Genomic DNA, 57,671 nt, shown 5'->3' with positions numbered 1-57,671 from the left:
TGTATTCACGATCGACGATCGTGCCGCCCGCTGCCTTCGCCGCCTTCTCGAACTGATCCGCCAGACCCTGGCCATAAGCCGTGCGGTCGTCGACGATCACGATCTTCTTCACGCCAAGCGTCTTGACCGCGAACGTGCCCGCGACCGAACCTTGCTGCGTGTCGGACGTCATCATGCGGAACGTGGTCTTGAAACCTTGTTGCGTGTATTCAGGCGCCGTTGCCATTGCGATTTCGGGAATGCCAGCGTTCGCGTAGATGCGCGAAGCTGGGATCGTGGTGCCCGAGTTGAAGTGGCCGAGCATGCCCTTGATGCCGTCGTCCACCAGCTTCTGCGCGACGGTGGTGCCGGTGCGCGGGTCAGCCTGGTCGTCTGCCGAGTCGAGCACGAAGCGAACCGGCTTGCCGCCGATCACAGGCTTCGTTGCGTTGATGTCTTCCACAGCCAGCGTGATGCCGTTCTGGAAATCTTTGCCGTAGTGCGCCTGCGCGCCCGTCATCGGACCGGCGAAACCGATCTTCACGTCGTCCGTAGATTGAGCGTTGGCCGTCCCCGCCAGCGACATCGCCGCAACCAGTGCTGCGCCTGCCAGCTGTGTCATCTTGTGTTGCATATCTTCTCCTTGGTACCAGGTGTGGATGGAGCGGCTTTCGGGATCGCCGTTACCGCTTCCGTTCTAATGACCGCCCCCAAATCCTGGCGCATCGCGCCAGGCCCCCCGAGGGGGCGCAAGAAAACTTGGGGCGGCCCGGCGTTTTCTTGCCAGTAATCGATGAGGTTCGCTCAACCGATCGTCATCAAATTCGCATTACCACCGGCGGCTGCCGTATTCACGCTGACCGAGCGCTCCGTCAACAGACGCTCGAGCGCGTAGTCTTCGTCGCCGCTCTCCAGCGCGCGCGACGCGACGCCTTGCACCGACACAATCGGTCCGGGACGCTTCGCGACTTCCTTCACGAGCGTCAGCAATTCGTCGCTGTCGCCTTCGAACAAAACGGCGTCGAACGGCGTCTCCGCGTTCTTGCGCACGCTCGCATAAGACTTCAGCGATGCGGGCAACTGCGTCACCAATTGTTCCCCAGCCGCGCCTTCGAACAACGCTCGATTTCCCGTAGCCAGCACGGCGGCAAACTGCGCGCGCGCACCGCTCGCGGTCGATGCGATACACAACACCGTGCCGCGCGCACCCAGCGTGTAAGTGTTGCGCTCGCCAGTCGGCCCCGACAACACCGCGGTCGCGCCAGCCGGCATATGCGACAGGTAACCGTCGCAACGCGCAGCAAGTTGCGGCTCGCGCTCGGCAATCAGCCAGTCGCGCAACGCCGTCAGCGCGGCGGACGGATTGTCGCCTTTTTCGGCTGCTTGCGGTACATCTACGATCAGCGCCTGCGCGAGCGACTTCGGCAAGCCCGCCGGACGCGTCGCGAGCAGACGCTGCAGATACAACGCGCCGCCGGCCTTCGGCCCAGTACCCGACAAACCCTCGCCGCCGAACGGCTGCACGCCGACCACCGCGCCGATCACGTTGCGATTCACGTAGATGTTGCCGACATGCGCGCGGCTGATCACGTGAGCAATGGTTTCGTCGATGCGCGTATGGATACCGAGCGTCAGGCCATAACCTGTCGTGCGGATCTGCTCGAGCAACGTGTCGAGCTGACTGCGGCGGTAACGCACCACATGCAGCACGGGCCCGAACACTTCGCGCTTCAATTCGTCGATGCTGTCGAGCTCGATCAGCGTCGGCGGCACGAACGTGCCTTGCGCGCAACCCTCCGGCATCGGCAGTTGCTCGACCTTGCGGCCCTTCTCACGCATTGCCGCGATATGCGCGTCGATGCCGCGCTTCGCGTCAACGTCGATCACCGGACCGACGTCGGTCGACAGGCGATCCGGATTGCCCACCGTCAGTTCGCGCATCGCCCCCGTCAGCATTTCGAGCGTGCGGTCCGCAACGTCGTCCTGCAAACAGAGAACGCGCAGCGCCGAACAACGTTGACCGGCCGAGTCGAACGACGACTGCATCACGTCCGCCACGACCTGTTCTGCGAGCGCCGACGAATCGACGATCATCGCGTTCTGACCACCTGTTTCGGCGATCAGCGGAATCGGTTTGCCTTCCGGGTCGAGACGGCCCGACAGCGTCTTGTTGATGAGACGCGCGACTTCGGTCGAACCGGTGAACATGACCGCACGCGTGCGCGGGTCGGCGACGAGCGCGGCACCCACCGTTTCGCCATCGCCCGGCAGCAGTTGCACGGCACCGGCAGGCACGCCGGCTTCGCGCAGAATGCGCACGGCCTGGGCGGCGATCAGCGGCGTTTGCTCAGCCGGCTTCGCGAGCACGGTGTTGCCGGCTGCGAGTGCGGCGGCCACCTGGCCCATGAAAATCGCGAGCGGGAAATTCCACGGGCTGATACACACGACAGGTCCAAGCGGACGATGCGTGTCGTTCGAAAATTCGCTGCGAATCTGAGTCGAGTAGTAGCGCAGGAAGTCGATCGCTTCGCGAATTTCCGACACCGCGTTCGCGAGCGATTTGCCCGCTTCGCGCACCACGAGGCCCATCAGCGTATGCATCTGCGCTTCGAGCAGATCGGCGGCACGCGCGAGGCAATCGGCACGCGCTTCTACGGGAGTTGCTTGCCAGATCGGCGCTGCAGCAACCGCGTGCGCCAATGCGGCGCTCACATGTTCAGCGCTCGCTTCGACCACCGTGCCGACGAGGTCGCGATGGTCCGCCGGATTGCGCACGTCGCGCGCATTGCCCAGAACCATCTGATCGTCGGCTAGCATCGGCGCGGCGCGCCACGGATGATTCGCGCTCGCCAGCAACGCCGACGACAGCGACGCCAGACGATGCTCGTTCGACAGATCGAGACCCATCGAATTGAGACGCTCCGCGCCGTACAGATTGCGCGGCAGCGGAATCTTTGCGTGCGGCGCACCGAGCGGAACGATCTTCGACGCTTCTTCGACCGGATCGGCGATCAGATCCTGGATCGCGACGTTTTCATCGGCGATGCGATTGACGAACGACGTGTTCGCGCCGTTCTCCAGCAGACGTCGCACGAGATACGCGAGCAGCGTTTCGTGCGTGCCGACCGGTGCATACACGCGGCACGGACGGTTCAGCTTGCCTGCGGACAGCGGGCCCGTCACTTCTTCGTAAAGCGGCTCGCCCATGCCGTGCAGGCACTGGAACTCGTACTGACCAGGATAGTAGTTGTTGCCCGCGAGGTGATAGATCGCCGACAGCGTGTGCGCGTTGTGCGTGGCGAATTGCGGGTACACCGCGTCGGGCGCGCCGAGCAGCTTCTTCGCGCATGCGAGATACGACACGTCCGTATAGATCTTGCGCGTGTAGACCGGATAGCCTTCGAGGCCATCCACTTGCGCACGCTTGATTTCGGTGTCCCAGTACGCACCCTTCACGAGGCGCACCATGATGCGGTGACGGCTGCGGCGCGCGAGGTCGACAATGTATTCGATCACGAACGGGCAGCGCTTCTGATAAGCCTGCACCACAAAACCGATACCGTTCCAACCGGCGAGCTCCGGATCGAAGCACAGCGCTTCCAGGAGATCGAGCGAGATTTCGAGGCGGTCGGCTTCTTCGGCGTCGATATTCAGGCCGATGTCGTAACGGCGCGCGAGGATCGCAAGCGAACGCACGCGCGGCAGCAACTCGCTCATCGTGCGCTCCTGCTGCGAGCGCGAGTAACGCGGATGCAGTGCGGAGAGCTTGATCGAGATGCCCGGACCTTCGTAGATGCCGCGGCCGCCAGCCGCCTTGCCGATCGCGTGGATCGCCTGCTCATACGAGGCGTAGTAACGCTGCGCGTCCGCTTCGGTCGTCGCCGCTTCGCCGAGCATGTCGTACGAGTAGCGGAAACCGCGTGCTTCGTATTTGCGGCTGTTCGCCAGCGCTTCCGAAATGTTCTCGCCGGTGACGAACTGCTCGCCCATCAGGCGCATCGCCATGTCCACGCCCTTGCGGATCAGCGGCTCGCCGCCCTTGCCGATCAGCCGCGTAAGCGCCGACGAAAGGTTCGTCTCGCTGTTGGTCGTGACCAGCTTGCCGGTGATCATCAAGCCCCAGGTTGCGGCGTTGACGAACAGCGACGGCGCCTGGCCGACGTGCGATTTCCAGTCGCCCTTGCTGATCTTGTCGCGGATCAGCGCGTCGCGCGTCGCGCGATCGGGAATACGCAACAGGGCTTCGGCGAGGCACATCAGTGCGACACCTTCCTGGCTCGACAGCGAAAATTCGTGGATCAGCCCTTCGACGCCGCCGCCCTTACTCTTGCCGCGCAGCGTTTCGACGAGCTTCGCGGCGAGCGCTTGCACGTCGCCTGCGAGGTTGGCCGGCAAACGCGCCTGACCCAGCAGGAACGGCACGCATTCCGGCTCCGGCCGGCGATATGCCGCGGTGATTGCCGCGCGCAACACCGATTGCGGTTGCACGTTCTGCGCGAAGTCGAGGAACGGGTGCGCCGCACCGTCCTCGTCCGGTTCGACCGACGCGCCGTCAGCCATGTCGGCGGAACCTGCCACGCCCGACAGTTCCGGCGGCAGTTGTCCCTGCTCGATCTTTTCGAGGTACGCGAAAATCGCCTGCTTGATCAGCCAGTGCGGAGTGCGTTCGAGGCGGGTGGCGGCATCTCGCAGCCGGGAACGCAGGAGGTCGTCGACCTTGACGCCAAGGGTGGTGCTAGCCATGTTTCCTTCTTCGGATACCAGACGAAATGCTGGCGAAAGACAAAAGTTGGCCGAATCGTACGCCTCCCAATAAAAAGGTGCAACCGGCATAGCGAAACGGTTGCACCTTGCCGAATCCCTTGCCCGGCGCGGCTTTCCGGCCAGTCTTCGTGAAAGCGCGAAGGCCGGTAAGGATCGGTATTTTCCCTGGCCAGATTTCTTTTCTTCGAGCCCTTATCAAACCGGCAGGCGCGCCGTTATAGAGGACATAGCGGGCGCGGGGTCATGCGCGCACAAAAACGGTACGGGGTGAGGACAAGCGAAATGGAAAAGTGGCTGGTCGTATTGGGCATCTGGGCGATGTGCGCAACCTGCGCTGTGCTGTTTATCCGCGGCGCGACGGGCGGCTCAGACAAACGTGATGCGTCCGAAGGTCGGGGACGTGCGACGTCGGCTGCATCATCCGGTGACGCGCAGGCGGCGTTGAACGACTGAGCGCAGCGGCGGCGCGATTACCTGCGCGGTGTTAACGGATGCCTGGCCTGGCTGGCTTGCCGGGGGCGGGTTGGCGGCGCGTTTGTGAGGTCTGCCGGCCGTTGCTGCCGGGAAGTGAGAAGTGAACACTGTGAGATCCACCATGCTTTGTTCCAGCGACTACAGATCTTCCGCACGCTATCGACAACTCGCGGCACGCGGCGCGCACGTTTCGTCGCGGGCATCGGCAGTGTTGGGTACGCGAACACGCACGCGCGCCGCGACTTCCGCCGCAAGCTATTCGAACACGGTCCGAGCGCGCGCCCGGAGCGCGCGCAGCCGCTGTCGATAGTGAGTGTTTGCTGATCCGAGTCGCGCCGACGCAAACCGGCAGCAGAGACGCCGGCTCAAATATCGAGCGGGTCGACTTCGAGGTTCCAGCGAAGCACGCCCTTCAACCCGCGCAATAACGGCTGCCACGCGCGCAACGTGGCCTGCAGCGCCGCGCGCGACGCACTTTCTATCAGCAACTGCGCGCGGTGGACGTGCATCACCTTGACGATGGTGAGCGGCACTGCGTCGTAGACGGTCACGCGTTCGGCAGCCGCAATGCCCGTCAATTCGGCCGCGGCCTGCTGCAGAAAAGCGAGCGCAGCTTCGAGCGTGCGGCCTTCCGCACGGAGCAACGCCTGGTACACGAACGGCGGCAAATGCGCGTCGCGCCGCTCGGCCAGCGTCGAATTGGCGAAGCCGACGTAATCGTGGCGCCCAAGCGCGTGATAAAGCGCATGGCGCGGATAGCGCGTCTGCACCAGCACCTCACCTGGCAAACCCGCGCGGCCGGCGCGGCCGCTGACTTGCATCAGTTGCGCGAAGAGGCGTTCGCTCGCCCGAAAGTCGTGGGAAAACAGTGCGGTGTCGGCATTCAGCACGCCGACTAGCGACACGCGCTGGAAGTCGTGCCCCTTTGCGATCATCTGCGTGCCGACCAGAATGTCGACTTCGCCCGCATGCACGTCGGAAAAGAGCGCCTGCGCGCTGCCTTTGCGGCGGGTGCTGTCGGCGTCGATGCGCAGTACGCGAGCGCCGGGCACCGCGCTCGCGAGCGTTTCTTCGACGCGCTGGGTGCCGCGACCCATGGGTGCAACGTCGACATTGCCGCACTCGGGACATGAGCGCGGAATTCGCGACTCCCAACCGCAATGGTGACAGCGCAGCGCGCGCTCCGGCTTATGCAAAACGACATACGCGCTGCAACGCGGACAACCGGCGACCCATCCGCAGGCATCGCAAGCAAGCTGTGGCGCGTAGCCACGGCGGTTCAGAAACACGAGACTCTGTTCACCGCGCTCTAGCCGCGTCTTCAGCGCGGCAATCAATGGGCCGGACAATCCTTCCACTGAAGCGCGTCCGCGCCGCCGCTCGTCCTCGAGATCGATCAGGCGCACCGTGGGCAGCACTGCATCGGCGACCGCGCGGCGCGACAAGGTAAGCCGCTTGTAGCGCCCCTGATCCGCCTGCCACCAGCTTTCGAGCGACGGTGTGGCCGATCCCAGCACGACCGGCAGGCCAAGCTGCTTTGCACGATAGATGGCGAGGTCGCGCGCCGAGTAGCGAAGCCCTTCCTGCTGCTTATAAGCCGGATCGTGCTCTTCATCCACGACGATGATGGCGAGCCGGGGCAGCGACGCGAGCACCGCGAGGCGCGTGCCCAACACGATGCGCGCGTGGCCCGCATGCGCCGCGAACCAGTTGCGCGCGCGCTCTCCCTCGGCAAGACCGCTGTGCAACGTGACGATGGCTGTGTCCGCAAGCGCCGCGAAGCGGGCGCGGAAAGCCGCTTCGAACTGCGGTGTCAGGTTGATTTCGGGCACCAGCACCAGCGCTTGCGCGTCTGCATTGGCGGCAAGAATCTCGGCGAGCGCGCGTAGATAGACTTCTGTCTTGCCGCTCCCTGTGACGCCATGCAACAGGAACGGCGCGAAGCCGTGCGCGTCGCGAATCGCTTCGACGGCGGCGGCTTGTTCGTCTGTGAGCGTAGGAAGCGACTGCGGCGGCGCCGGCGTGGCCGCGGCGGCAGGAGGCGCCGTGGCGGCATCGACCACGTCGAGCGCGACCCAGCCCTCGGCTTGCCATGCGGCGAGCGTGGAGATAGCTTTAGGGTGCAGCCCGCGGGCGTCGGCGGCGCTCAAAAACTCGCCGGCGGCAAGCGCCTGCGCCAGGTTTCGCAGCGCAGTCGCGCGCGCGGGCAAAGCGTCGGGCAAGGTCGTGCGGCCTTCCGGCGTGAGCCTGTAGCGCTCTTCCGGCGCGAGCAGCCGTGACCAGCGCGAGGCGTCACGCAGCGCTTGCGGAAGCGCCGGCAACGCCACTTCGCCAAGTCCACGTTGATAGTAATCGGCAGCAAACGAAGCAAGCGCGAGCCATTCAGCCGACAGCGGCGGGCATGCGGTGCAAACGCCGTTCACCGACCTAAGACGATCGGCGGGAACCTCGCTGTGACCAGTCACTTCGCATACGAGGCCTACCACGTCGCGTTTGCCGAACGGCACGCTAACGAGCGTTCCCGGTACGGGCGACTGTGACGAATCGCAGCGGTAATCAAACAGGGTCGGCAGTGGATGGTCCAGTGCGACGCGGACGAACGCTTCACTCATTCGGCTGCGCGGATGCTGGCAAGGGCGAATGGCGTCATTGCGCCGCAGGTGGCAATCGAGATTGCCCCACTCTGGGGCGAGCAACCGAAGTTAAAGTAAAGCTTCAATTTCGCCGCTAAGTTTTGGATTCCGCTGAACAATTGCTCTCGACCCCGGCTGCCTGTGGATAACTTTGTTGAGAACTTCGCTCCGAAAGCCCGGAAACCGCGCCGCAGCGGCGTTCTGTGGGGTTCCGCACACTTCTTCGGGAAGCCGCCAAACCCTTGCCACGTAAGGCCGAGATCAAATAAATGCGCGTTCTGCAAGGGTCAGGACAGGACTAAAGGTTCTACCGCGCCGCAGCGTGATAAATGTGTATAAGTCAAGTCTTGACAACTGCGAGACCGCCATCTGACGGCCCGCACGGTGCGAATTTTTCCTGAGTGGCAGAGCCCAGCGCGCTGCATCGCAACATAAAACAGCAATTATTACAGCGTTTAAGCCGGTGCGTGTGCGCCGCTGCGAATGGCGCGGCTATGACGATGGACTTCGTCGACGAGCTCTGCAACGTTTTCCGGCGGCGTGAATTGCGAGATGCCATGACCCAGGTTGAAGACGTGGCCCGGATGATTTCCGAAGCTGTCCAGCACTGCGCGCGCTTCCATTCGGATTGCCGCTGGCGGCGCGAACAACACCGACGGGTCGATGTTGCCTTGCAAAGCCACCTTTGCGCCTACCTGTTCGCGCGCCTTACGCAGGTTGACGGTCCAGTCGAGACCAACTGCGTCCACGCCAATGTCCGCAATCTCATCGAGCCACAGTCCGCCGCCCTTCGTGAAGGTGATCACGGGCACTTTTTCGCCGTCGTGCTCGCGCTTCAGTTGACTGACGACCTGCTGAATATAGTGCAGGGAAAAGCGCTGATAGGCGCCGTCCGCGAGCGCACCGCCCCACGTGTCGAAAATCATAACGGCTTGTGCGCCCGCTTCGATCTGTGCGTTCAGATAAGCGGCAACCGAATTCGCGTTGATCTCGAGAATGCGATGCATCAGATCTGGACGTGCGTACAGCATGGACTTGACCGTGCGGAAGTCCGCCGAGCCGCCGCCTTCGACCATGTAGCACGCCAGCGTCCACGGGCTGCCCGAGAATCCGATCAGCGGCACGCGTTGACGGCCTTGAGCGTCGGTCAGCGCGGTGCGGATCTCGCGAACCGCGTCGGTTACATAGCGCAACGTGGCGTCGATGTCGGGCACCGCGAGTCGCGCCACATCGTCTTCTGTGCGCACAGGGCGTGCAAACGTCGGGCCCTCGCCCGTGACGAACTCCAGACCCAAGCCCATTGCGTCCGGCACGGTAAGAATGTCGGAGAACAGAATCGCGGCGTCGAGCGGGTAGCGCTCAAGGGGCTGCAACGTGACTTCCGTTGCATACGCGGGGTTTTTGGCCAGCCCGAGGAAGCTGCCAGCGCGAGCCCGAGTGGCGTTGTATTCCGGCAGGTAACGACCCGCCTGCCGCATCAGCCAGACAGGCGTGTAGTCAGTGGGCTGGCGCAGCAGCGCGCGCAGGAAGGTGTCGTTCAGAAGTTTATGGGCCACGTTGCGTGCGACTAGGAGCAAAGGGGCATTTTACCGGACAGCGCGCACCCCATCCTGCTTGATGCGGCCAATAACTGTGATTTGCGAACGGTTTGAAGCCCATTTTCCCGGTCGGCGGGAAGCGACGCAACCTGGTCAAACGGCCAATGTTCAAGCGGAACTCTCCTGGCTATTATCCAGCGGCCTGACCATAACAAAGCACAATTAAGGAGACTCAATGAATAAGGCAGCAGTCGCATTGCTCGGCGTCCTGACGGGCGCTCTCATTTACACCGGCGCGGCGCAGGCGCAAGCATCGGCCACCACCGCGACACCTTCCCGGCTCGATGAAATCCCCGCCCGTGGCATCTTGCGCGCATGCACGACGGGCGACTACAAACCGCACTCGTTCTATAGGGCAGACGGTCAGTTCGAGGGGATCGACATCGATATGACCGAATCGCTGGCCAAGTCGCTCGGCGTCAAGGCGGAATTCGTCAAGACTTCGTGGTCGAACCTGATGAACGACTTCGTGGCCAAATGCGACATCGGCGTGGGCGGCGTTTCGCCGACGCTGGAGCGGCAAAAGCGAGCCTTCTTCACCCAGGCGTTTATGGTGGACGGCAAGACGCCGATTGTCCGATGCGACGACGTCGACAAATACCAGACCGTCGCACAGATCGACCAGCCGGGAACGCGTGTAATCGTCAATCCGGGCGGCACGAACGAACGTTTCGCAAAGCAGTTCCTGTCGCACGCCTCGATGACTGTTTATCCGGACAACGTGACGATCTTCAAGGAGATCCTCGCTGGCAAGGCCGACGTGATGGTGACCGACGCGTCCGAAACCCTGCTGCAGCAAAAGCTGAATCCCGGCCTGTGCGCCGTGCATCCACAGAAGCCGTTCCAGTATGGGGAGAAAGCGTGGCTGCTGCCTCGCGGCGATGTGGCGTTTCAACAGTACGTTGATCAGTGGCTGCATTTCGCGCGGGCGACGGGTGAATATCAAGCCGTGCTGGACAAGTGGCTGAAGTGAGCCATGCTGCTCGGCCGCGTTCTTTCTCGGGTGATTGCGGAAGGTCGGCGGCCGCGCCGCTATATAGGGACGGTTTGCCGGTCGCATCATGTAACGGCAGCAGGGAAAAGCCTGGCTAGAGGTAAACAAAGGTGACCGGCGGGTCAATTCGTGAACCGTCCCTTACATTTTTGAAGGTGGCGGGGCGTTTATTGCGCCGCACTCAACTGCGCCGGCCACTGAGCGCGATATTTTCGGTACCGGGAACCAGTTGTAACAACAACGGTTTATTGTCAGAAAGATGAAGACGCAACTATTTCATGCGGAATCGACTTAACGCTTTATGCGGCGCTATGCTTCGCGAATATCATTAAACGGTCGTATTAAATTGCCGTGCAGTCATCGGTATATATTACTTTTTTAGCCCTTGAATTCCGCAATAAATCCCTCAGCGCCTTATCTGGCGGGCGTTACAACCTGAAACACTTTGTTACGGCGCTCCTTTGTTAATTCGCCCACAATGCCCTCAACGGTTTCAACACGGATGTGGCTGCGTGCATGGTGTGAGCGGATACGATGCACTTGCCGGTCGGCGTATGCCGAAGCCCTGTAAAGGGGCATCCCTGCTGGGACCGTAGTCGACGCCGGGTCGTCGTCTCAGTCGGTTCCTACATTGGTCTCCTCGCGCTAACCCCGTAGCGTGTGGTTTTTAGCGGGCTCCAGGCCCGCTTTTTTTTCGTCTAGCCAAACGTTTGCGCAGTGCAAGATGGCATGTTTTACATGCTTTTAGGCGCAACTTGCTGTTTGGCGGCGTATGCGGCGGTTGGCGTCGGCAGCACCTCGCTGCGCGGGCCCGCTCCCAAGCAGGTCAGGTCACCGCGTATCGCGCACTCATGGCTTTGGCCGGGGCACGTCAGGCCGTCTTCCCTTCCTGCAACTTCAGTTCGCTGATCATGCGCTCACGCATGACGAACTTCTGCACTTTGCCTGTTACCGTCATTGGCAGTTCGTCGACGAACCGGATGTACTTCGGCACCTTGTAGTGCGCTATCTGGCCATTGCAGAACTGCTGGATCTCTTCAGCTGTGGCCTGTTCACCTGGACGTAGGACAACCCAAGCGCACACCTCTTCGCCGTATCGGCTGTCTGGCACGCCGAAAACCTGCACGCTCTGGATCTTCGGGTGGCGGAAAAGAAACTCCTCGATCTCGCGCGGATAGATGTTCTCGCCGCCACGAATCAGCATGTCCTTGAGGCGACCGACAATGTTGCAATAACCCTCGGCGTCGAGGGTAGCGAGGTCGCCGGTGTGCATCCAGCCGTCCACGATACTTTCACGCGTTTTCGCCTCGTCGTCCCAATAGCCTTGCATCACCGAATATCCGCGCGTGCATAGCTCACCGGTCTCGCCCACCGGCACGATGTTGCCTACCGGATCGACTATCTTTACTTCGAGATGCGGCTGAATGCGGCCGACGGTGGTCGTGCGCTTGTCGAGCGGGTCGGTGGTCGAACTCTGGAACGAGACCGGGCTAGTCTCTGTCATCCCGTACGCAATCGTGATTTCGTTGAGATGCATCCTCGACACGACTTTTTTCATCGTCTCGATCGGGCACGGCGAACCCGCCATGATGCCAGTGCGCAGGCGTGAGAGGTCGAAGGAGGCAAAGTCCGGGTGATCCAGTTCAGCTATAAACATGGTCGGCACGCCATGCAGCGCCGTGCACTGCTCTTGCGCGGCGGCCGCGAGTGTCGCGGCGGGGTCGAAGGCCTCGCCCGGAAACACCATGTTCGCGCCCACCGAGACGCACGCGAGAACCGCGAGGACCATGCCAAAACAGTGATATAGCGGGACGGGAATGCACAGCGCGTCCTGCTCGCTCAGGTTCATGGCCATCGCGATATAGCGCGCGTTGTTGACCACGTTGCTATGCGTGAGCGTCGCCCCTTTTGGATTGCCCGTCGTACCGCTGGTGAACTGAATGTTGATTGCCTCGTGGCACGAGAGCGTCGCGCCGATCTCGTCGAGCTTCGCGACGTCGAGCGTGGCGCGCCCCTGCTCGATCACGTCCGAGAACGTGAGCATTCCGGGCGTTTCCGTGTCGCACATGCGAATCACGTAGCGCAGATCAGGCAGTCGTGCCGCGTGAAGGTCGCCGGGCGCGTGTGTAGCAAGCTCGGGCGCGAGTTGCTGCAGCATTTCGAGGTACATCGACGTCTTGAAGCGCTCCGCCGCGACAATCGCCTTGCAGCCCACCTTGTTCAGCGCGTACTCCAACTCCGCAAGGCGGTAAGCCGGGTTGATGTTGACCAGCACCGCACCGATGCGCGCGGTTGCGAACTGCGTCAGCAGCCACTCAACCCGGTTCGGCGACCAGATGCCGACGCGGTCGCCCTTCACGATGCCGAGCGCCAGGAAGCCGGCGGCCAATATGTCGACTTCTTCGGCGAACTCCTTCCAGGTCCACCGGATTTGCTGCTCACGAAAAACCACCGCAGGCCGGTCGGGAAAGCGCTCGGCGGTGCTGCGCAAAAACTCGCCGATTGTCGCTTCGCTCAACGGAATCTCTGTCGATCCGCGGACATACGAGAGTCCGTCTTTCGGTTCAATGATTGCGCCTTCGCCTGACACTTGCGTCGCCATGGTGCTGTCTCCGTGAGCAAATCGCCCTATTGAAATGAATTTGAAACCGATTGTGCCACCGGCGGTTGCTTGCGCGGCATCAAGTCTTACCCGCAGCGGCCCGGCGTATTGGATGGCTGTCCATTCTTTGCGGTGGTCTGGACGGCCTCACAATCTCACTTACCTTTCCGTAAACGTCAAGTGAAGGATAAAAAAAGGCAGCCACGCGGGCTGCCTTTTCTCTGATACGTGTTGCTTAGCTCTGACCGCGCAGTTTACGCAGACGCTGGATCGCAGCAAGCTGAGCCGTCGCGTACGCCAGTTCCGCTTGGGCGGTCGCGTATTCGAGGTTCGAGCCCGTGTTCTGCAGCGCTTCTTCCGCACGTTTGCGCGCGTCTTCGGCCTTGGCTTCGTCGAGATCCTTGCCGCGAATCGCCGTGTCGGCGAGAACCGTCACTGCACCCGGCTGAATTTCGAGGATGCCGCCGGCGACGAACACAAACTCTTCTTCGCCGTTTTCAGCTTCGATGCGCACTGCACCCGGACGGATCCGGGTGATGAGCGGCGTGTGGCCCGGCAGAATGCCGAGTTCACCTGCTTCGCCCGGCAGCGCGACGAACTTCGCCTGGCCCGAGAAGATCTGCTCTTCCGCGCTGACGACGTCTACTTTAATGGTTGCCATAAATGTCGACTCCTGTGGCGACCAGGGTTAGCGCTTTAGCGCTCGCTCTGGCCCCGTGCAAGGCTGGGTTAAGCGTAGTGAGAGGCGCCGGCTTTGCGGACGACTCCCGTGCGGAAGTCATCGCGCGCGAGGCCGGCGCCCGCTTCGTTACACCCGACCTTTACTGGATCTTCTTGGCCTTTTCGAAGGCTTCGTCGATCGTGCCGACCATGTAGAAGGCTTGTTCCGGCAGGTGGTCGCACTCGCCTTCAACGATCATCTTGAAGCCGCGGATCGTTTCCTTCAGCGGAACGTACTTGCCCGGCGAACCCGTGAACACTTCAGCAACGTGGAACGGCTGCGACAGGAAACGCTGGATCTTACGAGCGCGCGCCACGGCGAGCTTGTCTTCCGGTGCGAGTTCGTCCATGCCCAGAATCGCGATAATGTCGCGCAGTTCCTTGTAGCGCTGCAGCGTTTGCTGCACGCCGCGCGTGATCGAATAGTGCTCTTCGCCGATCACGTTCGGGTCGATCTGACGCGAGGTCGAATCGAGCGGGTCCACTGCCGGGTAGATACCCAGCGAAGCGATGTCACGCGACAACACGACGGTAGCGTCCAGGTGGCCGAAAGTCGTAGCCGGAGACGGGTCGGTCAAGTCATCCGCAGGGACGTACACGGCCTGAACCGACGTGATCGAGCCGGTCTTGGTCGACGTAATGCGCTCTTGCAGCTTGCCCATTTCTTCAGCCAGCGTCGGCTGATAGCCCACAGCCGACGGCATACGGCCGAGCAGTGCCGACACTTCGGTACCGGCCAGCGTGAAACGGTAGATGTTGTCGACGAAAAACAGCACGTCGAGGCCTTCGTCACGGAAATGCTCAGCCATCGTCAGGCCGGTCAGCGCGACGCGCAGACGGTTGCCCGGCGGCTCGTTCATCTGGCCGTACACCAGCGCGACCTTGTCCAGAACGTTCGAGTCCTTCATTTCGTGATAGAAGTCGTTCCCTTCGCGGGTACGCTCGCCAACACCGGCGAACACGGAGTAACCACCGTGTTCCTTAGCGATGTTGTTGATCAGTTCCATCATGTTCACGGTCTTGCCGACGCCGGCGCCACCGAACAGACCCACCTTACCGCCCTTGGCAAACGGGCAGATCAGGTCGATAACCTTGATGCCGGTTTCGAGCAGTTCGGTCGACGGCGACAGTTCGTCGAACGCCGGAGCCTTCTGGTGAATGCCGCGAACCACGTCCGAGTTGATCGGACCGGCTTCGTCGATCGGACGACCGAGAACGTCCATGATGCGGCCGAGCGTCGGCTTGCCGACCGGCACGCTGATCGGATTGCCAGTGTTCTTGACGACCGTGCCACGACGCAGACCGTCCGATGCACCCAGACAGATGGTACGGACAACGCCGTCGCCCAGCTGTTGCTGGACTTCGAGGGTCAGTTCCGAACCTTCCAGAATGAGCGCGTCGTAAATCTTCGGCATGTCCGAACGCGGGAATTCCACGTCGATCACCGCGCCGATGCACTGTACGATCTTGCCTTCTACCAAAGCAGTAGTACTCATCGCTTTTCCTTTAGATACTCAATTCTTCACTCGCGCAAAGGCGCTGTTTCGATGGAATCGCCCAGACCGGTTGCCTGGATGGTGCGCCTCACGGGCGCACGCAAGGCGACACGCTGACCATGAAGGTCAGACGGCCGCCGCGCCACCGACGATTTCCGACAGTTCTTTCGTGATCGCGGCCTGACGGCTCTTGTTATACACAAGCTGCAGTTCGTTGATGACCGTCTTCGCATTGTCCGAAGCGGCCTTCATTGCGACCATACGGGCCGACTGCTCCGACGCCATGTTTTCCGCGACGGCCTGATAGACCAGCGCCTCGACATAACGCACCAGCAGTTCGTCCACCACTGCCTGTGCATCCGGCTCGTAGATGTAGTCCCACTGGGTGGTCGGCGTCGCGCTCTGCTCGTCCTTGCGCTCGAACTGATCTGCCGCCAGCGGCAGCAGTTGCTCGATCACCGGCTCCTGCTTCATCGTGTTGACGAAGCGCGTGTATGCGAGATACACCGCCGAAACCTTGCCTTCCGAGTACAGGTCGAGCTGAACTTTCACCGCGCCGATCAGCTTTTCCAGATGCGGCGTATCGCCCAGATGCACGACATTCGATACCACCTTGGCGCGCAAGCGGTTCAGGAAACCCAAGCCCTTGGTGCCGATCGCAGTTGCTTCGATCGTCTTGCCCTGGCCTTCCAGTTCCTTGAACTTCTGCAGCGCTGCACGCAGCACGTTGGTATTCATGCCCCCGCACAGACCTTTGTCGGTCGTGACGAGGATGATGCCCGCCGTCTTCGCGCCTTCGTTCGACACCATGAACGGGTGACGATACTCGGGGTTCGCACGGCTCATGTGCGCAGCGATATCGCGGACCTTGTCGGCATACGGGCGAGCAGCGCGCATGCGCTCCTGAGCGCGGCGCATCTTCGATGCGGCCACCATCTCCATCGCTTTCGTGATCTTGCGCGTGTTTTGCACGCTCTTGATCTTGCCGCGAATTTCCTTCATTCCAGCCATTGCTTGCTCCTTGTCGGCCCGAGTTAGTGCTTCAACGCTTACCCGGGTCCCATGCAAAGCGATCGAAGCAGCGCGGGAGCATTCGCATGCGGCCCGCGCCGCTTCAAGGTCCGTTTATGCCTTGCGGATCACTCGCAGATCAATAAGCGCCGGACTTCTTGAAGTCTTTGACGGCCGTGTGCAGCAGGCCTTCGTCGTCCTTCGAGAGTTCCTTGTTGTCTTCGACGCGCTTGACCAGGTCAGCGTGGCTCGACTTCAGATATTCGCGCAGGCCCTTTTCGAACGGCAGAACTTGCGACACTTCCAGATCGTCGAGGTAGCCGTTGTTCGCGGCGAACAGCGAGATAGCGAGTTCCCACACTTGCAGCGGCTGGTATTGCGGCTGCTTCAGCAGTTCCGTCACGCGGCGGCCGCGCTCCAGCTGCTTGCGGGTTGCTTCGTCGAGGTCCGATGCGAACTGCGCGAACGCTGCCAGTTCACGATACTGCGCGAGGTCGGTACGAATACCGCCCGACAGCTTCTTCACGACCTTGGTTTGAGCCGCACCACCGACGCGCGACACCGACACACCAGCGTTAATTGCCGGGCGGATACCTGCGTTGAAGAGGTCGGTTTCAAGGAAGATCTGACCGTCGGTAATCGAGATCACGTTCGTCGGAACGAATGCGGTCACGTCGCCGGCTTGCGTTTCAATGACCGGCAGTGCCGTCAGCGAACCGCTCTTACCCTTGACTTCGCCATTGGTGAACTTCTCGACGTACTCTTCCGAGACACGAGCAGCACGTTCCAACAGACGCGAGTGCAGATAGAACACGTCGCCCGGATATGCTTCACGGCCCGGCGGACGGCGCAGCAGCAGCGAGATCTGACGGTATGCCCAAGCCTGCTTGGTCAAGTCGTCATAAACGATCAGCGCGTCTTGACCGCGGTCACGGAAATATTCGCCCATCGTGCAGCCGGCGTACGGTGCCAGGTACTGCATGGCAGCCGATTCCGACGCCGAAGCGGCGACGACGATCGTGTATTCCAGCGCGCCGGTTTCTTCCAGCTTGCGGACCACGTTCATGATCGACGAAGCCTTCTGGCCGATCGCGACGTAGATACAGAAGAGGTTCTTGCCCTTCTGGTTGATGATCGCGTCGACTGCGACTGCGGTCTTGCCGCACTGGCGGTCGCCGATGATCAGCTCGCGCTGGCCGCGGCCAACCGGCACCATTGCGTCGATCGACTTCAGACCGGTTTGGACCGGTTCCGAAACCGACTTACGCCAGATCACGCCCGGAGCGATCTTTTCGATCGCGTCAGTCTTCTTCGCGTTGATCGGGCCCTTGCCGTCGATCGGGTTACCCAGTGCATCGACCACGCGGCCGAGCAGTTCCGGGCCAACCGGCACTTCCAGAATGCGGCCCGTCGTCTTGACGATGTCGCCTTCCGAAATGTGCTCGTACTCACCCAGAATCACGGCGCCGACCGAGTCGCGCTCGAGGTTCAGCGCGAGACCGAAGGTGTTGCCCGGGAATTCGAGCATTTCGCCCTGCATCACTTCCGACAGGCCGTGAATACGCACGATACCGTCGGTCACGGAGATCACGGTGCCCTGGTTGCGAACGTCTGCGCTCGCTTCAAGGCCTTGGATCCGGCTCTTGATCAGCTCGCTGATCTCAGAGGGATTGAGTTGCATTATTCGCTCCTGATAGTCAATTCTGTTGCGTGCCAGCCGCTTCAGCGCGAGGCGCTTCAGGCCGTCAGAGCCGTTTGCATGCTGGCAAGCCGCGCGCGGACCGAGGTATCGAGCACTTCGTCGCCGACCGTCACGCGCACGCCGCCGATCAACGACGGGTCGATCTCGACCGTCGGCTTCAGCTTGCGTTTGAACTTGCGTTCGAGACTTGCGACGAGGTCGTTCAACTGCGCGCCCTCGAGCGGGAATGCGCTGACGATCAGCACATCGGCCGCCCCTTCGCGGGCGTTCTTCAACTCTTCGAACTGCACGGCGATTTCCGGCATCAATTGCAGGCGATGGTTGTCCACCAGCATTTGCACCAGATTCTTCGCTTGCGCGTTGTCCTTGAGCGGCGACTTGACCGCAGCCAGCAGCAGTTCGCTGACCTGGGCGCGGCTTACTTTCGGGCTCGAGGCGATCGACAGCACTTCGGGCAGACGCGCAACCTGTGCCAGCTCCTGCACGAGCGTGGACCAGGCGGCGATGTCACCAGCTTCGGCCACGCCAAACAGCGCTTCTGCGTACGGACGGGCGATGGTTGCAAGTTCGGCCATGATCAGAGCTCGGCTTTCAGTTGATTCAGCAGGTCAGCATGCGCTGCCTGGTCGACTTCGCGCTTCAGGATCTGTTCAGCGCCCTTCACTGCGAGCGCGGCGACTTCACCACGCAGCGTTTCGCGCGCCTTAACGACTTGCTGCTCAGCGTCGGCCTTCGCTTGCGCGATGATGCGAGCGGCTTCAGCCTGTGCTTGAGCCTTGATTTCGTCAGCGACTGCCACGGCGCGTTTTTCGGCGTCAGCGATACGCTGCTGACCGTCGTTGCGTGCCTGAGCAAGTTCCTGGTCGACGCGCTTGTGAGCGGCTGCCAGTTCTGCCTTGCCCTTTTCTGCAGCCGACAAACCGTCGGCGATCTTCTTCGCGCGCTCGTCGAGGGCGTTGATCAGCGGCGGCCACACGAACTTCATCGTGAACCACGCGAGGATCAGGAACACGACCATTTGCGCAAACAGGGTTGCGTTGAGATTCACGGTGTTTCCTTAAACGTTGCTAGTTCGGAAAGTGAAACGGCAAGGCGCTCATCGATTCTGTGTTCGATCAGCGCCTAAGTGCCCGTTCCGCCCTGCGCCTTTACCAGTTATAGCTCAGGCGCAAACTTCCGAGGAACCTCAGCCTGCCAGCTTCGACAGCAGCGGGTTCGCGAACGCAAACAGCATTGCCACACCAACGCCAATCAGGAACGCCGCATCGATCAGACCAGCCAGCAGGAACATCTTGGTTTGCAGCGGGTTCATCAGTTCCGGCTGACGAGCACATGCTTCGATGTACTTGCCACCCATCAGGCCGATACCGATACAGGCGCCGATTGCACCCAGGCCGATGATGATGCCGATACCGATGGCGGTCAGACCCTGGATGTTGGCGATGAAAGCTTGCATGATCACTCCTTTGTGAAAAGTCTTTTAGAACTGGTTGGAACTGGGATTTGAAAAACTACGATTCTTTAACGACTGCGCGGTTTAGTGCGTGTCGTGTGCCTGGCCGATGTACACCAGCGTCAGCATCATGAAAATGAACGCCTGCAGCAGAACGATCAGGATGTGGAAGATTGCCCACACGCTGCCGGCGATCACGTGGCCGATGAAGCCAAGCACCGTCGTGTCCGCGCCGAAGCTCCAGATGCTGCCGAGCAGGGCAATCAGCAGGAACAACAGTTCGCCCGCGTACATGTTGCCGAACAGCCGCATGCCGAGCGAGACCGTCTTCGCGACGAACTCGATGATGTTCAGTGCAAGGTTCGGGATCCACAGCAGCGGATGCGCGCCGAACGGAGCGGACAGCAGTTCATGCACGAAGCCGCCGGCGCCCTTGATCTTGAAGTTGTAGTAAATCATCAGCGCGAACACACCGAGGGCGATGCCGAGTGTGCCGTTCAGGTCGGCAGTCGGAACGATGCGGTGGTGCGGGATGACTTCGGACAGACCAAGCCAGCCGATGACGTGGCCCGGCAGGTCGACAGGAATAAAGTCGAGCGCGTTCATCAGCGCGACCCAGACGAACACCGTCAGTGCCAGCGGCGCGATGAAAGTACGCGTGCCGTGGATCATCGACTTCGATTGATCCTCGACCATCTCGACCAGCATTTCGATTGCGCATTGGAAACGGCCGGGCACGCCGGACGTTGCCTTGCGTGCAGCCATGTGCAGAATGAAGATGGTGGCCAGACCGCAAACGATCGACCAGAAGAGGGTGTCCAGATTCCACACGTGGATGTCGAAAATCGACGTCTGGTGTCCGGTGGAAAAGTTCTGCAAGTGGTGCGCGATGTACTCGGACGGATCCATTGCGCGCGTGCCTTCGCTAGCTGCCATATCGTTAAAGCCACCCAAATTGTCGAAAATCGTCTGAGGCCGCCCCGCCCCAATGCTGTATTGCGGGAACACGCCGGGTGCGGATCCTGTCTTATCCGCACGCTCTCGCCGGCGCCGCGCGCCGGCTTTTGAATCTTGCTGTTACCTGTTGCCTCTTCAGCGCCACGCCAAAGCGATCCAATACGTCTTGAGCGCGATGAGATAAGTCACGAGCAGCGGAACCCAGCGTACGTCGTGATACCAGAAGGCGATGGCTACAAACATCGCGATCGTTGTCCCCATCTTGAGCGCTTCGCCGATCATCCAGCTCATTGCTGTTTCGGCGCCGCTCAGCGTTCTCAGCCGCGCCGCGAACAATGCGGCCGGCACCCAGCATATCGCCCCTCCCAGGAACGCAGACAGCGCAGCAGCGCCCGGCGGCTCATAGAACAGCCACCATACCAGCGTTGCGCCTAGGGACAAGACCATTTGCGCTGCCACGACCCTTAAAGGGGTGACGCGCGATGGACGGTTCACACTGGGACCAAACAGCTTTTCAGCCTCGGCCCGCGTGAGCGGAACGATTTTTTCCTGCTCGGCGTCCCACGGTTCTTCATGCGTGACTTGCTGAGCGGTAGACGCCTCTGAAACGCTGCGTTTTTCGCGGTGCCCGTCTCGCCCATTTTTCGGCGCTTGATTCGACGTTTTGACCGCCATCGCAGTGTTCCGAAGTCTCGTTCCGGTCAGCGAGCTTTCGCTGCGCTTACGGGGTTGCCGTGCAATTAAATCCGGGCGATTGTAAGCGATAGTTGCAGGCAATTCAAGACTTTAGGCCGTTCAATAAACAGTGCGAAACGACTCCTCGCGATGCGGAAAAGGCTCCCGACGAATGGTCAGCCTGTCAACTGTAAGGCGGTCTTGCAAATGTAAAATGTGCGCGTTGATCGAGCCGTTTTTCGGGTCGTCAAGCTGACTCGCAACTGTTGCAACAGCCGTGTCGAAAACGCAACAGAGCACAATGAGTTTGCCAAGCCGGCGCGGCGCGTCGCCTCCTCTGCAGACTGTTCGTCACAGCCTTCCAGGCGCGTATTGCAGAACCAAAATTAGTTAGGATTCCCTGATATTTGGTCCCAACTCCACGGTCCAAAACCGGTGTCCGGCCGAGCCCACGGGCTCAACGCCCGGGAGTGCAATTGAGCGGCGCGCCACCATCTTTTTCGGCGCCGCTCACCGAAGGATCTCCGGTCGTCAGACGCTCAAGCCGTGGCGTTTCCGCGCAACCGCACAAGAATACCCTCGAGCGCGTCCAGATCGCCGAAATCGACCAGCACCTGCCCGCGACCGCGTCGGCCAAGCTTGATTTTGACGGTTGCGGCCAGCAGATCGGACAGTTCTTCTTCCAGCCGTCTCGTGTCGCGGCCGCCGTCCGGATTGGCGCGCGCCTTGACCGCCGGAGCCGCCTTCGTGGTCGCAGTCACCAGTTTCTCGGTTTCGCGCACGGACATCCGCTTGTTGACGACTTGATTCGCCAGCGTGATCTGCGTCGCTGCGTCGACCGCCAGCAACGCGCGCGCATGCCCCATGTCGAGGTCGCCAGCAAGTAACATGGTTTGAACCGGTGTCGCGAGGTTGAGCAGGCGCAGCAGGTTCGACACGGCACTACGCGAGCGGCCGACCGACTCGGCGGCCTGCTCGTGCGTAAAGTTGAATTCGTCGAGCAAACGCTGAATGCCTTGTGCCTCTTCTAGCGGATTCAGGTCTTCGCGCTGGATGTTCTCGATCAACGCCATCGCGGCGGCGGCCTGATCAGGCACGTCCTTCACGAGTACCGGGACTTCTTCCAGACCAGCAAGTCGAGCCGCGCGGAAACGCCGCTCTCCCGCGATGATCTCGTATTTGTCCGCCGACACCGGCCGAACGAGGATCGGTTGCATCAAGCCTTGTGCACGTATGCTGGCGGCCAACTCCTGCAACGCACCTTCGTCCATCCGCGTGCGCGGCTGATATTTGCCCGCCTGCATTTTGCTGAGCGGCAACACATTCGGCGCGCCGTCAATCACCACCGCCTCGGTGATGTCGGTGCTGCCGCCGAGCAACGCTTCCAGGCCGCGGCCCAATCCCTTCTTTCTTGCTACTGCATTCATCGTGCTTCCTCGATCCACTTAGGATGCTTGGGGCGCGTCATTCAGTGCGCGCACCCGCTCAATCATTTCCGCGCCGAACTGCACGTAGGCTTGCGCGCCGCGCGACGCCCTGTCGAACACCACGCCCGGCAGCCCATAGCTGGGTGCCTCGGCGAGGCGCACGTTGCGCGGAATCACCGCGTCGAACACCTTGTCGCCAAAGTGCTCCTTCAATTGATCGGAGACCTGCTGCTGCAGCGTGATCCGCGGGTCGAACATGACACGCAACAAGCCGATCACTTTGAGGTCGCGATTCAGATTCGCATGCACCTGCTTGATGGTGTTGACCAGATCGGACAGCCCTTCGAGCGCAAAGTACTCGCACTGCATGGGAATCACGACGCCATGCGCAGCGCAGAGGCCATTGAGCGTCAGCAGCGATAATGCGGGCGGACAGTCGATCAACACGAAGTCGTATTCGCTTTCCACTGTCGCAAGCGCGACCTTCAACTGTCGCTCGCGGTTCTGCACGCTGACCAACTCGACTTCCGCTCCCGCAAGTTCGCGGTTGGCAGGCAGTACGTCATAGCCGACGGCTTCGGGACGCATCCGGGCATCAGCCACCGAGACCCCGTCAACCAGCACTTCATAGACGGTGTTGGCGCACGCTGCCTTGTCGATGCCGCTGCCCATTGTGGCGTTGCCCTGCGGGTCCAGGTCGATCAGAAGGACTCGCTGTCCCTGCGCTGCCAGGCTGGCCGCCAGATTGACTGCCGTCGTCGTCTTACCGACTCCGCCTTTCTGGTTCGCAACGCAGAAAATTTTTGCCATCGTTGGAGTGTCCCTTTGCTGCTTGAAGAAGTGGTTACGTCGTCTATTTGGAATGGCGTCGTGCGCGAGTGAGGGCGGCTAGGCGCCTTCATCCACAAGAACCGTGACGAGGTGGCGCTCGGCATCGAGAAACGGCACGTCGAGGCGGACAATCTGTTCCACGTGGGCGCCCGCAGGTAACCGCTCGATTTCGTCATCGGGACGCACACCCTTCATCGCGAGAATGGCGCCCTGCTCTGCCACCAGATGACGGGCCAGTGTAACGAAATCGGCGAGCTCTGCGAATGCTCTGGACACGATTACGTCGAACTTTGCCGACACTTCGGCGCCCGGCCGCAGCGTTTCTACACGCCCGGTCACGACCGAGAGGTTCGTCAGACCAAGTTCAGCCTTCGCCTGCGCCTGGAAGGCCGTTTTCTTGTGAACGATGTCGTTCACGGTCACGCCCCAATCAGGACGGACGATCGCCAAGACGATGCCGGGCAAACCGCCGCCCGAGCCGACGTCCAGCACCGTCCCCGGGTTGCGCTGCACGAGGTGCGGCACGATCGAAAGGGAGTCGAGTATGTGTTGAATCAACATCTGCCGGGGATCGCGAATGGCCGTCAGGTTGTAGACGGCATTCCACTTCGCCAATAGCGCCACGTAGTCCAGCAGCTTGCTCAGTTGCGCATCGCTTAACTGGAGTCCGAGTTCGCCTACGCCATCGGTGAGAAGTTGGTACAGCGCTTCCCGGTCGCCCCCCCTCCTCTTCACCGTCATTGCACCACCGGCTTGTTATCCGGGTCCGGCGCGGCCGTCTTTGCGGGACGACGACCCAAGCCACGCTTGAGATGAACCATCAGCAGAGAGATGGCCGCAGGAGTGATCCCCGAGATGCGCGACGCCTGACCGATGGTTTCGGGACGGAATTGCATCAGTTTCTGCCGGGCCTCGAACGACAGACCCCTCACTTGGGCATAGTCCAAACCTTCCGGGAGACGCGTGCTCTCGTGCGCCTCGTTCCTCTCTATTTCGTCCGCCTGCCGGTCGATGTAGCCCTGATACTTGATACCGATCTCGATCTGTTCCTTGATCTGAGCCAGCAGTACGTCATCGTCGGCCAGTATTTCCGGTGCAGCGCATGCGCCGTTTCGCAATGCCGATACGCCGTCGTAAGTTACGCCGGGTCTGCGCAGCAAGTCCGCGAGGCTATATTCGTGGTCGATTGGCTTGCCAAGCAAGGCCGTCGCTTCATCCGCCGACAGCGTCTTTGGATTCACCCAAGTCGTGCGGAGGCGCTCTGTTTCACGTGAAACAGCGTCGCGCTTGCGGCTGAATGCATCCCAACGCACATCGTCAACGACGCCAAGCTCGCGGCCAATCTCCGTCAACCGCATATCGGCGTTGTCTTCCCGGAGACTCAGCCTGTACTCGGCCCGGCTCGTGAACATGCGGTAAGGCTCTGAGACACCACGAGTCACGAGATCGTCAACCAGCACGCCCAAATAGGCCTGATCCCGACGCGGACACCATGCTTCCTTGCCCTGAACGAACAGGCCAGCGTTGATGCCGGCCAAGAGGCCTTGCGCCGCCGCCTCTTCATAGCCGGTTGTGCCGTTGATCTGCCCCGCAAAGAACAGGCCGTTGATCACTTTGGTTTCCAGCGACGCCTTAAGCCCCCGCGGATCGAAGTAGTCATATTCAATCGCATAGCCGGGACGGAGGATGTGCGCGTGCTCCAAGCCGCGCATCGACTGTACAAGCTCCAGTTGCACATCGAACGGCAGGCTCGTCGAGATCCCGTTCGGATAGAACTCGTTCGTGGTCAGCCCTTCCGGTTCCAGAAAGATCTGGTGCGATTCTTTTGACGCGAAGCGGTGAATTTTGTCCTCGATGGAAGGGCAATACCGTGGCCCTACCCCTTCGATCACGCCCGTGTACATGGGCGAGCGATCCAGCCCGCCCCGGATAATGTCGTGCGTGCGCTCGTTGGTATGCGTGACCCAGCACGGCATCTGGCGCGGATGCTGTTCAGCGCGGCCGAGAAACGAGAAGACCGGCACTGGGTCGAGATCGCCAGGCTGTTCCTCGAGTTGCGAAAAGTCGATGGTCCGACCGTCAATTCGCGGCGGCGTACCGGTCTTCAGGCGCCCTTGCGGCAGTTTCAATTCCTTTAGACGCGCCGACAACGACACAGCCGCAGGATCGCCAGCACGACCGCCGGTGTAGTTGTTCAGTCCTACGTGGATCTTTCCGTCGAGGAAAGTCCCCGCCGTCAGCACAACGGCCCGCGAGCGAAAGCGGATTCCCACTTGCGTAACCGCGCCGACCACGCGGTCGCCCTCAACCATCAGATCGTCCACGGCTTGCTGAAAGAGCCACAAATTCGGCTGGTTTTCGAGCCGGTGACGGATCGCTTGCTTGTAGAGCAGCCGGTCGGCTTGCGCGCGAGTCGCGCGCACAGCCGGGCCCTTGGAGGAATTAAGGATGCGGAACTGGATGCCGCCCTCGTCCGTGGCCGCGGCCATAGCACCGCCGAGCGCGTCGACTTCCTTGACCAGATGACCCTTGCCAATGCCGCCGATAGACGGATTGCAGCTCATCTGACCGAGCGTTTCGATGTTGTGAGTCAGCAGGAGCGTCTTATTGCCCATGCGCGCCGAGGCCAAAGCGGCCTCGGTGCCGGCATGGCCGCCGCCGACGACGATTACGTCAAATTCTGTGGGAAAAAGCATCGCGGATCTCACGCCAGATCGTCGCGTGAGCCTTCAAAGGAAAAAAGTATGGGCGAATTATAACGGGTTCGGTTTCGGCCCGAATTAGGCCGAATCGCCAGACAATAAAAAAGCGGCGTGTTTCACGTGAAACACGCCGCTAGAAACTGCACATGCGTTTGACTAGGCTGCCTTTTTGGCTAGCCCCAGATAGGTTTCGATCACTCGAGGATTCTGTGCCAAGTCAGATGCCGCCCCCTCCAGCGCTAGCTCGCCGGTCTCTAGAACGTAACCGTAGTCCGAAATCTGCAGAGCAGCGCGAGCGTTCTGTTCGATCAGAAGCGTCGCCACCCCGGTCTGACGCAGAGCGCTGATGATGTGGAAAATTTCTTTCACGATCAGCGGCGCGAGCCCCAAGCTAGGCTCGTCCAGCATCAGCAGATCCGGCTTGCCCATCAAAGCGCGCCCGACCGCGAGCATCTGCCGCTCGCCACCGGACAACGTTCCGGCTGCCTGCTTGCGGCGTTCCTTCAGACGCGGAAACAGCTGGAACACCGGCTCCATCTGGTCAAGAAAGTTGCGCTCACCCGCTCGCTTGCGCCGATAGGCGCCGAGAACCAAGTTGTCCTCGACACTCATCGACGCGAAAAGCTCGCGCTTCTCAGGCACCAGGCACATGCCGCGAGCCACGCGCTTTTCCACCGGCACCGCACTGACGTCCTCGCCCTGATACACGACCGCGCCCTTGGCATGACCAGTGGTCGGCAAAGCGCCCATGATGGCGTTCAGCAGCGTGGACTTGCCCGCCCCGTTCGGACCGATTACCGACACAATTTGCCCGGCTCGCACCTTGATGGCAGCGCCGTGGAGCGCCTCGACCTTGCCGTATCGGACGGACAACCCGTTCACGTCGAGAATGGGTGCAGCTACATTCATGAGGTTCTCCATTACTCCACTCCGCCAAGGTACGCTTCGAGCACCGCCGGATCCTGCTGCACTTCCTGCGGCAATCCTTCGGCGATACGCGTGCCGAACTCCATCACGACGAGTCGATCAGTCAGATTCATCACGAAATCCATATCGTGCTCGACGAGCAGCACGCTCATGCCTTCCGCCTTCAACCGACGGAGCAAATCGGCCAGTTGCAGCTTTTCCTGATAGCGCAGGCCGGCTGCCGGTTCGTCCAGCAGCAGCAAGGTGGGATCGCAGCACAGCGCACGAGCGATTTCCAGAATCCGCTGCTGACCCAACGCCAGGCTTCCGGCTTCGTCGTACATGTGTTGTTCAAGGCCGACGCGGCGGATCTGGCGGGCGGCTTCGGCCATCAAGCGCGCTTCTTCCACGCTGTTCAAACGCACGATGCTTCGCCAGACGCCCGCATGCCCGCGCAAGTGCGCACCAATCGCGACGTTCTCCAGCACCGTCATGCCGGGCAGCAGCTTGACGTGCTGGAAGGTGCGGCCAATTCCTCGCTTGACGATTTCACGTGAACTCAGCGCGTCGATGCGCTCGCCCCGGAAGGTGATCTCGCCACTCGTCGCCTGGAGCACGCCGGTCACGAGATTGAACGTGGTTGATTTGCCGGCGCCGTTTGGTCCGATCAGGCCAATGATCTGCCCTGCTTTGACTTCAAAACTAACGTCGTTCACCGCGACCAACCCGCCGAACTGCTTGCGAGCCTTGTTGACCGTCAACAGGTTTTCACCGCCCGTCGGCTTGCTGCGCTGCGGCAAAGCTTCCGCCTGATCCGGCAGATGCGCGCGCGGGCCGCGCGGGAAAAAGCGCGCGACGAACGGCCACACGCCTTGCCGCGCATATTGCAGCAACAACACCATCAAAATGCCGAACACGATCACTTCGAAGTTGCCGTTCTCGCCCAACAGTTTGGGCAGCAGCGTTTGCAGATAGTCCTGCAACACGGTGAGGATTGCCGCCCCGAGCACCGCGCCCCAAACATGTGACACACCGCCCACCACGGCCATGAACAGGAATTCGATGCCGTGATTCAGACCGAAAGGCGTCGGGTTCACCGCGCGCTGCAAGTGCGCATACAGAAAGCCGGAAACCGACGCCAGCACCGCGGCGTACACGAAGATGACCACGCGCATCCACGCCGTATTCACACCCATTGCTTCAGCCATCATGCCGCCGCCGCGTAAAGCGCGAATGGCCCGCCCCGGCCGGCTATTCAACAGATTCTGGACCGACACGACCGCGCCGAGCACGACCAGCCAGATCAGGTAATAGATATGGCGGCCGGACTCGAGATCGATACCGAAAACATTCAGCACTGGAATTCCGTTGATGCCGTCGTACTTGCCCAGCATCTCCAGGTTACCGAATAGATAGAACAGGGACAGCCCCCATGCGATCGTGCCAAGCGGCAAAAAGTGGCCGGAGAGGCGCATCGTCACGAGGCCGAGAATCAGGGCGATCAGCGCCGTCACCAGCACCCCGGCGATCAGCGCAAGCCAGGGCGAGACACCGAAGCGCGTCGTCAGGTACGCAGTTGCATACGCGCCGATGCCGACAAACGCGGCTTGCCCGAAACTCGTCATCCCGCCGATGCCGGTGAGCAGCACCAGCCCGATTGCCACGATCGAATAGAGGCCAATGTAGTTCAGCAGTGTGACCCAATACTCAGGCACGTGAATCGGCTGCGGCAACACCGGCAAGGCGAACAGGACGACGAGGAACAGCCAGAAGAACTTGTTTTTCATGATCCGTTTCATCGCGTCACTCCTCGTCCTCTTCAGCGTGCGGGCTAGCAAGACTGCGCCAGAGCAGCACCGGGATAATCAGCGTGAACACGATCACTTCCTTATAGGCACTCGCCCAGAACGACGAATACGACTCCAGCAGGCCGACGAGGATCGAACCGGCCGCCGCCAGCGGATAGCTGACGAGCCCGCCGATAATCGCCCCCACGAAGCCCTTCAGACCGATCAGGAAGCCCGAGTCGTAGTAGATGGTAGTCAACGGTGCCACCAGGATTCCGCACAGCGCGCCGAGGCCCGCTGCGAGCGTGAACGCGAGGCGCCCCGCTTGCGTCGTGCCGATACCGACGAGGCGCGCACCGAGTCGATTCACCGATGTCGCACGCAACGCCTTGCCTGAAATCGAGCGGTCGAAGTACAGATACAGCGCGCCGATCAGCACAACCGCTGTCCCGACGACCCACAGGCTTTGGCCTGAAATCGACAGACTGCCGACATTGAACGTCGCGTCCGAAAACGCCGTGGTGCGCGAGCCTTCCGCGCCGAACATCACGAGGCCCAGACCGACCATCGCAAAGTGCACCGCCACCGCGACGATGAGAAGCAACAACGTGGTCGCTTCGGCGATCGGCTCATACGCGAGCCGGTAAACGAACGGGCCCATCGGAATCACGATCAGCAGCGTCAGCGCGATTTGCGCGATCATCGGCAGTGGATGCAGGAAGACGCCTTGGGTGAGCGCGTAGACCGCGACCGGGAACAGCAGATACTTGCCGACCAGCAGAGCCAGCGTGCGAGCCGCATGCCGCCGCCGCTCGGCGTGCCGTACGAGCCCCGCCACTTCGACCACGAAGCACGCGGCCCCCATTGCCATCAGCAGCCAGCAAGTGGCCGGAAATTTCTGTGTTTGCAACGCGGCGAGCGTGAGCGCGCCATACGAAACAAACTCGCCCTGCGGGATAAAGATCACCCGCGTCACGGAGAACACCAGCACCAGCGCGAGCGCGAGCAACGCGTAGATAGCGCCCGTGGTGATGCCGTCCTGCGCGAGGATCGCCGCAATTGATAGATCCATACTTCCTCGTCCTGAAGCGTCGAAATCGAAACTGGAAACAGTCGTGGCGGCGCAACCCTCAGCCGTCCATCGAACCGCAATGCCTGAAAGACGACCGCCGCGCTGGAGCACGGCGCGGCGGTCGGTGCCATTGTCGTTGAACACAATGGCAATGCGGCGTCATATGCCGCACTTCGCGAGAGGCGCGTACCGCTTTTGTATTAGTCGTTCTGCAGCTTCCACTTGCCGTCGACGATCTGCACGATCACGCGTGCGCGCTTGTCGAGGCCGTTGTGGTCGGTTGTCGTCGTGTTCATGATGCCGTGCGAGACCGGCAGTTCCTTGATGCTTTCGAGCGCGCTGCGCAGTGCCACGCGAAATGCCTCGGTGCCCGGCTGTGCGGTCTTCAGCGCTTCGGGAATCGCACGCTGCAGCATCTGGCCGGCGTCCCATGCGTGCCCGCCGAACGTCGCGACCGAACCGGCGCCATACGCTTTCTCGTACGCAGCCTTATAAGCCAGCGAGGACTTCTTCACCGGATTCGATTCGGGCAATTGATCGGCGACGAGGATCGGACCAGCCGGCAGAATCTCGCCTTCGCAGTCCTTGGCGCAAACGCGCAGGAAGTCATTGTTGGCCACGCCGTGCGTCTGATAAACCTTGCCCTTGTAGCCGCGCTCCTTAAGCGTCTTCGCCGGCAGCGCCGATGGTGTACCGGAGCCCGCGATCAACACCGCGTCGGGATTGGCGCCCATTGTCTTCAGCACCTGGCCGGTCACCGACGCGTCCGTGCGATTGAATCGCTCGTTGGAAACGATCTTCAGATTGTGTGCATTCGCCGCCGCGGTAAACACGTTGTTCCAGCTGTCGCCGTATGCATCCGCGAAGCCGATGAAACCCACCGTCTTCACGCCGTGATGCTCCATGTAATCAGCAATTGCGTCGGCCATCAGACTGTCGTTCTGCGGCGGTTTGAAGGCCCACGCACGCTTCGCGTCCATTGGCGAAATGATCGCGGCAGACGCGGCGAGCGAGATCACCGGCGTCTTGCCCTCGGAAGCGGGATCGAGCATGGCGAGAGAATTCGGTGTGACGGTCGAGCCGATAATTGCGTCGACGTGGTCTTCGTCGATCAGCTTGCGCGTGTTCTGCACGGCCTTGCCGGTGTCCGATGCATCGTCGAGGATGATGTACTGCACCGTCTTGCCGCCGATCTCCTTCGGCAGCAACGCGATCGTATTCTTTTCAGGAATCCCGAGCGATGCAGCCGGCCCCGTAGTGGATAGCGTTACGCCGATCTTCACCTGAGCGATGGCGGCGCCCGCGCCGCACATCAACGCCATCGCGATGCCGGTGCGTACCCATTGTTTTGTCTTTGTCATTGCAAGTCTCCAAACGCTGCGAAGCGCGTATCTGTTATCCGGCTCATGGGCCGGGTGTCTGAATCTAGTTATCGGATCCGGGTGTGCCAAGCATGGTTTTCCCTGCTGAACACACGTGCCTTCTCCGTCTTTTATGTCACTCCCTGCTGCCTGCCGTCACTGCCTGCTGCTGCGATTCCTGAGTGCCTCGCCGAGCCGGCGGACACAAAACACTAACATGTTAGTAGTATTGCGTTGTGCATCGTTGACGGTCAATAGACTGCAACGCAAATGCGGGTTTGTCCTGAAGCCGCATAGCCACATGTCTCGTGCGAAGCGGGCAATAAAAAAGACGCGTCGGACTGCACGCGTCTTTTGTTATGAGGTCCCCTATCGCTTTGCCTTCGCTCAGTCGCCGGACAACTTCCACTTGCCGCCGACAATCTCCACCATGACGCGCGCCCGCTGATCAAGACCGGCATGGTCGTTCGCGCTCATGTTGAAGATACCGTGCGACGCCGGCAACTCTTTGGTTCCTTCGAGCGCTGCACGCAGCGCCTCGCGGAACGCCGGCGTGCCGGGCTGCCCTTTCTTCAGTGCGAGCGGAATAGCGCGTTGCAGCAGCAGGCCAGCGTCCCATGCGTGACCGCCGAAGGTGGACACGGAGCCGGCGCCATAGGCGGCTTCATACGCCCGCTTATAGGCGAGCGCGCTCTTCTTCACCGGATTCGAATCGGGCAGTTGCTCAGCAACGAGCAGCGGGCCGGCGGGCAGAAAGGTGCCCTCGCAATCCTTGCCGCACACGCGCAGGAAATCGTTATTCGCGACGCCGTGCGTCTGATAGTACTTGCCCTTGTAGCCGCGTTCGCGGAGCGTCTTCTGCGGCAACGCGGCAGGCGTGCCGGCGCCTGCGATCAACACCGCGTCCGGGTTCTGCGACACGATCTTCAACACCTGACCGGTGACGGAAGCGTCGTTACGTGCAAAGCGCTCGTTCGCAACAACCTTGATCTTTGCCAGATCGGCGGCCTTGCTGAATTCCTTGAACCAGCTTTCGCCATAACCGTCGGAGAAGCCGATGAACGCCACCGTCTTCACGCCATGATTGGACATGTGCTGCGCGATGGCGGTAGCCATGAGAATGTCGTTTTGCGGCGTCTTGAACACCCACGCGCGCTTGGCATCCATCGGCTCAACAATGCTGGCCGCGGCCGCAAGCGAGATCACCGGCGTGGTGCTTTCAGCGGCGACGTCGATCATGGCAAGCGAATTCAGCACGACGGTCGACCCGATCAGCGCGTCTACATGGTCTTCGCTCGTGAGCTTGCGGGCGTTTTTGACGGCCTGAGTAGAATCAGTCGCGTCGTCCAGCACGATGTATTCGATTTTTTGACCGGCCACTTCCTTTGGAAGCAGCGCGACGGTGTTCTTCTCCGGAATGCCTAGCGATGCGGCCGGGCCCGTTGCCGACACAGTGACGCCGATTTTCACATCTGCAAATGCATGGCTGCTCCATGCAGCCGAAATGCCCGTGGCGACCAATGCCGCACTGATCCAACGCAATGCCGACTTCATCCCGCTCCTCTATGCCCCGTTAAAACAATTCAGATTAAATTCGCAATTTAAATCCCGACCCAGCGGTCGGTGAATAAAGAGTGTAGCGGACGTGAGCCGCACGCGGCAAGCACTTTGCAGGGCGCCAGCGTGGGAAATCGAGCAATTATCGGAGACATAAAACAGGTCACCGATTTAGCGAAGGAATTGAACGAGGTAAATCAAAAAAGCAAAATAAAAAGCGCTGTTGGATATCAATCCAACAGCGCTTTCGTGTGGGCACTTAGTGCCTCATGTCTCCTCGTTCTCCACCTGCAAATTCGTGGTTCATCAGAACTGCATGAAGGTTAAACGAGCACCCAGCGTGCCACAACTAGCAATTACCCTAGTGGTGCACTGCGGCACTGAATTGGGGCAAGTTTAACCGGCGATGCGGCGCGATACATAAAAATAAGGGCTCAAGCGGTTTGCCGACGTCATACTGCATAGCAGCGAAATTAGATCGGATGCCGAAGCAACGATTCGTGTGACCGCTTTCTCACGCGCGCAGCGGCCGCACGCGCGCGATGATCTCGCCGACAATCCCGCGCCTGAACGCGAGCACGCACGCAATAAAGATCACGCCCGTCACGATCGTTACCGACTCACCCAGCGAACGGAACCACTCGATGCCTGTTGTCGACGCGAGCGCGCCACCGATATCGCCGAGCCGATCCTCGAGTGCGACAATCAGCGCCGCGCCAAGCAGCGGTCCGAACAGCGTGCCCATGCCGCCGACAAGCGTCATCAGCACCACCAGGCCGGACATGGTCCAGTAAGCGTCGCTCAAAGTCTCGAAGCCCTGCACCACTACCTTTAGCGAGCCCGCGAGTCCTGCAAGTCCGGCCGACAGAATGAACGCTAGCAACTTGAAGCGATCCGTATCGTAGCCAAGCGACACCGCGCGCGGCTCGTTCTCCTTGATCGCGACCAGCACCTGACCGAACGGCGAATGCACGATGCGCACGATCAGCAGGAAGGCGAGCACTATCACAGCCAGCACAACAAAGTACAAGGTCACATCCGACGAAAGATCCAGCACGCCGAAGAGCTTGCCGCGCGGCACGCCTTGCAGGCCGTCTTCGCCATGCGTGAACGGCGCTTGCAGGAACACGAAGTAGACCATCTGCGCGAGTGCGAGCGTCACCATCGCGAAATAGATGCCCTGACGCCGGATCGCGAAGATGCCGACGATGAAGCCGAGGAGCGTCGCCGACGCCGTGCCGGCAAGCACTCCGAGCTCGGGCGAGAAGCCGAGCGTCTGCATCGCATAGCCGGTGATGTAGCCGGCCGAGGCTAGGAACATCGCGTGCCCGAACGAGAGCAAGCCCGTGTAGCCAATCAAAAGATTGAACGCGGCCGCGAAAAGCGCAAAGCACATCACCTTCATGACAAAGAGCGGATAGATGCCGAGCACGGGCACCGCAAGCAGCACCACCAGCAGCAAACCGTAGAGTACTTTTCTCTGCATCATTTTTCCTTGCCGAAGAGACCCGCCGGACGCACGAGCAACACGAGCGCCATGATGACGAACACAACGGTCGCCGACGCTTCCGGATAGAACACGCGAGTCAGTCCTTCGATTACGCCGAGCATCAGTCCGGTGAGAATCGAACCCATGATCGAACCCATTCCGCCGATCACCACTACCGCGAACACGGTGATGATCATCGGTTGGCCCATCAGCGGTGAAACCTGGATAACCGGCGCGGCCAGCACGCCGGCGAACGCGGCGAGCGCCACGCCGAAGCCGTAAGTGAGCGTGATCATCAGCGGCACGTTGATGCCGAACGCCTCGACCAGCTTGGGGTTCTCGGTCCCGGCGCGCAGATAGGCGCCCAGCCGGGTCTTCTCGATCACGAACCACGTCGCAAAGCAGACGATCAGCGACGCCACCACCACCCACGCGCGATAGTTCGGCAGGAACATGAAGCCGAGGTTGGTCGCGCCCGACAGCGCGGACGGCACGTCGTATGGCTGGCCCGACGAACCATAGATAGACCGGAACACGCCCTCGACGACGAGCGTGAGCCCGAACGTGAGCAACAGGCCATACAGATGGTCGAGCTTGTAAAGCCAGCGCAGCATCGAGCGTTCGATCGCGACGCCGAACAGGCCGACGATCAGCGGTGCGAGCACCAGCATCGCCCAATACGGCACGCCGAAGTATGAGAAGCCCATCCACGCGAGCATCGCGCCGAGCATGAACAACGCGCCGTGCGCGAAGTTGATCACGTTCAGCAAGCCGAAGATCACCGCAAGACCAAGACTCAGAATTGCGTAGAACGAGCCGTTCACGAGCCCGAGCAGCAACTGGCTCAACATCGCGGGAAGCGGAATGCCAAAGATGTCCATTGAAGCCTTAACCCATCGTCAGGGTGAGATCGGTTGTGCACGATCCGGCCGGCACGCGACAAGCGCTCATGACGCCGGCCGCGCGCGGCATACGAAAAGAACCGAAACGGACGGCTGCCCGCCCGCGCGCGGACAGCCAGCCGTCAGTCAGCTCTTCAACCCGCGTTTATTTCCACAGCGCGCAGCGGGTTTCCGACTTCGTCGTGAACGCCTGCTCGCCGGGAATCGTCGCGGTGATCTTGTAGTAGTCCCACGGCTCTTTCGATTCTCCCGGCGTCTTCACCTGCATCAGGTACATGTCGTGGATCATGCTGCCGTCCTGACGGATGTAGCCCTTCGCGTAGAAGTCGTCGATCTTGGTCTTTTTCAGTTGCGCCATGACCTTGTCGGCGTCCGTCGAACCGACTGCCTGCACGGCCTTCAGATAATTCATCGTCGCCGAGTAGTCGGCGGCTTGCAGACTCGACGGCATCTTGCGCATTTTGTCGAAGTAGCGCTGTGCCCACTTGCGCGTGTTCGCGTCCTTGTTCCAGTACCAGCTATCCGTCAGCACGAGGCCTTGCGTGGTTTCGAGACCGAGGCTATGCACGTCGTTGATGAACATCAGCAACGCAGCGAGCTTCATGCTCTTCGTGATGCCGAATTCTTTCGCGGCCTTGATGGAGTTGATCGTGTCGCCGCCCGCATTGGCGAGACCGAGAACCTGCGCTTTCGACGACTGCGCCTGCAGCAGGAACGACGAGAAGTCCGACGCCGACAACGGATGGCGCACCGTGCCCAGCACCTGGCCGCCGCTCGCCTTCACGACGTCCGAGGTGTTCTTTTCGAGCGCCTTGCCGAATGCATAGTCGGCGGTCAGGAAGTACCACGTCTTGCCGCCCTGCTTCACCACCGCGGAGCCCGTGCCCTTCGCGAGCGCCGTGGTGTCGTACGCATAGTGAATCGTGTACGGCGTGCATTGCTCGTTGGTCAGCGTGTCGGCGCCCGCCCCGATGCTGATGTAGACCTTGTGCTTCTCACCGGCGACGGTGTTCATCGAAAGACCCGTTGCCGAGTTCGTGCCGCCGACCAGCAGATCGACACCTTCACGATCGAACCATTCGCGTGCACGCGAAGCGGCGATATCGGCCTTGTTCTGGTGATCCGCGTACAGCACCGTGATCGGCTTGCCGTTCACCTTGCCGCCGAAGTCCGCGACGGCCATGCGAATGGCTTCGAGGCCACCCTGACCGTCGATATCCGCATACAACCCCGACATATCCGTGATGAAGCCGATCTTTACCGCATCGTCAGCCGCTTGCGCGCTGCTCATCGTGATAGCGGCGCCGGCGGCGACCGCGAAGCAAACTGAAGCAAGCCGCGCGAGTGGGTTCTTTTTCATTCCTGTCTCCTGGTTCATCGCTTGTGGTTATCAGAGGCAATTGGGCGCGCGCTATCTATACGCCCAGTAGATCGTGCAGTGTCGGCATCTTGCTTTCGAGTTCACTTGCCCCGAAGTGCTCGACGATCGCACCGTGCTCCATCACATAGAAGCGGTCGGCAAGCGGCGCGGCAAAGCGGAAATTCTGTTCGACCATGACGATCGTGTAGCCCCGCGCCTTGAGCGTCACGATCATGCGCGCAAGCGCCTGCACGATGACAGGCGCCAGTCCTTCCGAGATTTCGTCGAGCAGAAGCAGACTCGCGCCGGTGCGCAAGATACGCGCGACCGCGAGCATCTGCTGTTCGCCGCCGGAGAGCCGCGTGCCCTGGCTCATGCGACGCTCCTGCAAGTTCGGGAACATCGAATAGATTTCTTCGAGCGACATCATGTGCGCCTTGTCGCCAACGGGCGGCGGCAGCAGCAGATTCTCTTCGCACGAGAGGCTCGAAAAAATCCCGCGCTCTTCGGGGCAATAGCCGATGCCGCAATGCGCGATGCGATGCGTGGGCAGGTTGATCGTTTCACGTCCGCCGATGCGGATCGAACCCGTGCGCCGTCCGGTCAGGCCCATGATCGCGCGCAATGTCGTGGTGCGCCCCGCGCCGTTGCGGCCAAGCAGCGTGACAACCTCGCCGCGGTCCACCGTCAGATCGACGCCGTGCAGAATATGGGACTCTCCGTACCACGCCTGCAGACCCGCGATCTCCAGCGCGGGCGCACCCGCCGCGGTGCCGCTGACTTCGAGGCTTTCGCGCTCGGCAATTGTATTCATGCGTGGGCTCCGGCGAGCGCCGCGTCGGCACTGCCCATATAGGCTTGCATCACGAGCGGATTCTTCGACACTTCTGCATAGCTGCCTTCGGCGAGCACTTCACCGCGTTGCAGAACAGTGATGGTGTCGGAGATGCCTGCGATCACATTCATGTTGTGTTCGACCATCAGGATCGTGCGACCGCTCGACACTTTCTTGATCAACGCCGTGACGCGGTCGACGTCTTCGTGACCCATGCCTTGCGTCGGCTCGTCGAGCAGCATCAGCTCAGGCTCCATCGCGAGCGTCGTGGCAATTTCCAGCGCGCGCTTGCGACCGTATGAGAGTTCAACGGTCAACACGTCGGCGAAATCAGTCAGACCGACCTGCGTAAGCAGATCCATTGCGCGGTCGTCGAGTTGGCGCAGCGTGCGCTCGCTCTTCCAGAAATGGAACGCGGTGCCGAGCGACCGCTGCAAACCGATGCGCACATTCTGCAATGCCGTCAGATGCGGGAATACAGCGGAAATCTGAAAGGAGCGGATGATGCCGCGCCGCGCGATCTGCGCCGGCCGCTCATTCGTGATGTCCTCGCCGTTGAAGACAATCTGGCCCGCCGTCGGCTCGAGGAACTTGGTGAGCAGATTGAAGCACGTGGTCTTGCCCGCTCCGTTTGGACCAATCAGCGCATGGATCGAGCCACGGCGCACGCGCAGGTTCACGCCGTTCACGGCAATGAAGCCTTTGAACTCACGAGTGAGGCCGCGCGTTTCGAGAATCGTATCGCCGAGAATCATGTTCCCTTCCATACGGAGTAAGGCGAAGCACTACGATCTTACGCGCGAAACCCTGCGCGACTTTTTGGACGGCGGCACCCCGTGCTCGCTCGTTGGCGTGGTGCACCAATCCGGACGGTAATCCTTGGGGCCACACGCAGCATGGCTGCCATTGTCGCGCCAATGATGCAGCGCATTCATTGGGATTTGCACTTAGTGGATGACGCGTGTGAGCGATTGCGCACCGTAGTCTCCGACTGGAGACACGCAACGCGTGCCGCCCTCGTCACCATGCGTGTCACACAGCGGACATCGACACGGCCTGACCCGCATGCGCAGCAAGGCTGCCGGCCACGCGCGCACGCCGATCCTCGCGGATCATGTCGCTCGCGCGCTCGGCGATCATCAAGGTGGGCGAGTTTGTATTGCCCGATGTGATGGTAGGCATGACCGATGCGTCGACCACGCGCAGTCCGTCTACACCGATAACTTGTAGCCTGTTGTCGACGACCGCGCCGGGATCGTCGGTCGTGCCCATCCTGCATGTGCCGACCGGATGGAAGATAGTCGTGCCGACCAGGCCTGCTGCACGCTGCAGTTCTTCCTCGGTTTGATATTCGATGCCCGGCAATATTTCCCGCGGCTGATAACGGGCCAATGCCGGTGCCGCGGCAATGCGACGCGTGAGACGCAACGCGTTTGAGGCCACATGACGGTCGTAGTCGGTGGATAGATAGTTCGGCGCGATCAGCGGCGGTGCAGCGGCGTCTGTCGATTCAATATGAATGCTGCCGCGCGAAGTGGGCCGCAACTGGCACACCGACGCCGTAAATGCATTGAACCGATGCAGCGGTTCGCCGAAGCGATCCAGCGAAAGAGGTTGTACGTGATATTCGAGGTCCGGACGCGTGAGCGAGCGATCGTCGGGGTCCGACTTTGCGAATGCACCGAGTTGCGATGGCGACATCGACATCGGGCCGCTTTGAAAAAGCGCGTACTGCATGCCGATCATGAGCTTGCCCCACCAATGCGCGGATGCGGTATTGAGTGTGCGGACACCGTCGACCTGATAAGCCATGCGCAATTGCAAATGGTCCTGAAGATTTTCGCCTACGCCGCGCAGGTCGTTGACTACGTCGATACCAAGGTTCTGCAACCGCGCACCGTTACCAATGCCGGAGAGTTCCAGCAATTGTGGCGAGTTGACGGCGCCTGAGCTCAGGATCACTTCGCAACGGGCTTTGGCAAAGTACTCTGTTCCGTTGCCGCGATATTCGACGCCCGTGCAGCGGCGTCCGTCGAATACCACGCGCTGTGTGTGCGCGCCGGTGATGATGGTGAGATTCTGGCGCTTCATTGCGGGGCGCAAAAATGCTTTAGAAGCGTTCCAGCGAATACCCCGCTTCTGATTGACGTCGAAGTAGCCAACGCCCGTGTTGTCGCCGCGATTGAAGTCGTCGGTGGCAGGAATGCCGGTCTCTTGCGCGGCCTTCGAAAACTCTTCGAGAATCTTCCATTTGAGGCGTTGCTTCTCAACGCGCCACGGTCCCCCGGCGCCATGCGATTCGCTCTCGCCCGAGTAGTGATCTTCGCTGCGTTTGAAAACCGGGAGCACGGAATTCCACGACCATGACGCGTCGTTCGTGACGCGCGCCCACTCGTCATAATCTTCGCGCTGGCCGCGCATATAGATCATTCCGTTGATCGACGAACTGCCACCCAAGACGCGGCCGCGCGGATACGAAAGCGCGCGGCCGTTCAGGCCCGGTTCCGCCTGCGTTTTATAAAGCCAGTCAGTACGCGGGTTGCCGATGCAGTACAGATAGCCGACCGGCACGTGAATCCAGTGATAGTCGTCTTTGCCACCCGCTTCGAGCAACAACACCTGCACATCCGGATCTTCGGTCAGGCGATTGGCGAGCACGCAGCCCGCCGTCCCAGCGCCGACGATGATGTAGTCGAATTCGCCTTCGAGACGCCGCCCGGAAGACGCGGTTTGCGCGTTGCTCATTGTTCCGTCTCCTAATCATTTTTCCCGGCCTATGTGGGACCGGTTTTTATCGATGCCTTCGGCGCGACAGGATCGCCGCTGCCGAAGGCCAACATCTCCAACTACTTTGCAACCGGCATGGTGAACTCAGCACCCTTCGCGATACTGTCAGGCCAGCGCTGCATGATGCTCTTATAGCGTGTGTAGAACCGCACGCCTTCCTCGCCGTATGCGTGGTGATCGCCGAATAGCGACTTCTTCCATCCTCCGAAAGAATGCCACGCCATCGGCACGGGAATCGGCACATTGATGCCGACCATGCCGATCTGAATCTGCCGGGAGAAGGCGCGCGCAATGCCGCCATCCGACGTGAAGAGCGACACGCCGTTGGCAAAGTCGTTGGCGTTGATCAATTCCACCGCAGACGCAAAGTCCGGCACGCGTACCACGCATAACACTGGTCCGAAAATCTCCTCGCGATAGATCTTCATATCAGTCGATACATCGTCGAACAGCGTACCGCCGAGAAAGAAGCCTTTCTCGTGACCGTCCACTCGATGACCGCGACCATCGACCACGAGCTTCGCGCCCTCCGCGATGCCCGCTTCGATATAGCCGACCACTTTCTCACGATGCACGGCGGTCACCAACGGTCCCATTTCGGCAGCCGATTCCATGCCGTTCATAATCTTCAGGCTTTCTACGCGAGGCGTGAGCCGCTCAATCAGTTCATCCGCGATATGACCCACCGCAACGGCGACGGAAATCGCCATGCAGCGCTCGCCCGCCGATCCGTATGCAGCACCGATCAAAGCGTCGACGGCCTGGTCGAGATCGGCATCCGGCATGACGACGAGGTGATTCTTGGCGCCGCCCAATGCCTGCACGCGCTTGCCGTGCTTCGTGCCTTCCGTGTGGATGTACTCGGCGATCGGCGTGGAGCCGACAAACGAAACAGCGCTTACGTCGGGATGCACGAGCAGTGCATCGACCGCGACCTTGTCGCCGTGCACGACGTTGAACACGCCGTCCGGCAAGCCGGCCTCCTTCAATAGTTCCGCGAGACGGTTCGACGCCGACGGATCGCGCTCCGAAGGTTTCAGCACGAACGTGTTGCCGCAAGCTATCGCGACCGGGAACATCCAGCATGGCACCATCATCGGAAAATTGAATGGCGTAATGCCGGCGACTACACCGAGCGGTTGACGCAGGTTCCAGTTGTCGATGCCACCGCCGATCTGGTCCGTGAAGTCCGTCTTCAACAGATTCGGAATGCCGCATGCGAACTCGACCACTTCAATGCCGCGCATCACCTCGCCCTTCGCGTCTGAGAACACCTTGCCGTGTTCGCGCGTGATCAGTTCCGCGAGTTCGTCGTGATGGCGGTCCAGCAATTCCTTGAACTTGAACAGCACCCGCGCCCGCTTGATCGGCGCGGTCTCGCTCCAGGCGGGAAACGCGGCGTAAGCGGCCGCCACAGCGGCATCCACTTCGGCGACACTTGCGAGCGGCACACGGGCGGCGACGTTGCCCAGTGCGGGATTGAAGACGTCGCCGAAACGGCCGCTCGTTCCGTCAATCGCCTTGCCGTTGATGAAATGGGTTAGCGCGCGTGTGCCGGCGTCCGCGCGGACGCCTTCTTCCTGATATGTCTCGCTCATGTTCTGTCCTCTCGGTGGTAGGCCATTCATAGATGGCTGCTGAGACTCTTCCGCCAAGACGCTGGCGTGCTCAAACGCCAGCGTAAGGCGCTTCGCCCCGCGAAATCCAATGAGTAATGCTCAACTGGACCATAAGCGGCGTTAATATCAGTGGATGGATCTGACTCTGCTACGCGCGTTCGTCACGGTTGCACGCGAGGGCAACCTCACGCGTGCTGCGGTGCAACTGCATTTGACCCAGCCCGCCGTTAGCCTGCAAATCAAGCATTTGCAGGAGACGCTGGGCGTGACGCTGTTCACGCGGACCTCGCATGGACTCTCGTTGACCCGCGACGGCCAGGCGCTTCTGCCGCACGCCGAGCGTGCGCTGGCCGCGGCGGGCGACGTGCAACGAGCGGCGCAATCGCTGCGCCAGGAAGTGCGCGGACGCTTGCGCATCGGCACGATTCTCGACCCCGAATTTCTGCGCCTCGGGGGTTTCCTCAAGCAACTGGTGGAGACGTGGCCGCACATCGAAACTGCTTTGCGGCACGGCATGTCGGGCTGGGTGCTCGATCAGGTCCGCGCAGGCGAACTGGACGTCGGCTACTACATTGGCGTGCCTTCCGAAGACGATGCGCGCGATGGGCCCGCCTTCCACACATTGACGCTCACGCAGTTCCAGTACCGCGTGCTGGCGCCCGCCGGCTGGAGAGACCGCGTGAAAGGCGCGCGCGACTGGCGCTCGCTCGCCGCCTTTCCGTGGATCTGGACGCCGCCCGCTTCCGCACACAACCGCTTGCTGTCCCGCGCTTTTGGGGAGGCCGGCGTGAAACCGGTGAAGGTCGCGGAAGTGGATCAGGAGCCGTCGATGCTGGATCTCGTCAAATCCGGCGTGGGCCTGACGCTCGCGCGCGATGCGATTGCGATCGCCGAGGCTCACGCGCACGCGTTGACCATCGTCGAAGGCATTACCGTGCCCACGCAACTGAGCTTCATCACGCTCGACGAACGTAAGGACGAGCCGGCGATAGCCGCCGCGCTCAAGCTCATCGAACAGCAATGGACTGGCTGAACGCTTTGCGGCTGCGATATGAGCGGTCCTCATGACAGCGTTCGCGCGAATTCCGCCGGATCATGGCGGGCTTAAACCGCGGCGTCACGCAGTTTTTGTTAGATTGACGGTTCTCTCACGCGCGCACGCCGTTGGCACCCGCCCTCACCCCTTTCGTTCCAACCGACTCTGTCCTTCCCGGCGGCTTGGCGCCGCTCACAGCACAAGCCGCCGACCACTCAATTCTTCGACAGGAGCCTGACATGGCACGCAACATCGAAATAAAAGCCCGCGCGCAGCATTTCGAGCAACTGCGCGAACGCGCGGCGCAGCTCGCGCCGGACACGCCTTTGATCTTCCGCCAGCAGGATTTTTTCTACGACGTGCCGCGCGGCCGCCTCAAGCTGCGCCAGTTCGACGACGGCACGCCCGCCGAACTGATCTTCTATCAGCGTGACGACCGCGACGGGCCCAAGGCGTCGTATTACACCCGCAGTCCTGTGACGAACCCCGAAGCCATGCACGCGCTGCTTGCCACTGCGCTGACAACGCGCGGCATCGTGACCAAGGAGCGGCACGTGTATCTGGCAGGGCGCACGCGCATTCATCTGGATCGCGTCGACGGTCTCGGCGATTTCGTGGAACTCGAAGTGGTGCTCGCGCAAGACGACAATGAAGAAGACGGTCAGGCCGAAGCGCACGCAATGTTCGCGAGCCTCGGCGTTCCGGAATCGGATCTGGTTGCGGTCGCCTACGTCGATTTGCTGAGCCCGGACAGCGCGCCGAAGCAAGTCGCATAAACCGCACGCGCGGCCACCGTGCGTGCGTCAGGCGGCGGCCGTTCCCGGCGACAGATGGCCAAGCGGCAATGGCCCGTTGCGCTTGAACGTGGTGAGTACGATGTTCGAGCGCACGCTGTCGACGCCGGGCACGCGCATCAGCTTCTTCATCACGAAGGTGGACAGGTAGTTCAGGTCGGGCGCGACGATACGCAGCAGATAGTCGGCGTCGCCTACCACCGCATGGCATTCCAGCACTTCGGGCAAGGTGTCGATCTGCTGCTGGAACTGCTCGATGATCGAATCGCCATGATGCTTGAGCTTCAGGCTCGTAAAAGCCGTCACGCCAAGGCCCAGTTTCTCGGGCCGCAACACCACCCGATAACCGTCCACCACACCGATCTGTTCCAGCCGCTGCAATCGCCGTCCGATTTGCGACGGCGACAGCGGCACCTGTTCCGCCAGTTGCTGATGCGTTGCGCGCCCGAAGCGCTGCAGTACGTCGAGGAGTGCAAGATCGAAGTGATCGAGTTCTAGCATGTAGGGAATTTCATCGACTGTATTACCGCGTGTTAAAGAATTCGTCGTATTGAAAGGGCTTTGCAGGCGACGCGGGGCTCAAACCTTCAGTTCTACAGGCTATTCTTAAGGCGCACGTAAGAATCCCACGCTTGCTGCGCAAACGCGTCCAAACCATCACGCGTGAGCGTGTTCTGACGCTGTACAATCAGGAGCGCATACGGCTTGGAGAGCGCGCTTGCCTCCTTGCACAGAACGAGTTCGTCTCCGCTCGAAGGTGAGCGGGCGCGCCAGAAGTTGATCGCGGCTTCCAGTTCGTGAATGCTTATCTCGGACATGGCTTCGATTACCGGTGTGCGCCGGCAGGCTGCTCGACGACTGCTTCGTGGCCGGTTACGCCAGTTAGGCACAGCCGCACCACACGCGGTCCGTGTAGCAGATCTGTGCAGCAGGCGCCCCGGCGAACCGCTTGCCCAAACGCCTAAACCCATTGTACTTGAGCGAAATCCATGCGACTCCTTCTGATCGAAGATGACCGTCCCATCGCGCGCGGCATCCAAAGCAGTCTCGAACAAGCCGGCTTCACCGTCGACATGGTCCACGACGGCATTTTCGCCGAACAGGCCCTCACGCAAAACCGGCACGAACTGGTGATTCTCGACCTCGGCTTGCCGGGCATCGACGGTATGACGCTGCTTTCGCGCTTCCGTCAGAGCAATCGCCACACTCCGGTGATCATTCTCACCGCGCGTGACGAACTGAACGACCGTGTGCAAGGCCTCAATTCCGGCGCCGACGACTACATGCTGAAGCCGTTCGAGCCCACCGAACTCGAAGCGCGTATTCGCGCGGTAATGCGTCGTAGCGGCCCGCACGGCGACATGCCGCGTCCGGAAGTGTCGCTGGGCGGCGTGCGTTTGTCCGGCGTCGATCGCCGCATTTTCAACGACGACAAGCCGCTCGAACTGTCGCCGCGCGAATTCGCCGTGCTCGAAATGCTGCTGCTGCGCCACGGCCGCGTGGTCAGCAAGGCGCAACTACAAGATCACCTCACGCATTTCGGCGGCGATCTCGGCGACACCGCAATCGAGGTCTATGTGCACCGTGTGCGCAAAAAGCTCGAGAACTGCCGTGTCGAAATCGTCACGGTGCGCGGCTTCGGTTATCTGTTGCAGGAAATCCGCCAGGCCGCATAATCGTCGTGAAGGCCGCAATCCGATTGCGGCCCGACGGCGCCGGGCCGGCGCAGCGCATTGCTTGCGCGATTCGCCGGCATCCGGCGAAACTTCACGGCGCGTTGCGCCTGCACTCTTCCCGCGCGTTCGATCATGCCCCAGCCGGCCGCCAATAGTCTGCGCCGCACGCTGCTGCGGCGCCTAGCTGCTCCTCTTTCGCTGCTCGCGCTCATGAGCGGCCTGATCGCCTACTGGCTCGCGTGGCAGTACACGCAGCACGTGGTCGACCGCTCGCTCGCCGACCTCGCGACCGCAATCTCCAAGCAGATCCAGATCGCGGGCCCCGAAGCGCCGATCACCGTGCCGCCGCTCGCGCAGGCTATGTTCTCGGATCCGGTCGAGCATCTCGTCTACCGGATCAGCAATGGCGAAACCGAAATCGCGGGCGATAAGAGCCTTCCACTGCAAGGCACGAGCGTTCGGCGCATGCATTACGCGTATGTGTTCGAAACCCAGCACCAGGGCGTCACCGTCCGCGTCGCGCAAGTGCGGGTCGATCAGCCGGTCGGCAATCCGATCGTCGTCGAAGTCGGGCAGCCGGTGCACCACCGTTTTCGTATCGCGGCCGAATTCCTCGTCGCCATCATGATGCCGCTGCTGTTGTTGCTGCTTGCCGGCTGGGTGATCGTCTGGCGAGTGGTCAATCAGCAGCTCAATCCGCTAACCGATCTCGCAGATTCGCTGAACCGGCAAACTCACACGTCGCTAGAACCGGTGGACGAAACCTATGTGCCCGTCGAAATCCGGCCACTGACTGGCGCTGTGAACGCGCTGCTTGACCGGCTTAAAACCGCGCTCGACGGCCAACGCAAATTTATCGCCGATGCCGCGCATCAGTTGCGCACGCCGCTCACCGCCGTCAAGTTGCATGCGGAGCAGGCAGCCACCGCCCGAGATCCTCGGCAAACGCTTGCAGCGGTGCGCGAATTGCGTGCGGCGGCCGACCGCGCGGTGCGTCTGTCGAATCAGCTGCTGTCTCTTGCGCGCGCGGAGCCGGCCGAGCAGGCTGCACGTTTTGTGAACGTGGATATGGCCGCGCTCGCGTTCGATACCGGCGCGGAATGGGTGCCTCGCGCATTGACCTCGCACATCGACCTGGGTTTTCAACGGCTCGACGACCCGACCAACGACCATCCGCTGATCGCGCGCGGCAATCCGGTTCTGCTTCACGAAGTAATCGCGAACCTGCTGGATAACGCACTGAAGTATGTGCCGCCGTCGCGCTTCGATGGCGGGCGCATCACGGTCACGGTCTCGCAGACTGTGATCGACGACGTCCGCATGGCCGAAATCGTCGTCGAAGACAATGGCGCGGGCGTGCCTCACACGCAGCAAGCGGATCTCTTCAAGCGGTTCTTCCGCGGCGACGGCCAGAGCGATAACGGTGTGGACGGCGGCGCCGGTCTCGGCCTCGCGATCGTTCACGACATCATGGCGTTACATCACGGCAGCGTGCATTACGAAGACGCATCGGAAGGCGGAGCGCGTTTCATCGTGCGTATCCCGCTCGTGCATGCCGCCGTTCCGGCTGGGCAGAAAGACGACGTGCAGCGCCACGAAAAAAAACCGGCGCATTCAGCGCCGGTCGATATGTAACTGTGTGTCTGCTGAACGGGTTGCCTCGCCGTCATTCGCATGACGAACGGGGCAACTCGGGCGCTACTTCTTTTTGGCCTTCTTCGCCACCTTCGTTGATTTAGCCGATTTAGCAGACTTGGCCGTTTTGGCCGCGCCCTTCTCTTTCTCGGGCGGTGCGAGCATCGTGCCGCGGCATTTGCGCGAGCCGCAACGGCATTCGTATTCCTTCTTGAGCTTCTTGGTCTGACGCGCGTCGATCACGAGGCCGTAATCGTAGAAAATCTCCTCGCCCTCGGCGATGTCGCGCAGTGCGTGCACATACACGTGACCGTCGATCTCTTCGGCTTCGCAGTTCGGCGCGCACGAGTGGTTGATCCAGCGCGCGCTGTTGCCGTTCACCTTGCCGTCGATCACCTTGCCGCTGTCGAGCGCGAAGTAGAACGTGTGGTTCGGTTCGTCAGGATTATGCGGATGACGGCGCAACGCTTCTTTCCAGGAAATCCGCTCGCCCTTGTATTCGATTAGCCGCTCACCGGCCGCAATCGGTTCGAGCGCAAACACGCCTTTGCCGTGCACACCTGAACGACGCACGGCGATCCTGCGTGAACTCATTGAATGAATCCTTGTGAAGAACTGGGGATGAAGTCCGGCAGCCGTCGGAAAACGCCCGCGTCTGACGCGCTGATTTTTTCTGGCGCTGATAGCAAACGCGGCGCCCTGCGAGCGCCGCGTCGACTTGCGACGCTCATGCGCCACATCCGGCATCCTACACGCTGAAGACGGCTTCGTTCAACCGTCAAAAACGTGTGGCCGCGTCATGCCCTCGTTATCCGCTCGTTATGCCCTCGTATCGCCCGCGTTATGCCCGCGTCATGGCGATCGGCGGCTTCATCTTTGTCCGAACGAAATCTCGCCAAACAGCGCCTTTTGCTCGCGCGGTTGCGAACGCCAGTACTGCGGAGGCGCTTCAACCGTCGCACCAAGTTGTGCCGCGGCGTGCCACGGCCAGCGCGGGTTATACAGCAGCGCACGGGCCAGCGCGATCAGATCGGCGTCGCCCTCTTCGATCAGTTGCTCGGCATGAAGCGGATCTGTGATGAGTCCGACGCCGATGGTCGTGAGGCCCGTCGCTTTTTTGACGGCCTTCGCGAACGGAATCTGATAGCCGGGTTCAAGCGGGATCTTCTGCAATGGCGACACGCCTCCGGACGACACGTCGATCCAGTCGCAGCCGCGCTTTTTCAACTCCTGCGCAAACGCGATCGTGTCTTCGAGCGACCAGCCGCCTTCGACCCAATCCGTCGCGGACACGCGCACGCCGACTGGTTTGTCGGCGGGAAACGATGCGCGCACGATGTCGAAGATTTCAAGCGGAAAGCGCATGCGGTTTTCGAGCGAACCGCCGTAGTCGTCGTCACGTTGGTTCGCGAGCGGCGACAGAAACTGATGCAACAGGTAGCCGTGAGCGGCATGCACTTCCAGTGCGTCGATACCGAGGCGCGCCGCGCGGCGGGCCGATGCCGCGAAGGCTTCACGAATGCGGTTGAGCCCCGGCGTGTCGAGCGCCAGCGGCGGCTCTTCGCCAGCCTTGTGCGGCAACGCCGAAGGTGCGTGCGGCAACCAGCCGCCTTGCGATACGGGAATCAGCTGACCGCCTTCCCACGGCGCCTGGCTCGAAGCCTTGCGCCCCGCATGCGAGAGCTGCATCGTCACGTTGATATGCGAATGCTTGCGAATCGCGGCGAGCACCGGCTTGAGCGCAGCTTCGGTGGCGTCGTCCCATAGACCGAGATCCGCCGGCGTAATGCGGCCGTCCGGCTCGACGGCCGTCGCTTCGATGCACAACATGCCGGCACCGGATAACGCAAGACTGCCAAGGTGGATCATGTGCCACGCGGTAGCCTCGCCGCGTTCGGCGGAATACTGGCACATCGGCGACACGACGATGCGATTCGGAAGCGTCACGCTACGCAGCGTGAGTGGAGAAAATAGCGCGCTCATGGATCACCGCCCAGTTAAAACCCGAGAGCGAACGAGCATAGCACCGCAGGTCGTTTGCTGCAGGCAGCGAGGTGTCGATAAGAGTCGGCGTTGCGACTGCCGATCGTGTTCAGGCGCTCAGACAAACGGGACGCTCGAGCCACCGCTCGGACATGGCAACGCGGCGCCAGCTTCAATCCCGAGATCTGCTCCCGCTCAGGGCTTACGTTCCACCTGATCCAGCCATTCGCCGAACATGCGGCAAGCGGCGGCTTCCAGAGCCGGACCGAATTGCGCAGTCTCCGCGCGCAACTGGCGTGCGTCGATTCCATGGCCGACGAGCTCACCGGCGTTGCCGATCAGCCACGGCTCGAAGCGGTCAGCGCGAATCTCGGGATGACATTGCAACGCGAGCACATGGTCGCCCCATGCAAACGCCTGGTTTTCGCACGCGCTCGTGGATGCAAGACGCGTGGCGTTGGCGGGCAGATCGAAGGTATCGCCATGCCAATGCAGCATGGATGTCTGCGCGCCATCGAGGTGACGCACCGGCGATGCGCGCCCGGCGTCGGTCAGCGTAAGCGGCTCCCAGCCCAGTTCGACATGACCCGCGGGATAGACCCGCGCCCCAAGCGCACGCGCGATCAATTGCGCGCCCAGACAGATGCCGAGTGTAGGCAGCCCCGCCTCGATGCGTTTTTCGATCATCGAGAGCAGCGGCACGAGGGTAGGATAAAGCGCGTCGTCGGTGGCGCTGATCGGGCCACCGAGCACCACCATCAACGATGGCGAGACGGGATTCGGCGCTTCAATGCGCGCAAAGCCGACGTCGAGATAACGGACCGGACGCCCACGCTCGCCGAGCACCAGTTCGAGACTGCCCAGATCTTCGAAGTACACGTGGCGAATGGCCAGAACTTCCTGATTCATCAGCCTCTCACTTCGCGGTTGACTGGAGACCTGCCGCTACGCGGCGCCGAACGGCTGGGCGGGCGGCGAAGGCCGCCTGCCGGAACCGGCTTTGCAGTGTAGCGGATTGTCAGGAAAGCAGCCGCCTTATTGGGCGAAGATCTTCCAGGTCTTCTTCTGCGTAGCGGCGTCAGCGGTTTCATGCACCGCGCAATCGAGACGCAGGTCCGTGTCCGCCATGTTCAGATCGAGAAGCGCGCAGTGATGCGGCGTCTTCTTCGGATTCTTGCTGGGCTCGAAATGCGTGCAGCTCAGGCACATGCGGTGGGGCGGAATGTGGCCCTGCGCTTCCAGTTGATGAACCGTCTTGAGCAGCGTGCGGTAGAACATGGCTTGCTCGTCGTCGCGCAAGGTGCCGACTGCTTTGGCCAGGAAGTCCGGCCATTGCGCAGCGCGCTTGGCGGCTGTGCGGCCACGAGCGGTCAGGCGGACGGCGAGCGCGCGGCCGTCGTCGAGCGCGCGGCGCTTTTCGACAAGCCCCTTGGTTTCAAGCGTGCTGACGGCGTCGCTCGTGGTAGCGGCGGTCAACGCCGTTTCACGCGCGATTTCTCCGAGCCGCATCGGGCCCTTCCGCTGCATCAACAGAACCAGGATTTCGCCCTGCGTGGGTGTGAGACCCGCGCCCTCCGCCCACTCCCAAGCCTGGCTTCGCATGGCCGTGCTCAGTCGCAAGAGACTGTGGGTGACTCGCCCGGTTGCCTGTTCTCCGTATACGCCTTCGCTCATAATCTTCGATTCGTTTATTTACAGCTTTTGTGCGGTGCCGGCCTTATTCGCCGGGAACGCCCGTAGCCTGTGTGGGGTAGCCCCGCCCAAAACAGGACGAGACGGATTCGACTATCTCAAAAATTCACCGCCTTGCAAGCCAAAGCAGTTAAGACGACATTCTATGCGAGAGCGGCGAATCGTACAGCTAAGTTATCCCATGCAAGTTGTGGATAACCATGGGACAACATGGGGGAATACATGTGCGCCGATTCTTGATAAGCGTCTGCTGCAAGTTTACCGGTCTTAAGTTGTCCTCGTTTACCGCCGCCCGCGCACTGCTCAACGGCCTACTTATGGTTTACGCAGCGCCTTGACTTTGCAGGGAATTATTCAGTTGTCCACAGCCCGTGGCAATGCTTGTTAACTACTACTACGTATGTATACGTACAAATTCGAAAAACCTTAAGGGCCCCGAACTGGAAAATTTAATTACGAAAAAAAACCCGCCGACGGCGGGTTTCTTACGTTTGAATACGAAGCGCGCCCCGCGCCTCGTTATGCTCGCCACTTCAGACACTGCTGGCGAACCGCCTCATGCAGCGACTTTTCCTCTTCGACCACGCCTCTGAGCCACGTTGCGTCGTTGACCTGGCCGCGTGCAATCGTGCCGATCTCGGCCAGTGCGTGGCCCGAGGCCAACGCCTCGCCGTGCGGTGCGATCAGATCGAGCGTTTCGAGAATGTCTTCGGCAATCGTCTTGCGTTCGCCGGTTTGCGGATTGATACAAGTGCCAGCAAGTCCGAAGCGGCATGCTTCGAAACGGTTGAACGTGTAGACGAGGTAATCGTCTTCGTGCGGAGTGATCGGCTTGTCGAGCAACAGATGGCGCGCGAGCGTCTGGATGTAGCACGCAATTGCCGCCGCGCGATCCACCGACAGCGGCGTATCCATCACACGTACTTCGATGGTGCCGAAGCCGGGCTTCGGCCGGATGTCCCAGTAAAAATCTTTCATGCTGTTGACGACGCCGGTATGGACCATCTTCGAGAAGTATTCCTCGAAACTGTCCCATGTCAGCACGAACGGCGCGCGGCCCGAGAGCGGAAAAGCGAACACGGAATTCAGGCGTGCCGAATGAAAGCCGGTGTCCACGCCCTGCACGAACGGCGACGATGCCGACAACGCAATGAAGTGCGGGATGAAGCGTGACATGGAATGCAGAAGGAACAGCGCGCTGTCCGGATCGGGGCAGCCAATGTGCACGTGCTGGCCGAACACCGTGAACTGCTTGGCCAGATAGCCGTACAGCTCCGAAAGATATTGAAAACGCGGCGTATCCACGATCTGCCGCTCGCTCCATTGCTGGAAAGCGTGCGTGCCGCCGCCGCATAGGCCGACGTTCAGATGATCGGCTGCCGAAACGAGCGTGTCGCGGATCTTGCGCAGATCGGCAAGCGCCTGTTCGTGCGTCGTGCAAATGCCGGTGGACAGCTCGATCATGCTCTCGGTGATTTCCGGCGTGATGTTGCCGGGGATCTTCTGATCCTTGACGAGGCGCAGCAGATCCGAGCCGGCTTTGGTCAGATCATAGTCATGCGTATTGACGATCTGCATCTCGAGTTCGACACCGAAAGTAAACGGCTTCGAATCGATGAAGGGTTCGAGTGACATAGCGTCCCCTGAGTGAGGTCGGCCGGGCAGTTGTCAGATGCCCAGCCGTTTATTTGAGCGAATATGTGGATTAATGCGCGGCCGAAAGCGCTAAACGCTTATTCTTCGCGCCGTTCGGCGACCAGCGCGAGGCTGCGATACACGAGCCATGGCCCGAGGATTTGCAGCACGACGATCGAACACATGACAATCGCCCGGAGTTGCGGATCGAAGTTCGGATAAAGGTTGTACGTGTCGTCGACCAGCAAATAGGCCAGTGCCGACATCGGCGACAACGACAGACCGAGCGCCATGCCCTGCTTCCAGTTCAGACCGCTCGGCTTCGCAAAGGCCAGCACGCCGACAAGTTTCGCGACAAGACGCGCAACAATCAGGCCCAGCGCGGCAACACCGCCGAGCGCAATGTCTTTCCACTCGAACGACGTGAGCGTCAGCACGAACAGAATCACGGTGAGAAGCCACCCTGCGGTGCCGAAATGCTGAGGCCACAATTGCGGCCGCGCCTCCAGATTTTTCACAATAATGCCGGCGGCAAGCAGCGCGAGAATCGTCGACAGCTTGAACAGATGCGCGACCGCAATCGCGAGCAGCACGAGTCCGAACAGCGCGACGAACGAATGCTCGTCCTGCATGTTCATCCGGCGATAAAAGAACGTACAGGTGCGCGCGAGCAGATAGGCGAGCACCAGCGAGCCGGCAAGCAGATAAAGCGGCTGAAGGATTGTCGCAAAGACGTTGCCGTAGGCTTCCTGATGCAACCAGCTCGATACCAGTTTTTCGATTACCACCGCATACATGCTGTTCAACGCAGTGAGCGTCAGCAAACGCTGCGTGACCTGACCTTCCGCGCGCAGCTCGGTCTTGAGCTGAATCACCATTGCAGGCGACGTCGCCATGGCGATCGCAGCGAGCACGGTCGCGACCATTAACGGCACATTCAGGAAGAGCAGCACCGGCAAAACCAGTGCGAAAGTCAACGTCGCTTCGGCGACGCTCGACATGACGAGCCACGGGTTACGGCGGATCCAACGCAAATCGAGCCGGCTCCCCAGTTCGAACAGCAGCAAGCCGAGCGCGACATCGAGCAACGGTCGCGCGGCCTTGGCCGATTCGGCGTCGATCACACCGGATCCCGCCGCGCCGGCAATCAGACCGATGACCGCATATCCGGAAATACGCGGCAAACGCCACGCGCGATAACAGAGTTCGCCGCATAAACCCGCGGCAAGCAATGCGAGCCCCGCCCAGAAAATGGCGTCGGGTGCGAGCGGCCAGGCGGGGAAAAATGAAAACGCCGAATTCATCGTTATGGGTTCTCCTTTGGAGCAACGGCAGATGACACGAACAGGCGCAAGCCGGCGCGAACACCGGCAAGCGGGTGCGCGCACAAGGCGCCCACTTTCGCAAACGATTCGCGTGATCCGCGTTGCGAGTTTTTCAACGAGCAGATGATTCGAACGCGCCGCGGTCGCAGGGAGCCGGCGCATTCAGGGGTGCGGCCGTAGCAACCAGCACGGCACGGTGAAAGAACGCCGTCGACGTTGAATCAGAGTCTGATTGAACGGCACCGTTCCGTTGCTGCGGGTACTGCGAGAGCAGGCGCCACGCGGAAAAGAACGGCGATTGTGCCATAGCTTTTTCAGCTTTAACCGAAAAGACGCCAACATGCAGGCAAAACGGTAAAAACATACTTTATCTTGCCGACGTGTGGAAAAAGCGACCGTTTTTCCTGCTCACTCTGGACTCATCGCCGGCGGTGTTGCGACGCTTGCCGACGAAGTTTGCGCCGTCGGCATGTGTTTTTCAGGACAGTGATTAGACAGAGTCGCACACCGCGCCGGGAGGGTTTGATGCGGGCGTCAACGCGTGAATCAGCTCGGGCCTTGCTGTTTACGTGTTTACTGTATGTATACGTAGTAACAGTTAACAAGCTGCACTGGATTCTGTGGATAACCGATGTTTGCCGAAGTAAATCAGCGTCTTGCAAAGTTCATAACGGCAAGCACAGCGTGTGCGATGGCAGCGCGTATACGAGGGTAACTTTTCGCGGATTTCGACGGCGGTCGAGTTACCCCGTTTACATCCACAACGGTTCCACACGAGTTGCGCAGGTAAACAATGCGGTTATCCACAATTTGCGGTGGATAACCGGCCGCACTCAGACGACGCATGCAGACAACCGTTAACTGGCGACGCTTCCCTGCCGCAACCCGCGCAACAGAAAGCGCGCGGGGTCGATGTCTTCAGCGAGGTCACGCTCCAGTGGCCAAGGCTCGCCTTCTATCTGCGAGGCGATCAGTTCCGCGCCAAGTGCCGCCCACACGAGACCACGCGAGCCATAAGCGAACGCGCTATACAGGCCTTCCATGCGCGGCAAATCGAGCGGCCATGCGCCGCGCAAACGCTCGGCGTCGCGCGTGGCGAGCGCTTCATCGGCGACGTTGCCGATCATCGGCATGCGGTCGCTCGTCACGCAGCGAAATGCGACTCGGCCGGCAGGCGCTGCGGGATCGGCACTCGCGGCAATATCTGCGAACGCGGGCATCATCTGCGCAACGCGCTCGATATTTTCCAGATGACCGCCGGGCCGAAGCGATGTATCGGCGTCGTCGAGTTCATATGTGGCGCCTGTTAGCGTGACGCCGTTGAGCAGCGGTATCGCGTAGCCGTCGCCGATCACCGGCAATCCGAGCGAGGGCGCCGAGCCCGCGGGCAGCAAAGTGAGTTGCCCGCGTATGCTGCGAGTCGGCGCATGCTGCAACCCGGCGATGCGAGCCGCATCGTGTGCCCCGGCGACGATGACAACCGGCGCGCGCGCCAGCTCTTTACCGCTGGTATCGAACACGCTCCACTGGCTACCCAAACGCTCGACGCGTCCGACATCCACGCCAAAGCGCCGTTCGAGCAGATCGCCCGCCGCGGCACACTGCGCGGCACAAAGCGATGCCGGGTCGATCCAGCCGCCTTGCGGAAACAACCAGCCGCCCCGCGCGAGCGGCACGCCGGCGAGCTTTTGCGCATCCGCGGCGGAGACCGGCGTGACGAATTCCGGCGGGTAGCGCAACGCCGCGATGGCTTCGCTCATGGAGCGCGCTTCGTCGTCGTTTTCGGCAATCTGCAGCAAGCCTGGCGCCCCGCGTGACGGCGCGTAACCGAGCCGTTCGAGCGCTGCCCAGCGCCTGAGCGCATACAGAAAGCCGGCGCGTGTGACACGCGAAGCGACGCTGTCGTCGCGCGAAATCATCGGATGGAACACGCCGGCCGGATTGCCCGACGCGTCTTGCGCAACCGACGCGTGCCGTTCCAGCGACGTCACGCGCCAGCCGCGAGCGGCGAGCCGCTCGATCACCGAGCATCCCGCCAGACCGGCGCCGATCACGACCGCATGCCGCTCGCCGGGCGCGAGTGGTCCGACCGGCGACGGCGGTTCATGACGGCGAACGCGCCATCGCGGCGCGAAGTGGCCGACTAGCATTGCCCGCTTCCAGCCAAACCCTTCGACCTTGCGATACTCGAAGCCGCACTGGGTTAGCGCGCGCTTGATGTCGCCGGCGCTGCTATACGTGGAGAAAGTCGCGCCTTCGCCCGCGACCCGCGCCAGCGACTTGAAGACGGCGGGCGTCCACAGTTCGGGGTTTTTCGCCGGCGCGAAGCCGTCCAGGTAGAACGCGTCGGCGCGCAAGCGCAGGGTCTGCAAGCTTTGCTGAGCATCGCCGAAGACTAGTGTGAGGACCACGCGTCCATCTTCGAACTCGATTCGATGCGTGCCTGGCACGAGCATCGGCCATTCGTCTGCGAGCGATTGCGCGAGCGCCGCTATCGCCGGATCGCCGATGGTTGCGGCGTAAGCCCGACGCAGATCGGCGAGCGTGAACGGATGTTTTTCGGTGGATACGAAATGGAGTCGCTCGCAACGCGACGGATCTGCGCGCCACGCAGCCCACGTCACCAGGAAGTTGATGCCCATGCCAAAGCCCGTTTCCAGCACGGTGAAAATTCGCCGCCCTTGCCAGCGTTCGGGCAGCGCATTCCCGCGCAGAAACACATGGTCGGCCTGCTCCAGGCCGCCGACGGCGCTGTGATAGATATCGTCGTAGAGGGGCGAAAACGGTGTGCCGTTGTCCCGGAACGAGAGGACGGCGGGGATTAGCGGATCGGTCATGCGTGACGCAAAATGACGCCCGCGACGAGCGGGTCGAACGTTACCGCCGGCGCGCGGCTCGCCGGGCGGCGAAGAAGACGCGCTGAGCGTTGGCAAAAACCAACGTCAAAGCCCCGTCCGTGCTGGGTTTCGGCGCTCGCGGCGTGCCCGGATACGCAAAAAGTACCGTTTCCTTGCTGTATCTGTTCTAAAACCGCGTAATTCTTCGAAACCCTTGTCCTGATTGGGTTTGCGCTGCGCTATCATAGCAAGCGCCGCGAGAGGAGCGGCAGCACGGCCGACGGACACTTGCTGTCCGGCGCTTTCGATCCGGAGGGGCTCCGGAGCCGTAGCTGCTTAACGGCGTGGCGCGCGCACGTATAATCGGCGCGTTCGCGCTGTTCGTGTCAACCTAAACTCAGAAAGGAACCTTAATGAACAAACAGGAACTGATCGACGCCGTCGCAGGACAGACGGGCGCCAGCAAGGCTCAAACCGGTGAAACGCTGGACACGTTGCTTGAAGTGATCAAGAAGTCTGTGTCGAAGGGTGACGCGGTCCAGTTGATCGGCTTCGGCAGCTTTGGTTCGGGCAAGCGCGCAGCGCGTACGGGTCGCAATCCGAAGACGGGCGAAACCATCAAGATTCCGGCCGCAAAGACCGTCAAGTTCACGGCTGGCAAGGCGTTCAAAGACGCAGTCAACAAGCGCTAAGCAGATTACTGCCAGGCAGTTGACACCCGCCAACGGCGGGTTTTTTTTCGTCTGCGCTCCGCCGGCGAAGGTTGCGCGAGACGGGGCGCGGTGCTGTGCCGCGACCCGGATCGCGGCTTTCACGCTAATACGAAAGGCCGCTCAGTCGTGGCGATGCGTGATCTCGCCGTGACCGTGGTCGTGGTCGTGGTCATGGTCATGGTCATGGCCGTGGTGATCGTGATCGTCTTCGTCGAAATCCCACGCTGGGAACGGGTCGGCGAACTGCTGCCAGCCTTGCGGTCCCAAGGCGTACTCGGCGTCGGTGAGAAGGCACGCGTCGAATTTCGCGGACCACAGCGCCGGGTCGATGCCCACGCCGATCATCACCAGTTCCTGCCGACGGTCGCCGATGCTTAGGTCGTCCGGCGCGCCATACCAGTCGGCGGCAATTTCAGCGGCCAGTTCGTCGTCGGCTTCGGGCCATTCGGTGCGGTCCTGAGCCGCCCACCACATGCCCGCAGGACCGTGCCGGCAGGCGCCGCCCGCCTGAGACAGCGAACCGGCGATGTCGTTACGCGTCGCGAGCCAGAAAAAGCCTTTGCTGCGCAACACGCCCTTCCACTCCTCATGCAGCAGCGCCCACAGGCGTTCCGGATGAAACGGACGACGCGCGCGATAAACGAAATTGCCG

The 57,671-nt window shown here is 61.2% G+C and carries 47 protein-coding genes (2 of these 47 running past the window's edge); 7 read left to right on the top strand and 40 right to left on the bottom strand.

The genetic code is table 11. The features are described 5' to 3' along the window. Both SB753_RS21580 and putA read right to left on the bottom strand, forming a co-directional pair. Window positions 1-613, bottom strand: partial view of a branched-chain amino acid ABC transporter substrate-binding protein gene (locus SB753_RS21580; RefSeq protein WP_020067437.1) — the 5' portion only. 536 nt of this gene lie to the left of the window's left edge; 613 of the gene's 1,149 nt are visible here — the first part of the coding sequence; the start codon lies at window positions 611-613; its stop codon lies off the left edge, out of view. Between the two features lie 170 nt (window positions 614-783). Then, complete coding sequence (gene putA, locus SB753_RS21575; protein ID WP_410801724.1) at window positions 784-4,722, bottom strand: trifunctional transcriptional regulator/proline dehydrogenase/L-glutamate gamma-semialdehyde dehydrogenase; 3,939 nt, start codon at window positions 4,720-4,722, stop codon at window positions 784-786. A 303-nt stretch (window positions 4,723-5,025) separates the two neighbouring features. On the opposite strand from putA, the gene SB753_RS21570 reads away from it, so the two are divergent. Next, window positions 5,026-5,196: a hypothetical protein gene (locus tag SB753_RS21570; RefSeq protein WP_167455745.1), complete on the top strand. Its 171-nt coding sequence runs from the start codon at window positions 5,026-5,028 to the stop codon at window positions 5,194-5,196. 386 nt (window positions 5,197-5,582) lie between these two features. On the opposite strand, the gene SB753_RS21565 is transcribed toward SB753_RS21570, so the two are convergent. After that, on the bottom strand, window positions 5,583-7,829 hold the full coding sequence (locus SB753_RS21565; RefSeq protein WP_410801722.1) for a primosomal protein N': 2,247 nt from the start codon (window positions 7,827-7,829) through the stop codon (window positions 5,583-5,585). 476 nt (window positions 7,830-8,305) lie between these two features. Beyond that, complete coding sequence (hemE, locus tag SB753_RS21560) at window positions 8,306-9,406, bottom strand: uroporphyrinogen decarboxylase (RefSeq protein WP_020067431.1); 1,101 nt, start codon at window positions 9,404-9,406, stop codon at window positions 8,306-8,308. Between the two features lie 217 nt (window positions 9,407-9,623). Between hemE and SB753_RS21555 the strand changes: the two genes are divergently transcribed. Next, the gene (locus SB753_RS21555; protein ID WP_310355404.1) at window positions 9,624-10,421 is read left to right on the top strand and encodes a transporter substrate-binding domain-containing protein; all 798 of its coding nucleotides are present in this window, start codon (window positions 9,624-9,626) and stop codon (window positions 10,419-10,421) included. Window positions 10,422-11,313: 892 nt separating this feature from the next. Here the strand turns inward: SB753_RS21555 and SB753_RS21550 are convergent. The 26 genes from SB753_RS21550 to SB753_RS21425 all read right to left on the bottom strand — a co-directional run bounded on the left by SB753_RS21550 (window position 11,314) and on the right by SB753_RS21425 (window position 41,672). Beyond that, window positions 11,314-13,044: an AMP-binding protein gene (locus SB753_RS21550; RefSeq protein WP_410801720.1), complete on the bottom strand. Its 1,731-nt coding sequence runs from the start codon at window positions 13,042-13,044 to the stop codon at window positions 11,314-11,316. 235 nt (window positions 13,045-13,279) lie between these two features. After that, window positions 13,280-13,705 (bottom strand): F0F1 ATP synthase subunit epsilon, encoded by a 426-nt coding sequence (locus SB753_RS21545; protein WP_020067428.1) that lies wholly within the window; start codon window positions 13,703-13,705, stop codon window positions 13,280-13,282. Between the two features lie 160 nt (window positions 13,706-13,865). Further along, entirely contained in the window at window positions 13,866-15,260 is a 1,395-nt protein-coding gene (atpD, locus tag SB753_RS21540) for a F0F1 ATP synthase subunit beta (RefSeq protein ID WP_020067427.1), read from the bottom strand. A 126-nt stretch (window positions 15,261-15,386) separates the two neighbouring features. Then, the gene (atpG, locus tag SB753_RS21535) at window positions 15,387-16,271 is read right to left on the bottom strand and encodes a F0F1 ATP synthase subunit gamma (RefSeq protein ID WP_020067426.1); all 885 of its coding nucleotides are present in this window, start codon (window positions 16,269-16,271) and stop codon (window positions 15,387-15,389) included. Window positions 16,272-16,410: 139 nt separating this feature from the next. Next, on the bottom strand, window positions 16,411-17,952 hold the full coding sequence (gene atpA / locus SB753_RS21530; protein WP_020067425.1) for a F0F1 ATP synthase subunit alpha: 1,542 nt from the start codon (window positions 17,950-17,952) through the stop codon (window positions 16,411-16,413). Window positions 17,953-18,008: 56 nt separating this feature from the next. Beyond that, entirely contained in the window at window positions 18,009-18,548 is a 540-nt protein-coding gene (locus tag SB753_RS21525) for a F0F1 ATP synthase subunit delta (RefSeq protein WP_020067424.1), read from the bottom strand. Window positions 18,549-18,550: 2 nt separating this feature from the next. After that, window positions 18,551-19,021, bottom strand: coding sequence for a F0F1 ATP synthase subunit B (locus SB753_RS21520; RefSeq protein WP_020067423.1), 471 nt, complete (start codon window positions 19,019-19,021; stop codon window positions 18,551-18,553). Window positions 19,022-19,159: 138 nt separating this feature from the next. Next, on the bottom strand, window positions 19,160-19,429 hold the full coding sequence (gene atpE / locus SB753_RS21515; RefSeq protein ID WP_007180033.1) for a F0F1 ATP synthase subunit C: 270 nt from the start codon (window positions 19,427-19,429) through the stop codon (window positions 19,160-19,162). Window positions 19,430-19,510: 81 nt separating this feature from the next. Next, window positions 19,511-20,362: a F0F1 ATP synthase subunit A gene (gene atpB / locus SB753_RS21510; RefSeq protein WP_027776916.1), complete on the bottom strand. Its 852-nt coding sequence runs from the start codon at window positions 20,360-20,362 to the stop codon at window positions 19,511-19,513. Between the two features lie 156 nt (window positions 20,363-20,518). After that, window positions 20,519-21,058, bottom strand: coding sequence for an ATP synthase subunit I (locus SB753_RS21505; protein WP_410801716.1), 540 nt, complete (start codon window positions 21,056-21,058; stop codon window positions 20,519-20,521). A 539-nt stretch (window positions 21,059-21,597) separates the two neighbouring features. Beyond that, window positions 21,598-22,485 carry a ParB/RepB/Spo0J family partition protein gene (locus tag SB753_RS21500; RefSeq protein WP_410801714.1) on the bottom strand — a complete coding sequence of 296 codons (888 nt, stop codon included), beginning with the start codon at window positions 22,483-22,485 and terminating at the stop codon, window positions 21,598-21,600. Between the two features lie 18 nt (window positions 22,486-22,503). Beyond that, a complete protein-coding gene (locus tag SB753_RS21495; RefSeq protein ID WP_020067419.1) occupies window positions 22,504-23,295 on the bottom strand; it encodes a ParA family protein in 792 nt (263 codons plus the stop codon). A gap of 78 nt (window positions 23,296-23,373) precedes the next feature. Continuing rightward, window positions 23,374-24,057 carry a 16S rRNA (guanine(527)-N(7))-methyltransferase RsmG gene (gene rsmG / locus SB753_RS21490; protein WP_410801712.1) on the bottom strand — a complete coding sequence of 228 codons (684 nt, stop codon included), beginning with the start codon at window positions 24,055-24,057 and terminating at the stop codon, window positions 23,374-23,376. Next, window positions 24,054-26,012, bottom strand: a complete 1,959-nt coding sequence (gene mnmG / locus SB753_RS21485) for a tRNA uridine-5-carboxymethylaminomethyl(34) synthesis enzyme MnmG (protein ID WP_410801710.1) — start codon at window positions 26,010-26,012, stop codon at window positions 24,054-24,056. Before mnmG ends, rsmG begins: the two co-directional genes overlap by 4 nt. 162 nt (window positions 26,013-26,174) lie before the next feature. Then, window positions 26,175-26,927, bottom strand: coding sequence for an ABC transporter ATP-binding protein (locus SB753_RS21480; protein WP_087752415.1), 753 nt, complete (start codon window positions 26,925-26,927; stop codon window positions 26,175-26,177). A gap of 11 nt (window positions 26,928-26,938) precedes the next feature. After that, on the bottom strand, window positions 26,939-28,723 hold the full coding sequence (locus SB753_RS21475; protein WP_087752414.1) for an ABC transporter permease subunit: 1,785 nt from the start codon (window positions 28,721-28,723) through the stop codon (window positions 26,939-26,941). Between the two features lie 4 nt (window positions 28,724-28,727). Continuing rightward, entirely contained in the window at window positions 28,728-29,783 is a 1,056-nt protein-coding gene (locus SB753_RS21470; protein WP_027776909.1) for a branched-chain amino acid ABC transporter permease, read from the bottom strand. A gap of 200 nt (window positions 29,784-29,983) precedes the next feature. Then, the gene (locus SB753_RS21465; RefSeq protein WP_088176204.1) at window positions 29,984-31,144 is read right to left on the bottom strand and encodes an ABC transporter substrate-binding protein; all 1,161 of its coding nucleotides are present in this window, start codon (window positions 31,142-31,144) and stop codon (window positions 29,984-29,986) included. A gap of 387 nt (window positions 31,145-31,531) precedes the next feature. Beyond that, window positions 31,532-32,698: an ABC transporter substrate-binding protein gene (locus SB753_RS21460; protein WP_410801708.1), complete on the bottom strand. Its 1,167-nt coding sequence runs from the start codon at window positions 32,696-32,698 to the stop codon at window positions 31,532-31,534. 517 nt (window positions 32,699-33,215) lie between these two features. Further along, window positions 33,216-34,187 carry a branched-chain amino acid ABC transporter permease gene (locus tag SB753_RS21455; protein WP_179214161.1) on the bottom strand — a complete coding sequence of 324 codons (972 nt, stop codon included), beginning with the start codon at window positions 34,185-34,187 and terminating at the stop codon, window positions 33,216-33,218. Continuing rightward, entirely contained in the window at window positions 34,187-35,071 is an 885-nt protein-coding gene (locus SB753_RS21450; RefSeq protein WP_020067410.1) for a branched-chain amino acid ABC transporter permease, read from the bottom strand. The genes SB753_RS21455 and SB753_RS21450 overlap by 1 nt, the downstream gene beginning before the upstream one ends. Window positions 35,072-35,237: 166 nt before the next feature. Beyond that, complete coding sequence (locus SB753_RS21445; RefSeq protein ID WP_410801706.1) at window positions 35,238-36,452, bottom strand: ABC transporter substrate-binding protein; 1,215 nt, start codon at window positions 36,450-36,452, stop codon at window positions 35,238-35,240. A gap of 55 nt (window positions 36,453-36,507) precedes the next feature. Next, complete coding sequence (locus tag SB753_RS21440; protein ID WP_087752410.1) at window positions 36,508-37,266, bottom strand: ABC transporter ATP-binding protein; 759 nt, start codon at window positions 37,264-37,266, stop codon at window positions 36,508-36,510. Further along, window positions 37,263-38,042: an ABC transporter ATP-binding protein gene (locus tag SB753_RS21435; RefSeq protein WP_020067407.1), complete on the bottom strand. Its 780-nt coding sequence runs from the start codon at window positions 38,040-38,042 to the stop codon at window positions 37,263-37,265. The genes SB753_RS21440 and SB753_RS21435 overlap by 4 nt, the downstream gene beginning before the upstream one ends. A gap of 277 nt (window positions 38,043-38,319) precedes the next feature. Beyond that, window positions 38,320-40,032 (bottom strand): GMC family oxidoreductase, encoded by a 1,713-nt coding sequence (locus SB753_RS21430; RefSeq protein WP_410801704.1) that lies wholly within the window; start codon window positions 40,030-40,032, stop codon window positions 38,320-38,322. A 101-nt stretch (window positions 40,033-40,133) separates the two neighbouring features. Beyond that, window positions 40,134-41,672 (bottom strand): CoA-acylating methylmalonate-semialdehyde dehydrogenase, encoded by a 1,539-nt coding sequence (locus SB753_RS21425; protein WP_410801702.1) that lies wholly within the window; start codon window positions 41,670-41,672, stop codon window positions 40,134-40,136. A gap of 154 nt (window positions 41,673-41,826) precedes the next feature. Between SB753_RS21425 and SB753_RS21420 the strand changes: the two genes are divergently transcribed. Both SB753_RS21420 and SB753_RS21415 read left to right on the top strand, forming a co-directional pair. Further along, the gene (locus tag SB753_RS21420; RefSeq protein ID WP_131316018.1) at window positions 41,827-42,726 is read left to right on the top strand and encodes a LysR family transcriptional regulator; all 900 of its coding nucleotides are present in this window, start codon (window positions 41,827-41,829) and stop codon (window positions 42,724-42,726) included. A 242-nt stretch (window positions 42,727-42,968) separates the two neighbouring features. Continuing rightward, window positions 42,969-43,505: a class IV adenylate cyclase gene (locus tag SB753_RS21415; RefSeq protein ID WP_027776899.1), complete on the top strand. Its 537-nt coding sequence runs from the start codon at window positions 42,969-42,971 to the stop codon at window positions 43,503-43,505. Between the two features lie 27 nt (window positions 43,506-43,532). On the opposite strand, the gene SB753_RS21410 is transcribed toward SB753_RS21415, so the two are convergent. Next, window positions 43,533-44,024, bottom strand: coding sequence for an Lrp/AsnC family transcriptional regulator (locus SB753_RS21410; protein WP_020067402.1), 492 nt, complete (start codon window positions 44,022-44,024; stop codon window positions 43,533-43,535). A gap of 92 nt (window positions 44,025-44,116) precedes the next feature. Next, on the bottom strand, window positions 44,117-44,341 hold the full coding sequence (locus SB753_RS21405; RefSeq protein WP_020067401.1) for a DUF3717 domain-containing protein: 225 nt from the start codon (window positions 44,339-44,341) through the stop codon (window positions 44,117-44,119). 171 nt (window positions 44,342-44,512) lie between these two features. Here SB753_RS21405 and SB753_RS21400 point away from each other — a divergent pair, with 171 nt between their 5' ends. Both SB753_RS21400 and SB753_RS21395 read left to right on the top strand, forming a co-directional pair. Beyond that, on the top strand, window positions 44,513-45,199 hold the full coding sequence (locus tag SB753_RS21400; RefSeq protein WP_013590077.1) for a response regulator transcription factor: 687 nt from the start codon (window positions 44,513-44,515) through the stop codon (window positions 45,197-45,199). A 132-nt stretch (window positions 45,200-45,331) separates the two neighbouring features. After that, window positions 45,332-46,834, top strand: coding sequence for a sensor histidine kinase (locus SB753_RS21395; protein ID WP_020067400.1), 1,503 nt, complete (start codon window positions 45,332-45,334; stop codon window positions 46,832-46,834). A gap of 63 nt (window positions 46,835-46,897) precedes the next feature. Here SB753_RS21395 and SB753_RS21390 read toward each other — a convergent pair whose 3' ends face one another. The 7 genes from SB753_RS21390 to mnmC all read right to left on the bottom strand — a co-directional run bounded on the left by SB753_RS21390 (window position 46,898) and on the right by mnmC (window position 56,306). Further along, window positions 46,898-47,428 (bottom strand): SET domain-containing protein, encoded by a 531-nt coding sequence (locus SB753_RS21390; protein WP_027804522.1) that lies wholly within the window; start codon window positions 47,426-47,428, stop codon window positions 46,898-46,900. Window positions 47,429-47,704: 276 nt separating this feature from the next. Further along, complete coding sequence (locus SB753_RS21385) at window positions 47,705-48,817, bottom strand: NADH:flavin oxidoreductase/NADH oxidase (RefSeq protein WP_020067398.1); 1,113 nt, start codon at window positions 48,815-48,817, stop codon at window positions 47,705-47,707. A 195-nt stretch (window positions 48,818-49,012) separates the two neighbouring features. Next, a complete protein-coding gene (locus SB753_RS21380) occupies window positions 49,013-49,726 on the bottom strand; it encodes a glutamine amidotransferase (RefSeq protein WP_088176207.1) in 714 nt (237 codons plus the stop codon). Between the two features lie 126 nt (window positions 49,727-49,852). Then, window positions 49,853-50,491 (bottom strand): MarR family winged helix-turn-helix transcriptional regulator, encoded by a 639-nt coding sequence (locus tag SB753_RS21375; protein ID WP_027776893.1) that lies wholly within the window; start codon window positions 50,489-50,491, stop codon window positions 49,853-49,855. 537 nt (window positions 50,492-51,028) lie between these two features. Further along, entirely contained in the window at window positions 51,029-52,144 is a 1,116-nt protein-coding gene (locus SB753_RS21370; RefSeq protein WP_020067395.1) for a YbdK family carboxylate-amine ligase, read from the bottom strand. 98 nt (window positions 52,145-52,242) lie between these two features. Continuing rightward, window positions 52,243-53,448 carry a cation:proton antiporter gene (locus tag SB753_RS21365; RefSeq protein WP_020067394.1) on the bottom strand — a complete coding sequence of 402 codons (1,206 nt, stop codon included), beginning with the start codon at window positions 53,446-53,448 and terminating at the stop codon, window positions 52,243-52,245. An 878-nt stretch (window positions 53,449-54,326) separates the two neighbouring features. After that, the gene (gene mnmC / locus SB753_RS21360) at window positions 54,327-56,306 is read right to left on the bottom strand and encodes a bifunctional tRNA (5-methylaminomethyl-2-thiouridine)(34)-methyltransferase MnmD/FAD-dependent 5-carboxymethylaminomethyl-2-thiouridine(34) oxidoreductase MnmC (protein WP_410801698.1); all 1,980 of its coding nucleotides are present in this window, start codon (window positions 56,304-56,306) and stop codon (window positions 54,327-54,329) included. 413 nt (window positions 56,307-56,719) lie between these two features. Here mnmC and SB753_RS21355 point away from each other — a divergent pair, with 413 nt between their 5' ends. Beyond that, window positions 56,720-56,998, top strand: a complete 279-nt coding sequence (locus tag SB753_RS21355; RefSeq protein WP_006050811.1) for an HU family DNA-binding protein — start codon at window positions 56,720-56,722, stop codon at window positions 56,996-56,998. Window positions 56,999-57,139: 141 nt separating this feature from the next. On the opposite strand, the gene SB753_RS21350 is transcribed toward SB753_RS21355, so the two are convergent. Continuing rightward, on the bottom strand, window positions 57,140-57,671 hold the 3' end of the coding sequence (locus SB753_RS21350; RefSeq protein ID WP_410801696.1) for a GTP-binding protein. 797 nt of this gene lie beyond the right edge of the window; only the last 532 of its 1,329 coding nucleotides appear in the window; its start codon lies off the right edge, out of view; its stop codon occupies window positions 57,140-57,142.

It is taken from the genome of Paraburkholderia sp. SIMBA_053 (assembly GCF_046534895.1).
Classification (GTDB): domain Bacteria; phylum Pseudomonadota; class Gammaproteobacteria; order Burkholderiales; family Burkholderiaceae; genus Paraburkholderia; species Paraburkholderia caledonica.
The sequence above is the reverse complement of the archived record's forward strand: the minus strand, read 5'-3'. Positions and strand labels throughout refer to the sequence as shown.

Excerpts from the sequence above, each read along its gene's own strand:
- SB753_RS21525 (WP_020067424.1), bottom strand. The coding sequence starts at position 18,548 with ATGGCCGAACTTGCAACCATCGCCCGTCCGTACGCAGAAGCGCTGTTT.
- SB753_RS21415 (WP_027776899.1), top strand. The coding sequence starts at position 42,969 with ATGGCACGCAACATCGAAATAAAAGCCCGCGCGCAGCATTTCGAGCAA.
- SB753_RS21370 (WP_020067395.1), bottom strand. The coding sequence starts at position 52,144 with ATGTCACTCGAACCCTTCATCGATTCGAAGCCGTTTACTTTCGGTGTC.
- SB753_RS21475 (WP_087752414.1), bottom strand. The coding sequence starts at position 28,723 with ATGAAACGGATCATGAAAAACAAGTTCTTCTGGCTGTTCCTCGTCGTC.
- SB753_RS21405 (WP_020067401.1), bottom strand. The coding sequence starts at position 44,341 with ATGTCCGAGATAAGCATTCACGAACTGGAAGCCGCGATCAACTTCTGG.
- atpB (WP_027776916.1), bottom strand. The coding sequence starts at position 20,362 with ATGGCAGCTAGCGAAGGCACGCGCGCAATGGATCCGTCCGAGTACATC.
- SB753_RS21395 (WP_020067400.1), top strand. The coding sequence starts at position 45,332 with ATGCCCCAGCCGGCCGCCAATAGTCTGCGCCGCACGCTGCTGCGGCGC.
- SB753_RS21440 (WP_087752410.1), bottom strand. The coding sequence starts at position 37,266 with ATGAATACAATTGCCGAGCGCGAAAGCCTCGAAGTCAGCGGCACCGCG.
- SB753_RS21550 (WP_410801720.1), bottom strand. The coding sequence starts at position 13,044 with ATGGCGACGCAAGTGTCAGGCGAAGGCGCAATCATTGAACCGAAAGAC.
- SB753_RS21420 (WP_131316018.1), top strand. The coding sequence starts at position 41,827 with ATGGATCTGACTCTGCTACGCGCGTTCGTCACGGTTGCACGCGAGGGC.
- SB753_RS21565 (WP_410801722.1), bottom strand. The coding sequence starts at position 7,829 with ATGAGTGAAGCGTTCGTCCGCGTCGCACTGGACCATCCACTGCCGACC.
- mnmG (WP_410801710.1), bottom strand. The coding sequence starts at position 26,012 with ATGCTTTTTCCCACAGAATTTGACGTAATCGTCGTCGGCGGCGGCCAT.
- SB753_RS21500 (WP_410801714.1), bottom strand. The coding sequence starts at position 22,485 with ATGAATGCAGTAGCAAGAAAGAAGGGATTGGGCCGCGGCCTGGAAGCG.
- SB753_RS21450 (WP_020067410.1), bottom strand. The coding sequence starts at position 35,071 with ATGGACATCTTTGGCATTCCGCTTCCCGCGATGTTGAGCCAGTTGCTG.
- SB753_RS21460 (WP_410801708.1), bottom strand. The coding sequence starts at position 32,698 with ATGAAGTCGGCATTGCGTTGGATCAGTGCGGCATTGGTCGCCACGGGC.
- SB753_RS21380 (WP_088176207.1), bottom strand. The coding sequence starts at position 49,726 with ATGAATCAGGAAGTTCTGGCCATTCGCCACGTGTACTTCGAAGATCTG.
- atpD (WP_020067427.1), bottom strand. The coding sequence starts at position 15,260 with ATGAGTACTACTGCTTTGGTAGAAGGCAAGATCGTACAGTGCATCGGC.
- SB753_RS21430 (WP_410801704.1), bottom strand. The coding sequence starts at position 40,032 with ATGAGCAACGCGCAAACCGCGTCTTCCGGGCGGCGTCTCGAAGGCGAA.
- atpA (WP_020067425.1), bottom strand. The coding sequence starts at position 17,952 with ATGCAACTCAATCCCTCTGAGATCAGCGAGCTGATCAAGAGCCGGATC.
- SB753_RS21365 (WP_020067394.1), bottom strand. The coding sequence starts at position 53,448 with ATGAATTCGGCGTTTTCATTTTTCCCCGCCTGGCCGCTCGCACCCGAC.
- SB753_RS21445 (WP_410801706.1), bottom strand. The coding sequence starts at position 36,452 with ATGAAAAAGAACCCACTCGCGCGGCTTGCTTCAGTTTGCTTCGCGGTC.
- SB753_RS21555 (WP_310355404.1), top strand. The coding sequence starts at position 9,624 with ATGAATAAGGCAGCAGTCGCATTGCTCGGCGTCCTGACGGGCGCTCTC.
- SB753_RS21375 (WP_027776893.1), bottom strand. The coding sequence starts at position 50,491 with ATGAGCGAAGGCGTATACGGAGAACAGGCAACCGGGCGAGTCACCCAC.
- SB753_RS21455 (WP_179214161.1), bottom strand. The coding sequence starts at position 34,187 with ATGCAGAGAAAAGTACTCTACGGTTTGCTGCTGGTGGTGCTGCTTGCG.
- SB753_RS21400 (WP_013590077.1), top strand. The coding sequence starts at position 44,513 with ATGCGACTCCTTCTGATCGAAGATGACCGTCCCATCGCGCGCGGCATC.
- atpG (WP_020067426.1), bottom strand. The coding sequence starts at position 16,271 with ATGGCTGGAATGAAGGAAATTCGCGGCAAGATCAAGAGCGTGCAAAAC.
- SB753_RS21425 (WP_410801702.1), bottom strand. The coding sequence starts at position 41,672 with ATGAGCGAGACATATCAGGAAGAAGGCGTCCGCGCGGACGCCGGCACA.
- SB753_RS21505 (WP_410801716.1), bottom strand. The coding sequence starts at position 21,058 with ATGGCGGTCAAAACGTCGAATCAAGCGCCGAAAAATGGGCGAGACGGG.
- SB753_RS21465 (WP_088176204.1), bottom strand. The coding sequence starts at position 31,144 with ATGACAAAGACAAAACAATGGGTACGCACCGGCATCGCGATGGCGTTG.
- rsmG (WP_410801712.1), bottom strand. The coding sequence starts at position 24,057 with ATGACGGTGAAGAGGAGGGGGGGCGACCGGGAAGCGCTGTACCAACTT.
- SB753_RS21570 (WP_167455745.1), top strand. The coding sequence starts at position 5,026 with ATGGAAAAGTGGCTGGTCGTATTGGGCATCTGGGCGATGTGCGCAACC.
- SB753_RS21495 (WP_020067419.1), bottom strand. The coding sequence starts at position 23,295 with ATGGCAAAAATTTTCTGCGTTGCGAACCAGAAAGGCGGAGTCGGTAAG.
- SB753_RS21410 (WP_020067402.1), bottom strand. The coding sequence starts at position 44,024 with ATGCTAGAACTCGATCACTTCGATCTTGCACTCCTCGACGTACTGCAG.
- putA (WP_410801724.1), bottom strand. The coding sequence starts at position 4,722 with ATGGCTAGCACCACCCTTGGCGTCAAGGTCGACGACCTCCTGCGTTCC.
- mnmC (WP_410801698.1), bottom strand. The coding sequence starts at position 56,306 with ATGACCGATCCGCTAATCCCCGCCGTCCTCTCGTTCCGGGACAACGGC.
- SB753_RS21545 (WP_020067428.1), bottom strand. The coding sequence starts at position 13,705 with ATGGCAACCATTAAAGTAGACGTCGTCAGCGCGGAAGAGCAGATCTTC.
- SB753_RS21390 (WP_027804522.1), bottom strand. The coding sequence starts at position 47,428 with ATGAGTTCACGCAGGATCGCCGTGCGTCGTTCAGGTGTGCACGGCAAA.
- SB753_RS21435 (WP_020067407.1), bottom strand. The coding sequence starts at position 38,042 with ATGATTCTCGGCGATACGATTCTCGAAACGCGCGGCCTCACTCGTGAG.
- SB753_RS21480 (WP_087752415.1), bottom strand. The coding sequence starts at position 26,927 with ATGAATGTAGCTGCACCCATTCTCGACGTGAACGGGTTGTCCGTCCGA.
- SB753_RS21385 (WP_020067398.1), bottom strand. The coding sequence starts at position 48,817 with ATGAGCGCGCTATTTTCTCCACTCACGCTGCGTAGCGTGACGCTTCCG.
- SB753_RS21470 (WP_027776909.1), bottom strand. The coding sequence starts at position 29,783 with ATGGATCTATCAATTGCGGCGATCCTCGCGCAGGACGGCATCACCACG.
- atpE (WP_007180033.1), bottom strand. The coding sequence starts at position 19,429 with ATGCAAGCTTTCATCGCCAACATCCAGGGTCTGACCGCCATCGGTATC.
- SB753_RS21355 (WP_006050811.1), top strand. The coding sequence starts at position 56,720 with ATGAACAAACAGGAACTGATCGACGCCGTCGCAGGACAGACGGGCGCC.